Source organism: Lentzea californiensis (genome assembly GCF_024648825.1).
GTDB classification, from domain to species: Bacteria; Actinomycetota; Actinomycetes; order Mycobacteriales; family Pseudonocardiaceae; genus Lentzea; species Lentzea californiensis.
In genome coordinates this window covers 394,502-452,172 of the sequence record NZ_JANBBE010000003.1, presented here as the reverse complement: position 1 = coordinate 452,172, position 57,671 = coordinate 394,502, and the positions used below count along the sequence as shown (strand labels likewise).

Genomic DNA, 57,671 nt, shown 5'->3' with positions numbered 1-57,671 from the left:
GCGGCGCAGGGGTGCCCACGAGGAGACGGTCACCCGCTGATCTTCACATCCGCGTGGGTGCCTTGCCGAACGCCGGAACCAGTTTTTTTGGTCGACACTGAAGTTATCGAGGAAACTACGTGTCGCGCACCCCAAGTGATTTGGGTCACAGCACTCCGGCAGATCCGGCCGGCGCGGGCGTGTGAACGGGCGCCGCGCGTCTGCCCTGTTCACGTGCTGAAAGCGCTCTCGGAACCTGGGGAAACAAGCGTTCACGCCGTCGGCGCCCGCCCGGAACCTGCCCGATTCCCCGGACCACGACAGATTGTGAACATTCGTCTCAACCGGGTGCGTAATCGCTCAATGGTGAACGGATGCCCCAATTCTGCTCGATACTGCGCGCAAAGCAGGCAGAGCAGAAAGGTTCCGAGCACTCGTGATCACGCCCGAGTACTTGCTGTCGACCCGCGAGTTCGAGGTGCTGTGGCAGACGCTGCGGCTCGGCAGAATGCCGTACCCGCTCGACGTGCCCAGCGAAGGAGCGACCGAGCAGGACGTGAAGGCCCTGCAGGACAGGACCATCGCCGGCCTGCGCCGGCGCGGCATCGCCGACGACGTGCGGCTGGAGGACCTGCTGCGGGTGCTCGGCGACCACGAGGTGTCCGTGGACGCCGTCGCCGGGCTCGACCGGACGGTGCGGGCGCTGGCCGCGTCCAGCGGCGACCAGGCCGTTCTCGCCGTCATCGACGGCGAGAACGTCGGCCTCTCGGAGATCAGGGCCACCTCGCTCGCCCGCGAGATCGTCCGCGTGCTGCCCGAGGGTGTGGCGGGCCCCGGCAGCGCGCTGTCCGTGCGGCTGGAGACGTTGCAGCAGGCAGTCGCACTGCAGGAGGCCGAGCAGGAGGAGGACTCCGAGGACCCGTGGGGCGCGGCCGACGAGGAGCTCGACGACCGCGAGGCGTTGCTGAAGGCCGGGCTGTCCGCGCAGGACGCGCGCCAGATGGACGAGCTGGCGCAGAACCGGGTCGCGGGCGGCCAGTTCGGCGTCACGCACGGGCGACACCGCGCCGACGTGGTGATCAACTGGTTCGACACCCACCAGGGCCGGTACCTGATGGTCCGCTCCGACGGCTGGCTCAGCCTGTCGCCCACCGACAACGACCGGATCGCGACGCGGATCGACGCGGTGCTGGCCTGAAGGCGAACGCGGTGCGTCGCAGCGCACAACAATGATCCGAAACGGGCAAGACGGGCGTACTCTCCGGAGTGCGCCCGTGCTCTTGTGCGGGTCCGACGATTCAGCCGATCCGGTGAACGCCGAACCAGCTGGTGACGGACCTCAAGAGAGCCCTAAATCCCGGTTAATGGCCCATGTGATTTGGGTCACAACAGCCCCGCGTCAAGGGCCGTTCCAGGGATGTGAACAGAGATCGAGAGCCCGAACGGGCAGCGCACCGAGAGCGCTCCCACAACCAGCGCAAACGATCACGGCCGTTACACCATGTTCACCTGTTAGTGGCCCGTTTCGGTCCGCGGCAACGCATTGTGAAGCCCGGTCTCAATTGGTAACTCGCACGCCGCAAAGTGAGCATTGAGCCAAAAGACACCCGATACTGCCCGCATGTACATCGTCGGTGACAAAGACGCTGTCCCGCTCGGGGACACCGTCAGCTCGGGTCAGGTGCAGATCGACCCGGACGCGGGCGAGGAACTACGCAAGCAGTTCCAGGCCCAGATCGACCAGGTCGACTCCTGGATCGAACGTGCCAACTCGAGCATCGCGCGTCCGGCGCCGCTCGGAGCGAACCCCGTCGGCGACAAGATGCGCGACAAGTTCACCCATCGTGCCGAGGGTGAGCAGTACTCGTTCGTCAGTGTCATGACCGCGTACCGCACGGTTCTGGAGCAGACGAAGAACTCGATCGTCGAGGCGGTCGGCAACTTCACCCGGCTCGACGAGGACCAGCAGGCCGAACTGAAGAAGCACATGGGTAACAGCTGATCTCGAGGCCAGCTGATCCAACGGAGTGAGAGGCGAGCCGGTCATGCCCCCCGAGACCGACCCGAGCGAAGTCGAGAACGTCCCGGTCCTCACGGACCCGCAGAACTGGGCGTCCCGATCGCACCAAGAGCTGTACGCAGCGGTGCACAACAACAACGACCCCGGTCAGGCCGGCCAGATCAGCTCCGAGTGGGGCAAGTACGGCAACGAGCTGACCGAGGCGTCCCGAGTCATCAACTCGGTCATCACCTCGTCCGAGTCGAAGTGGACCGGTGACGCCGCCGAGGCAGCCCGCGCCGCGATGAAGAAGCTCGGAACCTGGGTCGACGAGACCGCGCGCACGGCCGTCGAGGTCGGCAACAAGGTCGCCGACCAGGGCCGTGTCATGGAGACCGCCAGGGCGCAGATGCCCCAGCCCGTCCAGTTCGACTGGAACAAGGCCGCGGCCGCGCTCTCCCAGCCCGGCACGCCCGCCTTCGTGCTGGCCTCCGCCGACATCGCGGTCGCCAACGCCGCCTCGCGCGCCGCGCACGACCAGGCGGTCGGCGTGATGACCAACATGGAGAACAACTCCCGGCAGATCGACTCGTCGACGCCCGCCTTCAAGCCGCCGTTCAACCCGAACACCGGCAAGGTCGAGGAACCGGTCATGGCGGTGCCGCGCTCCGGCGCGGTCGCACTGAACAACGGTGTGGACGGCCTCATGTCCACCCAGACGGCGAGTGCCGGCACGGCGACGGCTGCTCCGCTCGCCCAGCAGCAGGGTTCCAGCACCAGCGGCGTGCCCAACAGCGGCGCGGGCAGCGGCTACGGCGGCGCAGGCGGTGGCAGCGGCGTGAACCAGCCCGCCGCGGCGGCCTACACGCCTTCCGCTCCCGGCTACGCGGGACCCGGTGGCGGCGGCGCGGGTGGCGGCAGCAGCTACACGCCTCAGATGGGCAACACGAACACGAACACCGCGGCGGCCTACACGCCGACCGCCCCGGGCTACAACCCCGGCAGCACGTACACCAGCGGCAGCAGTGGTGGCAGCGGCGGTCCCGCGCCCTACACCCCGACCGCGCCGGGCTACACGCCGCAGATGGGTCCCGGCGGCAAGACGAACACCGGTGGCGGCAACGTCCCGAAGGCCCCGGTCGTCGGCCGCGACCTCGCGAACCCGAACTACACCCCGCAGAACATCAAGGGTGGTCCCGCTCCCTACACGCCGACGGCGCCCGGTTACAACGGTCCCGGTGGCGCGGGCGGCGGCGCCGGTGGTGGCGGCGGTGGCGGTGCCGGTGGTGGCGCCGGCGGCGGCGCGGGCATGAAGGGCCCCATGCCGTACACCCCGCAGATGGGTCCCGGCGGTGGTGGCGGCGGTGGCGGTGGCGGCGCGTTCGGCGGCGGCGCGGGTGGTACCGCGGGTGCCGGTGGTGGCGCGATGCAGTCCGGTGGCGCGGCCGGTGTCCAGGGCCAGGCAGGCCGTGGCGGCATGCCGATGGGCATGGGTCCCGGTGGCGTCGCGGCGGCCGGTGCCGGCATGGGCGCGGGCGCGCCGATGGGCGGTGCTCCCGGAGCCGGTGGTCGTGGCGAGGAGGACAAGGAACACCGTTCCGCCAGCTACATCATGGGCGGCGACCTGTTCGAGGTCCCCGGTGAGAACCTGCCCCCGTCGGTGATCGGTGCCGCGAAGGTCAAGAAGCAGAAGGGGACCGAGTCGTCTTGATCACGCCCGAGTTCCTGCTCTCGCCCCGCGAGTTCGACGTCCTGTGGCACGACCTGCGGCTCGGCAGGGTGCCCTACCCGCTCGACGTGCCGAACGAGGGTGCGACCGAGCAGGAACGCCGCGTGCTCGTCACGAAGACGATGGACGACCTGAGGTCACGGGGTCTCGTGGACAACCACCGCCTCGAGGACTTCCTGCGGCTGCTCGCCGACCACAAAGTGTCCGTGGACGCCGTCGCCGGTCTCGACCGCACGGTGCGGGCGCTCGCCGTCTCCAACGGTGAGCGCGCCGCGCTGGCGATCATCGACGACGACCGGGTCGGGCTGCTGGAGATCCGGGAGACCGGTATCGCCCGCGAGATCGTCAAGGTGCTGCCCGACGCCGTGCCCGGTCCGGGCACGGCGGTGAACGTGCGGGTGCAGTCACTCCAGGACGCCGTCGCGCTGAAGGAGGCCGAGGAGGCCACCGCGGACGACGACCTGTTCGGTGACGGCAAGGTGGACGACGAGGACGCGCTGCAGCAGGCCGGTCTGTCCGCGCAGGACGCGAAGCAGTTCGGTGAGCTCGCCTCGAACCGCGTCGCGGGCGGCCAGTTCGGCGTCACCCAGGACCGGCAGCGGTCGGGTGTCGTGATCAACTGGTTCGACACCCACCAGGGCCGTTACCTGATGGTCAACTCGGACGGCTGGCTCAGCCTCTCGCCGACCGACAACGACCGCATCGCCACCCGAATCGGCGCCGTGCTCGCGTGATCTGACGCGTCACAGCCGAACCGCAGTTGAACCGCCGCCGCCGGAGGACCGTGTGAACCCCGCGAACCCTTATCAGTGGGTCGAAGAGTACGAGGCCAAGCTGGCCGACCTGAAGGAGAAATCGGAGAACCTCACGGAGAACGTCGCGGCGGCCTCCGCCACCGTGACGTCGAAGGACGGCGCGGTGACCGTGACGGTCGGGCCCAACGGCGGCCTGCAGAACCTGCAGCTGGGGCACCGCGCGATCGAGCTCGGCGGGCCCAGGCTCACCGCGCTGATCCTGGAGACCGCACGGGCCGCGCAGAAGCAGGCGGCCACCCAGGTCCTCGAGCTCTTCAAGCCGCTCGGTGAGGGCACCGAGGCCTACCAGATGGTCTCGGACTCGATCCCGGACGACGAGGTCGAAGAGGACGCCGACCCGTACGACGAGGTCGACGACGAGCCGGAACCTGCTCCGGCTCCCCCGGTCAGCAAGCCGGCGGCGGCTCCGCAGCCCGCACCGGCCCGCGGCCGTCGCGGTGCGGCCGACGACGATGACGACGACAACCAGCCCTGGTAAGGAACAGCGATGACCGCGCCTGAAACTCCACTCCCGTCTCCTCCCGGGATGCACATCACCGAGGAGAACAAGCTCAAGGGCTCGCTGTTCATCGAGGCCTACGGCAGCTTGATCGACGGCATCAGCAAGGACGCCGAGAGCGAGACCGAGAAGGCGCTGGACATCACGTTCAACGCCATCGGCGCGGCTTCGGCCACGGTGATGTTCGCGATCGACCCGCTCGGCAGCATCATCGGTGCCGGTGTCGGCTGGCTGATCGAGCACGTGTCGTTCCTGCGTGACGCCCTGAACCAGCTGATGGGCAACCCGGAGGAGATCCAGGCCAACGTCGAGGCCAACAAGGCGCGCGCGGCCGAACTGCGGGTGCTGGCCGAGGACCACAGGAGCGGTCTCGCGACGTTCGACGGCTGGACGGGCGCGGCGTCCGAGAACTACAAGGCGTCGATGGACGGAATGGGCCAGGAGCTCGACGACCTCGCGAACGCCGTCGAGTCCAAGGCCAAGATCGTCGCGATCATGGGCATGCTCGTCACCGTGCTGCGGGACATCGTCCGCGACCTGATCGCCCAGCTGATCGGTTCGCTGATCGGTGGCGCGATCATCGCCGCCGCCATGATGATCCCGACCTTCGGCACCTCGATCGCGGTCTTCGGCGGCTTCGCGGTCGGCAAGGCGGTCGCGCTGGGCGTGAACATCGCGTCCCGCGTGGCTCGTGTCGTCGCCGCCCTGGGCCGGCAGATGAAGCGCATCGGCGACCTCGACGACATCATGAAGAAGGTCAGCAAGGGCTGGGAGCGCTTCGAGAACTCCGCTGACGTCGCCGAGATCGCCTACGAGGGCTACAAGGCGCAGGACGGCGTCAACAAGAAGATCGACGAGGCGATGGAGAACCGGGGCGCCGGCGGTGGCGGCAACACGCCTCCGGGTGCCACCGACGGCAAGACCGCCGCGGACGCCACCGGCACCGCGAGCGCGGCGATGGTGAACGCCCGTGTCGGCACGGTCCAGCAGGAGGGGACCGTCCAGGCGACGCTCGCCAGCGCTCCTCTCCGGGCGACGGAACAGGGCGAGCCGATGCAGGCCCTCAGGCGGACGGAAGCAGTGGCCGCCGAGCCCATGCAGGCTCTCAGGCGGACGGCCGCGACCGAGCCGATGCAGGCACTCAGGGCGACGCAGGCCGCCGAGCCGATGCAGGCCCTCAGGGCGACGCGGGCGGCCGAGCCGATGCAGGCGGTCGCACGGATGGACGCGGAGCCCCTCCAGCCGACTCAGGCTTACCGGGCGATGTCCGTGTCCGAGCCGGCACAGCCGATGCAGGCTTACCGGGCGATGGACGCGGGCGAGCCGCTGCAGGCCCGCACCGCGGCGGTGCACGCGACCGAGCCGGTGCAGGCGTTCCAGCGGGCCGAGGCGGTTCAGGCTCCCATGGCGTTCCAGCGGGCTGAGGCGGTTCAGGCCCCCATGGCGTTCCAGCGGGCTGAAGCCGTCGAGGCTCCCATGGCGTTCCAGCGGGCCGAGGCCGTCCAGGCGCCCATGGCGTTCTCCCGCGTGGAGGCTTCGGACTCCACGATGGTCTCGGGCGTGAGCATGACGTCGGGGACGCCGGCCTACGAGGCCGTGCAGCCGATGCAGGCGCGTGAGATGTACATCAGCCCGGAGACGCCGTCGGAGCCGTTGCAGGCCTCGTCGAGTTACGAGCCGCTCGCGCGCACGCAGATGTCGCACGCGTACGACGCTCTCGAGCCGTCGCAGCAGCGTGAGGTGTACTCGCGCGTCGACGCCGAGCCCGTCTACGAGAGCGTCAACCCGCTCATGGCGAGCGAGCCGCTGCAGGCGTCCACTGCCTACGAGGTCGCCGGCGGTGCCGCGGCGGAGCCTCTGCGGCCGACCATCGCGCACGAGCGTTCCGTCCGGCCGACAGAGTAAGTCCCAGCCAACAGCCGGGATCCCCGTGATCCCGCCTTGTTCTGACGCAGTTCTGGAGAATCGCCGCTCATGGCCAAGGGGAACGTCAACCCGAACCCGTCGTCGAACCCGGGAGCGAACCCTCCCCCCTCGGCGCCGCCCACGAGCGGAACGGGCGGAGGCGGCCCCACCGGCAACACCGGTTTCTCCATGAACGACTCCTCGATGCAGGGGTTGCAGAACAAGGCGGGCGACCTGGGGTCCCGGCTGTCGAGCATCTCGTCCGGCCTGCGGGGCCTGAACTTCAGCGGCAACGCACTCGGCCCCATCGGCCTGTTCGCGGTGCCGGCGCTCAACAACTCGAACGACAACGCCGTCTCGCAGGCGGACCGCGGTGCCAAGGCGTTCGGCGACGTCCAGGCCAACCTCAAGGCCACGCACCAGACGGCCACGCAGGTCGACACGACCAACCAGAACAACATGAAGTCGATCGACCCGGCGACCGGCGTGAAGAACACGCAGGGCGGTGGCGTCAACTCGACCGGCAAGGCGCAGCCCGGCGGCGGCCAGGCCAGCAACGTCAACAACACTCAGGGCGGCGGGGTCAACTCGACCGGCAAGGCGGGACCCGGCGGCGGTCAAGCCAGCAACGTCAACAACACTCAGGGCGGCGGGGTCAACTCGACCGGCAAGGCCGGACCCGGCGGCGGCCAGGCCAGCAACGTCACCAACACCAAGGGCGGCGGCGTCAACTCGACCGGCGGCGGGAAGGGTCCCGGCGGCGGCGCCGTCGGACCCGTGCCCACCACCCAGGGCGGCGCCAACCCGCCCGGTGGCGGCACCAAGGGGCCCGCGCCCTTCACCCCCACCGCACCCGGCTACACCGCCCCCGGCAACGCCGGTGGCAAGGGCGGCGGCACCAGTCCCGGCGTCAAGGGCCCCGGTGGTGGCGCTGTCGGCGCGGCCCCGAACATCAAGGGTGGCGGCAGCAACGCGACCTCGGGCGTGAACACGTCCGGCGGATCCGCGGTCGGAGCGCCTCCCACCACCAGGGGCGGTGGCGGTGCCACTCCCGGCGGTCCCAAGGGTCCCGCGCCCTTCACCCCCACCGCACCCGGCTACACCGCCCCCGGCAACGCCGGCGGCAAGGGCGGCGGCGCCACTCCGGGCGTCAAGAGCCCGGCCGCCTTCACCCCGACCGCGCCCGGCTACACCGGTCCCGGCAACGCCGGCGGCAAGGGCGGCGCCACTCCGGGCGTCAAGGGCCCGGCCGCCTTCACGCCCACCGCACCGGGATACACCGGTCCCGGCAACGCCGGTGGCAAGGGCGGCGCGACCCCTCCTGGTGGCGTGACGCCCGGCGGCACGACGCCTCCCGGTGGCAAGGGCACGACCCCCGGCGGTGGCACGACTCCCGGCGGCGGCACGAACTCCGGTGGTGCCAAGGGCCCTGCGCCCTTCACGCCCTCGGCGCCCGGTTACAAGGATCCCGGCACCTCCGGTGGCGCGGCGGGGACCAAGCCCTCCACGTCCGCCCCCGGCCCGCAGAACGCCGTGACGTCTCCTTCGCGCGGCGGCGCGACGCCTCCGGGCATGGCTCCCGGCATGGCCCCGCCGATGGCGCCCGGCGCCACCCCCGGCGCGACCGGCGGCGACCGCGGCGGCAGCAAGTTCAGTCCTCCTGGCGGCGGTGCGAAGGGCGTGTTCGACGCGCCCAAGCCCCCGACCCCGGACAGCACCATCACCAAGGCCCCACCGGCCACGACGCCCTCGACGCCCCCGCCCGCGCCGAAGCCCACGCCCGTCATGCCGCCGGCCGGTGGCACGACGCCCTCCACCCCCGGCGGCTCCACCCCCGGTGGCACGGCTCCTGGCGGCGCCACTCCCGGTGGCACGCCTCCTGGCGGCGCCACCCCTGGCGGTGCACCGAAGCCGGGTGGGGTTCCCAGTGTCCCCGGTGTTCCCGGCACCCCGGCTCCGACGACGCCCGGCTCGCAGAGCGCCGTCACCTCGACCCCGCCGCAGAGCGCGGGCCCGCGCGGCGGCGCCGTGGCTCCCGGCGTGACGCCGCCCGCCTCGGCCGCACCCGGCATGGCCCCGCCGATGGCACCGGGGGCGACCCCCGGCGCGACCGGCGGCGAACGCGGCGGCAACAAGTTCACGCCTGCAGGCGGCGGTGCGAAGGGCGTGTTCGACGCGCCCAAGCCCCCGACCCCGGACAGCACCATCACCAAGGCCCCACCGGCCACGACGCCCTCGACGCCGCCTCCGGCGCCGAAGCCGACGCCGCTGTCCCCGCCTCCGGCCACCACCGCTCCCCCGGCGGCCACCCCGAACACCGCGCCGCCGGCCCACTCCCGCCCGAGCACGCCGCCGGTGTCGACGCCGCCTCCCGCGGCGAACGTGCCGCCGCCCGCCCAACCGCCACGCGCCGACGCACCCCCAGCGCAGACGCGCCCGGCACCGCCGGTGAGCACCCCGTCGCCCACGCCGAACGTCAACACGCCCTCGGCCAACCCGACGACCAACGCACCGTCGCCGCGCACAGACACCACGCCGTCGGCGCAGCCGCCGCGCGCCGACGCGCCCCCGGCGCAGACGCGCCCGGCACCGCCGGTGAGCACCCCGTCGCCCACGCCGAACATCAACACGCCTTCGGCCAACCCGACGACAAACACGCCGCCGGCCAACCCACCCGCGCCGAACCCGGTGACCAACGTCCCGCCGGCGAACACGGCGTCGCCCCGTCCCGAGACGACGCCGTCCGCACAACCGCCGCGCGCCGACGCACCGCCCGCGCAAACGCGCCCGGCGCCGCCGGTCAGCGCGCCGCCGGTCAGCGCACCGCCCGTCAGCGCACCGCCCGTCAACACGCCGTCGCCCACGCCGAACACCAACACGCCTTCGGCCAACCCGACGACGAACACGCCGCCCGCCGCCGTGCCGTCGCCGCGGCCGGAGACGAACGTCCCGCCGGCCAGCACGCCGAACCCGAACACCCCCACGCCGTCTCCGAGGCACGAAGCCAACGTTCCCCCGGCGAACACCTCGCCGAGCCCGAACCCCGCCCCCAGGCCCGAGACGAACGTGCCGTCGGCGAACACGCCGTCGCCCACCCCGGCGACGAACGTCCCGCCGGCGAACACGCCGGCGCCGAAGCCGGACACCGCCGTTCCCGCGGCGAACACGCCGAAGCCCGAGACCAGTGCTCCCCCGGTCCAGCCGAAGCCCACCCCGGACACGGCCACGCCGCCGCCCGCCCAGACGCGGCCGGCTCCCGCGCCTCCCACCGGGGCGGCGCCGAACCCGAACACCACGGCGAACCCCAACGCCACTCCCGACCTCGTCGTGGCGCCGGTCGTCACGACCGCGCCGAACAGCCAGGGCCCGCGGTCCGGCAACAACCCGGGCAGCGACACGGACAGCGACACCGACTCGGTGTACGAGGACGCCGTCGAGTTCCAGACGGTCGAGCAGCGGGTGGACAGCTACCGGGCGCAGGACCCGAAGAACGACTCGGGTTACTGGCCGGACGCGAACGGCGACCTCAAGCACGGGCCGAACCCGGCGTCGGAGTTCGTCGGCATCAGGGTCGACGAGAACACCACTGTCGGCCTGACGCCGTACATGGCCAAGCAGTGGCTGGCGGACAACGGGGTCACCGTGCCGCCTCGCACCAGTGTCGAGGCGGCGATCCACCCGTTGCTCTACGACGCCGGCCTGGGCGGCGGCAACCGCAAGCCCGAGGTCTACGGCGTCGACAACGCCGCGGACTTCCGCGCCGAGATGCAGGGCGTCGCGGCCGAGCAGAACATCCAGGCACAGCAGAACGTTCTGAACGCGGTGAACGACCTCGCCACCGACATCACGAACAAGTACCCGCCGGAGCAGTTCAACTACGTCGGCTTGGGCCGCAGTCCGGCCGCCGTGGTCGCCGCGCTGCAGAACCAGGGTCACGACGCGGTGTCCATCCCGCTGTCGAACTTCCGGCCGCTGCCCTCCGACCCGAACTCGATCCTCGCCCCGGCGTACAACGGACCCGACGGCAAGCCCAAGACCGAGCCGCTGACCGATCAGCAGCAGGACATGCTCGACCAGCACTTCGACGAGTTCCTGGGAGACCTGCCTCCCGGCAAGGACGTGCTGCTGATCGACTACACGCAGGGCGGTCTGTCGCTGGTGTCGGCGCAGAGCGAGCTGCAGCAGCACATGAGCAACAACGGGTCGGACGCCCACGTGCAGGCGTTCGCGATCCACGAGGCGACCAACCGCAACGACATCAACAAGACGATCAACGCCGCCGCGCAGCCGGGGTCGAGGATCCAGGGCCTCTACGAGCAGTACGTCGACGGCACCGGCCGCGCGGACGCCCGCCAGGACTTCCGGAACAGCATCGAGACCCACGAGATCCCCTTCAGGCACCCGCTGGGCGACGCGTTCCGCAACGAGGCCTTCGACGACTTCGCCGAGCACGGGTCGTACAAGATCCTCGACCAGAACCCGGACACGTTCCCGCAGGACCGCCCGCGCAGGGACCACGACGTCGAACCCGGCGTCACGCCGGCCTGGGACGTGCTGAAGGACGCCGTCGCGGAGAACAACCCCCAGCCGAAGCCGGACACCGCCGGCAACGGCAGCGGCAACGACAAGGGCAACGACGACGGTCCCCCCGACTCGGGCAACGGCAAGGACGACTCGAAGGACAGCGGCTCCCAGGGCAATGACCCCAAGGACGGCGGCAGCAGGGACGGCGGCGCCAAGGACGACACTCGGCCCGCACCCACGTCGCCCGGCGACACCGACGCCGACACCGACGGCAAGCCCGGCACCGACGGCAACGACAAGGGCGGTTCGGGCAAAGACGGTTCAGGCAGGGACACCGGCGACCAGGGCGGCGGACGCGGGCGCGGTGAGGACGCACCACCGCCGCCTCCGCCCGCGGACAACGACGCCGGCAACGACTCGAAGGACAACGGCGACAAGGACAGCGGCAACGGGGACAAGGACTCCGACGCGGCGACGAACGCCGACGCCGACACCGGAATCGACCCGGAGGTCGTCGCCGAGATCAAGTCGCAGCTCGACGACCTGACCACGGACGCGATGGAGAACGCGAGCCCGAAGGCCATGGACGTCGAGGCCGCGCTCGAGAACAACCCCGGCAAGTTCGTCTACAACGAGGCAGGCCTCGACCTGCTGCGCTCGTCGGTCGTGCTCGACACGAAGACCGCGGAGATCTCCGCGATGATCGAGCAGCACGGCGCGGCGAACGTCGCGGAGGCGTTCCGCCAGCAGTTCAACCGCCCGATCATCGAGGGCACCCAGATCGAAGCGTTCAACGACCCGGCGAACGGCAAGCAGAACTTCGAGAGCTGGGCGCACAACCTCTGGGGCACGATCGACAACACGCCCAAGTACGACAACGACCCCAACGCCCTCGCGTCGGAGATCTTCGACCACGAGAAGGGCTACAACCGGGCGACCAACTTCGCGCAGGACGCCGCCCTCCAAGCGATGCTCAACCCGGACGGCCCGCAGCTGTCCACCGAGGTCGAGTCGAAGCCCGCGCCGGCCGCCGACCCGATGTCCCAGGGCACCTGGATGCTCGACGTCCTCGGCAACGCCGGGCTCGTCCCGAAGGACAAGGCCGTCGGCACGGACACGTTCGTCGACGTCGTCTCGAACCCGGAGACCAAGCACACGCTGGAGACCGTCCTCGGCCCGATCAGCGACGCCAAGATCCAGGAGATCAAGGACGAGCTCGCCGAGTGGGGCATGCTCACCGAGCCCGCCGTCGACGACTCCACCGACGTCCAGGCCGACACGAACACCAGCACCAACGCTCCAGGTACCAACGCTCCGGGCACCAACGCTCCGGGCACCAACCAGGACCCCCAGGGCAGCCGCGGCGCCCCGCCCTCGAACACCCCGCCGCCCGCTCCCCCGGCACCTCCCGCGCCGGCGCCGAAGACCGACGCACCACCGAAGATCAAGAGCGGTGGCGCGCCGCCCAAGCTGGACGCGCCGAACCACCAGGGCAAGGACGTCCTCACCGACGAGTCGTGGCGGCACGACCCGGCGAAGACCGCGGACTGGTTCGCACCGAAGGACCCGGCCGACCCGAGCACGTGGGCCGACCGCAGGGCCGACGCGCACGTCGGCAAGGTCGACACCGAGGTCGCCGACGTCAAGACGAACAGCACCCCGTCGAACGTCGACTCCTACAAGGGCATCGTCAAGTACGACCTGCGCCGCATCGAGACCTCCCCTGGCAACTTCGTGCAGGAGTACACGGTCAAGATGCACCTCGATCCGGGTGCGAACACGGACCCGAAGGTCGTCGAGGACCTCAAGACCAAGGTCGCCGAGGGCGTCGACTCGCTGCTGAACCAGGGCCACCGCATGCCCAGCGGCGACCAGTTCCACGTCAACGTCGAGTTCACCGACAACAAGGCCGACGCGCACGCCCAGGTCACGGTGGGCGACACCAAGACGAACACCGACCAGGACAACTTCAACCCGAACGCGTCCCCCGAGGTCCTCGCCCACGAGACGCTGCACTACCTCGGCATCCCGGACGAGTACAAGGACACGTCGCGCGTCTTCCAGCAGCACGACACCAACTCCGGTGTGCACCAGAACGACGGCGGCATGATGGGCGCCGACGTCCTCGACAAGAGCAAGGACCCCGGTCTGCGGCCGCGGCACCTGTGGCTGATCGAGAACACCTCCCACAACCAGACCGTGGTGCACGACACCAAGCTGGACACGCCCAGCCCCGCCACGACGCCGCCGCCCGCCCCGAACACGAACACCGGCACGGACGCGGACACGAAGTCCGATCCGAAGTCCGACACCGACTCGCGGCCCGCACCGACGAAGCGCCCCCGTGAGGACGAGGGCGGCGTGAACGTCCCCGCGACCGACGAACGGACGACCAAGAAGCCGCACACCGAGGGCCAGGCGGAAGCCGCTCCGTCCACTGTGGACGGCGACACGGCGATGGAGGTCGACAACACCACCGACTCCCAGGTCGACGCGCTCGCCGAGCAAATGGGCAACATGCGGCTCGACCAGATCGACCCGAACACCAAGTACAACGACGCGTTCAAGAACCTGGGCGAAGGCAAGATCGACGTCCCCACCAGGGACACCTACCTCGGCAAGCTCAAGGACAGCGTCGAGAACAACAAGCCGCCGTCGTTCGTGGTCAACATGATCGTCGGCCACGGCTCGCTGAACAACCCAGACCCGAACAACCCCGACGCCGACATCAACAGCGTCATCGACGCGATCACCCAGGACGCGGGCAAGCACAAGGACAACATGGTCTTCGTCATCGGCGTCAACGGCAAAGCCGCTGACATCGATGCGATGAACGCGGCCATCAACGAGGCCAACTCGAAGATCGCCGGCCGGCCGGAGCCGATCGCGCTGGTGCCGCTGGAGGTGCCCGCCACGGGCAAGTTCCCGTTCGGCGACATGCGCAACCAGACCATGAGCAGTGACGCCAACAAGTTCGCGGTCGGCGCCATGTCGGGCAAGGACACCCACCCGTACCTGTCCATCCAGGACTTCGACACCGGCTCGCGGCGCGTCGCCGACGGCAAGACCGACATCTTCAACCACGTCGCCGGCTCGATGAACACCGACGCGGGCCCGGTGCGTCCGCTGATGTACACCGGCGGCTACCGCGTGGGCGACCCGGAGGCGCTGGTCAAGGACGTCGAGTCGCGCATCAAGAAGCAGCGCGAGAACGACCTGCCCGAGCTCAAGGGCAAGAAGAAGACCAAGCTCGAGAAGGACCTCGCCAAGGCCGAGTTCCAGATCAAGCAGCCGGACTTCGCGCAGCGCTTCGAGCAGGCCATGAAGAACGACATGGACGCCCGCGTGCGGCAGGGCAACGCCAACCCGATGCTGCCCTACGGCCCTGAGCCGAACCTGTTCATCGACGCGGCCGTCCCGCTGGTCGACCCGAACGTGAAGTTCAGCAAGGGCGAGGCCGAGTACAACGGCCTCGGCAAGTCGATGAACGACTTCGCGGGCAAGGAACTCAGCGACATCCACAACAACGGGCTGGCCAAGCCGGAGTTCAACCAGGACCTCAAGGACGCCCGGTCCAGGCTCGTCGCCGACGTCAAGGCCGAGAACCGCCGGCCGACGCAGCACGAGATGGCGCAGTTCAAGCAGCTCACCGACGAGATCAACGCGAACGAGAACGCGGCGGCGGCGGACCCGGGAGTCAAGGACGCGGCCGCGCAGGACGTGATCGACAGCGCCATCAACGTCGACAGCCAGACGAACCGCAACCCGTACCGCGGCGAGACGTTCAAGAACGACTTCGTCGACGGCGCGGTCGCGACCGACCTGTCCCGCCTCGCGCTCGGGTTCGCGAAGACCGACGGCAAGTCCTGGCCGCAGTCGCACGTGGACATGAAGGGCGTCCCGAACCGGCTCTTCGGCGGCGACACCCCGAAGGCGTCGAAGGCGGCCAAGGCGGACGCGAGCCTCGCGTCGATCCGCAAGGAGTTCAGCGGCAAGCCCAACGCACAGCGCGAGGCCGCCCAGATCCACGGCACGCAGTTCGATCCCGAGACCGGCGGGACCAAGACGATCGGCACCGAGTGGAGCCCGACCGTCGAGGACGCGACGAAGCTCGGCTGGCAGGAGAAGAACACCCTCAACAAGGCGGTCTCCGCGCCTCTGCCCGGTGGCATCGGCTACCACGGCATCGACCCCCAGAGCACCTCTCCCGTTCCGGGCAGCGCCGGCACCGACGTCGAGATGCAGGACGCCGACAACGACGCGGACATCGACGAGGACGCCGACATCGACGACGCGAGCGACGTCGACGAGACCACGGACGACACGACGCCGACCGAGGACGTCGACCCGGACACCAAGCACCACAAGATGGCCACGGCGCTCGACGCCGCCATGTCGGAGAACAACGCGAACGTGCAGCGCACGTTCGGCGCGTTGCAGCACCAGGTCCTGCCGATCGCGGGCGACCCGCGCCCGGACGGCATGTTCCAGGCCGTCCACGACGCGATGAGCCCGAAGCCGCCGACCGGCAAGAGCAAGGCGACCGGCAAGGCCGCACCGCTGCCGCAGGACCTCCGCGGCAAGACGGCGGAGAAGGCCGCCACGGCGTCACCGGACATCACCGCCCAGATCGCGGAGTTCCGGCAGAAGCACGGCATCCAGGGCGGCCACCTGGTCAACGCGTTCGCCGAGCCCGGCCCGACGCCGGCCGTCGACATCGACCCGAAGTACCAGCCGAACAGCGGCGAGGTGAAGGTCGACAACAGGGGCACGGAGGGCACGAAGCCCACCGCGGAGGAGCAGGCGCAGGAGAAGGCCGCGACCGAGGCGGCCAAGGTGGCCGACAACCAGGTCGCCGCCAAGGCCGAGGAGCTCGCCGCACGCGTGCTCGCGACGGAGCTCAAGCGTCCCGTCGTGTTCCACCACCCCGACGGCACGTCCACGCAGCACGACCCGTTCGTCGAACGGCCGAAGCCCGCGACCCTGGCCAAGCCCGAACCCAAGGCGCCCAAGACCGCGAAGCCGGGCCAGCCGATCCACCTCGAGGCGGAGCCCCAGCCGAACGGCAGGACGAAGTACAGCCCGCACGTGCCGCCGGCCCAGCCCGGCTCGTCGAAGAGCAGGCCCGCGCCGGTCGCCGACCGTTCGGTGGACACCGACACGCGCCAGACCCGTCCGGCACCGCAGCCGGCCCCGCCTGCGAACACCAACGCCGGCACCACCACCGGCACGAACCAGGACACCGGCACGGACACGCGTCCGGCCCCCGAGGTCGAGACCCGTCCGGCGCCGCCGAAGCCGACGCCGAACCCGGCGATCCCGATGACCACCACGGCGCCGCAGCCGGTCGGCCAGGTCCCGGGCACGAACCTGCCGAGCTTCTTCCAGGACAACAAGGCGCTGGGCTCGATCACGCCGACCGAGGTGCGCGGCGCCGACGCGGTCGTGAACGAGGTCCAGGGCCTCAAGCCGGACGACCAGGCGCGCATCAAGAACGCGCTGCAGAACGACTTCGAGACGTTCCTCGACGGCGGCCGCAACTTCCAGGTGAAGATCGGCGGCACCTGGTTCGAGGCGAACGTCCGCGCCGAGATGCACGCGGACGCCACCACGACCGTGACCGACGCGGCCGACACCAAGGTGGACAAGAACTTCCAGGCCGCCGCGTCCACGGGCACGACGAACAGCATCTCCACGTCCAACGACGTCGGCGCCTCGGCGACGGCCGGTGTCCCGATGGGCCCGTACGGCTCGCTGGGCGGCAAGGCGGCGCTCGCTACGCCCGCGGTCTCGCAGTCGACCAGCGACTCGATCACCGAGCAGCGCGCGATCAAGGGCTCGGACGACGGCTCCAAGAAGGTCGCCGTCCCGGTCTCCTACGAGATCACGCTGACCGACGCGCACGGCAACCCCAGGCCGTCCACCACGGTCGACGGCGGGGTCACGCTCCAGGTTCCGACGGACCTGACCAAGATCGTCGACTCCGGCAAGTCCTCGAACTCCGTCACCCCGGCCGACGCCGAGTGGGGCGCCAAGGTCGAGAACGCGGTGCCGGAAGCGGTGGTGGTCAAGGACTCCGGCAAGGCGTTCACCGACGTCGCGGCGAAGCTGCACCCGTCGATCACGAAGATCGGCTCGCCCGGCCGCGAGGCGCTGCAGAACTTCCTGAGCCCCACCTCGATCCGCAACAACCTGCCGACGATGCTCGGCGGGTTCGTCACGTCGCCCGATCTGATCAGCCCGCACGCCAGCAAGGGCGGCGCGGTGCAGATGACCGCGACGCTCAAGGACGCGAAGCTGGTCGGCACGGCGGCCGAGGCGGCGCTGGACCTGAAGGACACCTCTGCCTGGGGCAGCAGTGTGTCCGCGACCACGAAGACCGGGTTCGACGTCACCGCCGGGTTCGGCGGCAACATCGGTGTGCCCGGCCAGGTCGGCGGCACGGTCGGTGCCACCGCGACCTACTCCACGCGCACCGCGGAGGGCGTGAGCGCCGGGTCCAGCAGCAGCCACAAGTCCGGTGTCGGCGTGAAGTCCGAGACCGGCATGTACGAGGTCACGGCCGAGGTCGAGGTCCGCACGCCGGCCGGTGACAGCGTGAAGATGGAGGTCACCACCCACATGCGCATGGGCCTCAACGAGGCCGGTGCCGTGGGTCTGCCCACGCCCGAGGGCACCAGGAACACCACGACCGACCCGGCCACCGCGGACAAGAAGTTCCTGCCGCCGTTCGTCGCCGACACGCTCGCCGCCGGCAACGCCAAGGTCGGCGAGTTCGCGCCCGCGACCAAGGTGCAGGGCCAGGTCGAGGGCAAGCTGCGGGAGCTGCCCGGCTTCGAGAAGTTCCTGCCGAACTGGAACAACCCGGACGCGAACCCGCGCAGCAGCAAGGGTCAGGGCTTCGCGGACGTCGCCGAGCAGCTCGCGAACCAGCGCAAGATCTCCGCGACGCTCTCCCCCGCCGCGCTCAAGGCGAACATGGACAGCCTGCTCGGTCCGGGCGTCTCGGTGCAGCTGAAGAACTCCGGCAAGACGACGAACACCTACGTGAACGTCACGGTCAAGGCCAAGATCAGCAACCCGAAGCACCTCGGCCAGGCGGACGCGCGCCCGGTCAGCGACTCGACGACGACAGGCCCGAAGCTCGACGCCAACACCAGCACCACCAAGGGCTGGACCGGCGGGCTGCAGGGCAGGGCCAACATCCCGGTCAAGACCGGCGTCGCCTCGCTCACCCCGACGCCGCAGGCCGGCGTGTCCTACAGCCACTCGTGGACGGACAAGACCTCGGCCGGCCCGGCGGTGTCCAGCACGTCGTCCAACGCGGGCAGCCCGGACTCCCAGGTCTTCTCGAACGACGTGGAGTTCGAGGTCGAGATCACGAGCTTCACCCGGCCCCGCACGTGGGTGCGTACCCTCGTGCCCGGCGCGCCCGGTTTCCACTCGCCGGAGGTGACGACGGTCGCCAAGACCGGCGCGGGCCTCGACAAGATCGACGGCAAGGTCAACCTGTGGGTGTCGGACGGCGCCACCCTGGACAACAACCCGGGCGACGGCTTCAAGCCCGGTGACCCCAAGCCCACGCAGCTCGAGAACTCCCCGACCGTCAAGGACCTGCTGAACCCGAAGGACGCCCGGCCGAAGTCGCCGGAGTTCCTCAACGTGGAGGCGGTCGCGAACACGACCGCGTTGCGGGACCAGGCGATCGATGCGCTCAACCGCGCCGCGAACGGTGACTCGGCGCTCACCGTGCCGGGCACCGCGTCGCGCGCCCAGATCGACAAGATGTTCTCCCCGGAGAACATCAAGGCTAACCTGCAGCGGCTCATCGAGACCGGTGTGCAGGAGCAGGGCCTCAAGTACGACCGGCGCGTCACCGACCGGTCCGGCGCCATCGGCATGTCGGTGAAGCTGGGCGAGGCGAAGCTGGTGTCCATTTCGGACACCACCGGCTCGGACAACTCGGTCAGCGGCGGCTACAAGGCCGGTGAGTCGTCCACGACCAGCCGGTCGGTCGACCTCACCGCCGGCATCAACGTGCCGGTGCGCCCGAACGTCACCCCGCCGCCCGCCGGCACCCCCTCGCAGCCCAGCGGGTCCGGCGGTGCCGCGGTGACCGGCAAGATCACGCCGTGGTCGGACAGCAAGACCACGTCGAACGAGATCGGCGGCACCGTCGACCGCGGCCGCACCACGCCCGGCGAGGCGCGGACCGTGCTGGTCCAGATCGACGCCGAGTTCACCATCGTCGGTGAGAGCCGCGCCGGGAACTTCCTGCACGGCGGCACGCCGAACGCCGAGGGCGTCACGGTGGACATGCCGAAGTCGGTGTTCGTGCGGGTGTCCGAGGACGTCGCACGCGACCTGGGCGCGTTGCCCAAGGTCGAGTCGAGCGTGCAGAAGCCGGAGTTCCCGAAGATGGCGCCGCCGTCGACGGTGGCGCCCGACGAGCCCGGCGCTCTGGGTCTGTCCAACGTGGAGTCCGTGCCGGACCTCTCCGGTGTGGTCAACGACCTCACCACCGAGCTGTCCGCGAAGACCAAGAAGTTCGGCAGCGACCCGCTGATCCCGGACTCGGTCCTCAAGGACTCGATGAGCAACCTGCAGCGCATCGTCGACCTCAACTCGCCGTCGAGCGCGAAGGCGATGATCGACAGCGCGCTGGACGGCGGTGTGCCGCTGCTGGTGCACCAGCCCGGCACGTTCGGCAAGGACTCCTACCAGGTCACGTTGCGGGCCAAGGCGGGCACGCCGCAGTTCGACCAGGTCGTCAACGACGGCGTGGACATGTCGCACAACGCCGGCGGCTCCCGCAAGGACAGCGACGGAGTGGGTCGCGGCACCGGCTGGGGCGTCGGCGTGCGCGCACCGGGCCTGGCCTCGCCGGGCAGCGCGAACCCGAAGGTCTCGGGCACCGCGGGTGTCAGCGTGGGCGCGAACGTCGGTGCGTCGACGAGCAGTTCGGTCACGAACTCGACGAGCGAGTCGTTCAGCCACACCCGCACGGCGAGCGGACCGGCGGCGCAGTACACCGTGCCGGTCGAGTTCGAGCTCGTCGTCGAAAAGGGCACCAAGCAGATCGCGAAGGCCGAGAGCGGCCCGCAGGAGATGAAGGTCCGCACGCACGCGGACAACCAGAAGGTCTCCCAGCCGACCACGGGTCATGGGAATCCGCAGCCCTACATGTCCGCGGCCAGCAAGCGCAGCAGCGATCACGGCACCCCGGCCGCGACGACCGCGTTCCAGGCCGACACCCGCGCCTCGCAGCTGCCGTCCACCGCGTCGGTGGAGAACCTGCGCGGTGCCAAGGACCTGCGCGACGCCGCGGTGAAGGCGATGACCGAGGCGGGCGCGGGCAAGGGCCTGACCGGCAAGGGCACGGGCTCGCTCAACAGCCTGTTCTCCACGCTGAGCCCGGAGAACCTGCAGCCGCACCTGCCGTCGATGCTGTCCGGCCCGCTCGACGTGCCGGGTCTCAAGGAAGCCGCGCTGACGTTCGGGCAGGACGCCGACGTCAAGGTCTACGCGAAGCTGGTCAACCCGCAGCTCGGGTCCCTCAGCGACGACGTCAAGATCGAGAACCCGCTCGTCACGAAGACCACCGAGACCTCCAGCGAGGCCAAGGTCGCCGACAGCGCCGACGTGTCCGTCGGTCTCGCGCAGGGCAGCGCCGCGATCAAGCAGGGCGCCCCGACCGACACCGTCAACTTCGGCACCGGCGGCGTGGAGCTGCGGCACGCGAACGAGGACTCCTCCGCGGTGTCCGGCGGCCCGTCGCAGGCCCAGGGCGCCAACGTCAAGCTCAAGGACGCGTCCCGCACCGGTCTCGTGCAGTTCGACGTCGAGTACCGCGTGGTGGCGACGATCGGTGGCAAGACCGGTGTCGTCGACCTGACGGTGCCGGGTTCGGCCGGCGTGCGCATGCCCGCCGCCGAGGTCGAGACGATGCTGAACCAGCAGTTCAGCGACTCGCTCAAGGACGCCCAGGCCGACGTCAAGAAGGCGGCCGACGACTGGCGGACCGCCGAGAAGGACGTCGAGAAGGCCCGTCACGACGCCCAGGACAGGATCAACGAGGCCGCGGCCGTGCTGGCGCGGACCGACCAGCCGCTGGCCGCGGCGTCGGTGGACCTGAACACGGCGATCGACACGCACCTCGACGCCGAGGCCAAGGTCATCCCGCTGCAGACGGCGTTCGACAACGCGATCAGGGACGCGGCGAGCACCCGCGCCACGATCAAGGACGTCAACGCCCAGGTCACGTCGTTGAGCCAGGACGCCCAGGTGTCCACCAACGCGCTCGAGGACGCGAAGGCCAACGGTGCGCCCCAGGCGGAGATCGACCGGCTCACGCAGGAGGCCGACGCGGCGCACACCGCGTTGACCGACGCCCAGCAGCAAGTCGACGACGCGCGCGCACAGCTCGACCTCGACCGGCAGGCCGCGGCCGACGCCCGCGCCGAACTGCAGGCGCAGAAGCAGGTCGCCGCCGAGGCGGACGCCGCCCGCACCGCCGCGGAGGACGCCCGCCAGAAGATCGTGGCCGAGCAGACCGCGGCCGAGAAGGCCATCAAGGACGCGGAGACCAAGCTCGACGAGGCCCGGCGCGACGCCGACGCCAAGCAGCAGAAGTGGTGGGACGCCAAGGCCAAGGTGGACAACGAGGTCGACTCGTTCAACGCCACCCCGCAGACCCCACCCGCGCCTCCCGCGGACACCACGAACACCACCGCCGACACCAACTCGCCGTCGCTGCCGCCGCAGGACTCGTCCGTCGCGGAGACCAGCCGCAGCGGGGCCGAGACGAGCTCGTCGCGTCCCGCTCCCGCGGACACCAAGGCCACCGACACCAGGAGCGACGCGCCGCCGAGGAAGGTCCGCGCCGGCGGTGCGCCGCCCGCGATGGTCCCGCCGACCCCGGAGTCCCACCGGGGCAAGGACGTCATCACCGACGAGTCGTGGCGGCACGACCCCGCCAAGACCGCCGACTGGTTCGCTCCGGCCAACCCGGTGGACCCGGCGACGTGGGTCGACCGCCGTGACGGCGCGAACGTCCGCACCGTCGACGTCGTCGTGCACGACATCCGCACCGACAGCACGCCGTCGAACCTGAAGTCCTACAAGGGGCTCATCAACTACGACCTGCGGCGCATCGAGACGAGCCCCGGCAACTTCGTGCAGGAGTACACCGTCAAGGTGCACATCGACCCTGCCGCGAAGGTCCACCCGGAGGTCGTCGCGCAGGTCAAGGAGAACGCCGCCAAGGGCGTGAACGACCTGCTGAACCAGGGCCACCGGCTGCCCAGCGGTGACCAGTTCCACCTGAACCTCGAGTTCACCGACAACAAGGCCGACGCCCACACCAGCATCAAGGTCGACCCGAAGAACCCCAACGTCGACCAGACGCACTGGAACCCGAACACCAGCCCCGAGGTCCTCGCCCACGAGACGCTGCACTACCTCGGCATCCCGGACGAGTACAGCGACAAGTCGCGGGTGTTCCAGCAGCACGACACGAACTCGGGCGTGCACAAGGACGACGGCGGCATGATGGGCGCCGACGTCCACGGCAAGGAGCCGGGCCTGCGCCCGCGCCACCTGTGGCTGGTCGAGCGCACCGCCAACAGCCAGGTCATGGTGCCCGACACCAGGCTGGACACGCCCGGACCGGCCACCGCACAGCCGAGCGGCACCCCGGGCACCACGCCCGACGGTGACACCCGGCCCCAGCCGAAGCGCGTCGAGCGGCCGGTGGACAGCGACAGCGAGCTCAGCGACCTCGACAGCGACACCGAGCAGGACGCCGAGCCGCAGGGCAAGAGGACGAAGTACGACGGTCCCGAGTTCGACCCGGACAACGTCGCGGGTCCGTCCTCGGCGGACGTCGAGAACCTGACCGCGCGGCTCGACGAGCTGTCGCTCGGCGAGGTCGACTTCCAGTACAACCAGGCGTTCGCGAAGCTCGCGGAGCACGCCGTGCCGCTGCCCACCAGGCAGGAGCACATCGGCAAGCTCAAGCAGAGCATCGACGCGGAGAAGCCGCCGTCGTTCGTCGTGAACATGATCGTCGGCCACGGCCAGCTGAACGACCCGGTCAACGGCATCGACAAGGTCATCGAGTCGATCACCAAGGACGCCGGTGACCTGAAGCAGAACATGGTGTTCGTGGTCGGCGTGAACGGCAAGCCCGCCGACAACGCCGCCGTCGAACAGGCCATCGCGAACGCCAACGCCAAGATCGCCGGTCGCACGGAGCCGATCGCGCTGGTGCAGCTGCCGCCCGCGCCGTCGGCACCGAAGGCCAAGTTCCCGTACGGGGACATGCGCAACAACACGATGAACAGCACCGCCAACAAGTTCGCCGTGGGCGCGATGCTCGGCAAGGACACGCACCCGTACATCTCGATCCAGGACTTCGACACCGGCTCACGTCTCGTGACCGGCAACGAGAAGGACGTCTTCAACCACTTCACCGAGTCGATGACCTCTCCGGAGATCGGCCCGATCCGCCCCCTGATGTACGCGGGCGGCTACCGGGTCGGTGACGTCGCGAACCTCAAGCCCGAGGTGGAGCAGCGGATCGTCAAGGAGGGCAAGGCGCTCGACGCCGAGCAGAAGAAGCTGAACGGCGACCGGGCCAAGGTCGACAGCGGCAAGCACAAGCTCACCGGCGAGAAGCTCCAGAAGGCCCAGGAGTCGCTCGACAAGCGGCAGTCCGACATCGACAAGAAGCGCACCGAGCTCGAGACGGCCAGGACAGAGCTCGCCAAGCCCGACTTCGTCGAGAAGTTCGAGCAGGCGATCCGCGACGACATGGACGCGCGGGTCCGGCAGGCCGGCGTGAACCCGTTGCTGCCGTACTCCCCCGAGCCGAACCTGTTCGTCGACGCCGTCGTCCCGCTGATCGACCCCAGCGTCAAGTTCAGCAAGGAGGACGCGGAGTTCAACGGCCTCGGCAAGTCGATGAACCAGTTCGCGGCCAACGAGATCTTCGAGATCCACGCGGCCCAGTCCGTCGCGCAGCCCGACAAGGCCACCCGCATCGCCGACATCCAGTCCGGTGCCGCGGTCGACGGCGCGAACAACCGCAACCCGTTCCGCGGTGAGAACTTCTCGAACGACTTCGTGGGCGGGGCGGTGGGCACCGACCTGTCCCGCATCGCGCTCGGCTTCGCCAAAGACAAGGGCACCTCCTGGCCCCAGTCGCACGTCGACCTCGGCACCGTCCCGAACCGGTTCTTCGGCGGCGAGACCAGCGTCGAGGCGAAGGCGGCCAAGGAGGGCACCTCCCCGACGACGATCCGCAGGGAGTTCCAGGACAAGTCGCACGCGCTGCGCGAGCCCGAGCAGGTCACGCGGCACACGTATGTCCCGAACCCGGACACGGGCCGTCAGACGCACCAGTCCTCCCAGGGCGGCTGGACGCCGAGCGACGGGGACGCGCGCAAGCTCGGCTGGCAGGACAAGAACACGCTCAACCAGGCGATCTCGGCCGACATCAAGCTGGGCGCCGGTCAGTCCGGCATCGACGCGGGACTGCCTCCCCAGACCCCGGCGGCCACCGCCGGTCCGTCCAAGGCCACGGGCGGCAGGAAGGGCAAGGCGCCCGCACTCTCGCCCGAGGAGAAGAAGGCCAAGGCGGCGCTGAAGAAGGCGGAGAAGGCGGCCAAGGAAGCCGCGCTGCCGCCGATCGACGCCAGGACCAAGCAGCAGAAGATGGCCGCGATGGTCGGTCTGGCGTTGTCGGACAACAACAGCAACGTCACGCGCACGTTCGGCATGCTGGAGCACGGCGTCCTGCCGTACGCGGGGGCACCGCGCCCGGACGGCCTGTTCGACGCGGCGCAGCGGGCACTGGCCTCGGAGGGCGACGTCCAGACGGCGAGCGACCTGCGCCGGCAGACGATCGACCAGGGCGCGGCCGCGTCCACCGACATCACCACGAAGATCGCGCGGTACCGGCAGCAGCACGGCCTGGAGAACGGCCACCTGGTCAACGCGTTCGTCGAACCCGGCCCCACGCCCCAGACCCGCATCCCGGACAGCTTCAAGCCGAAGGACGGCAACACCCACGTCCCGGTCGACAACACGGGCACGCCCGGCGCCGAACTGGACGCGCAGGAGCGCGCCGCGCAGGACCAGGCCGACGCGGACGCGAAGGCCGCCGACAACGTCAAGGCCCGTGCGGCGGAGGACCTGGCCGGTCACCTGCTGGCCACCCAGCTCGACCGGCCGGTGGTCATCCACCGTCCCGGCGAGGCGCCGGCGACCCTGCAGCCGTTCACCGGCGACTCGACCGCTCCCGAGCTGCACCTGACGGCCGAGCCGAACCCGAACGGCAAGTCGACCTTCGCGCCGCACGACCCGGACGCGATGGACGTCGACGACTCACCGACCCGGCAGGCGCCGCCGTCCACCCAGGGCGCCCCGGCGTGGACCGAGCCCGAGCCCGACGTGCAGACGCGGCCGGCACCGCCGTCCTCCACGCCGAACCCGGTCATCCCGATGACCGTGATCGCGCCGCAGGGCGTCGGCCAGGTCATGCCGGGCACGCAGGCACTGCCGGACTTCTTCCAGACCAACAAGGCGCTGGGCACGATCGCGCCGACGGACGTCCGCGGCGCCGAGAACGTCACGGGTGCCATCGACAACCTGAAGCCCGCCGACGCCGCCCGCATCCAGCAGGCGATCAAGGGCGACTTCGAGTCGTTCCTGGACAAGGGCCGCAACTTCCAGGTGAAGATCGGCAACACCTGGTACGAGGCGAACATCCGCGCCACCATGCAGGCGCAGACGGACGTCGCCCCGGTCGACGCGCCGGGCGTCAAGGTCGACGCGACCGCCCAGTCGGGCAACTCGTCCTCGGCCACGCACACCGTCGCGACGGCCAACGACATCGGCGCCGCGGCCACGGCCAGCAACGGGTTCGGCGCGTACGGCTCGCTCGGCGGCAAGGCGCAGTTCGCCACGCCGGCGCAGTCGCAGGGCGTGTCGTCGTCGCTCACCGACCAGCGGATCATCCGCGCGGGCGAGGGGTCGACGCAGGCCACCGTGAACGTCACCTACGACATCACGCTGGCCGACCCCAGCGGCGGGATCAGGCCCGTCGCCTCGGTCAGCACCGGCACCGAGGTGACGCTGCAGATCCCGAACGACCTCGCCACGATCACCAACTCGGGCAACACCTCCGCCGAGGTCACGCCTCCGGGCGCCAAGTGGGGCACCAAGCTCGAGCACCCCGCACCCGAGGCGGTGTCGGTCGACAACCCCGCGAAGGCGTTCACCGAGGTGGCGCGCGAGCTCCACCCGTCGATCGTCAAGATCGGCGCACCCGGCCGCGAGGCGCTGCAGAACTTCCTGAGCCCCACCGAGATCCGCAACAACCTCGGTGCGATGCTCGGCGGCGCCTACGTGACGTCGCCGGACCTGATCAGCCCGCACGCCGGCAAGGGCGCCGCGGTGCAGATGAAGGCCACGCTGCAGACCGCGCAGCTCGTCGGCACGCTCGGCACCGGCCAGCTCCGCCTGCACGAGACCTCCGCGCACAGCAGTGGTGTGTCCTCGACGACCAAGTCCGGTGGCGACATCACCGCCGGCGTCGGCTTCAACGCCGGTCTGCCGAACGTGGTGGGCGGCCAGGCCGGCGTCACGGCCGGCTACTCCGCGCGCATCGCGGAGAACGTCAACGCGGGCATCAACACCGCGCACAAGAGCGGCATCCAGCTCAAGGGCGACACGGGCCTGTACAAGGTGACCGCCGAGGTCGAGGTCCGCACGCCGAGCGGCAAGACCGTCAAGGTCCCCGTCACGACGTACCTGCGCGTCGGCCTGCCCGAGGCGGGTCAGATGGGGCTGCCGACGCCGGACGGCACGCGCACCAAGATCGTCGACGAGTCGAACAAGGGCACGAAGTTCCCGCCGCCCTACATGGGCGACGCGATCGCCGCGGGCAACGCCAAGGTCGGCGAGTTCGAGGTCGCCTCGGAGGTCCAGACGCAGGTCGAGGACGCCCTGCGGGACGTTCCCGGTCTCGCGAAGTTCCTGCCGAACTGGAACGACACCACGGCGAACCCGCGCAGCGGCAAGGGCAAGAACTTCGCCGACGTCGCCGAGCAGCTCGCGAACCAGCGCAGGCTCACCTCGCAGCTGTCCCCCGCGGCGTTGCGGACCAACATGGACAGCCTCATGGGTCCCGGCGTCCAGGTGCAGCTGAAGAACAGCAGCAAGTCCACCAACACCTACGTCAACATCACGGTCAAGGCCAAGGTCTCCGACCCGAAGCACCTCGGTCAGGCCGACGCGCGCAACGTCCGCGACGCGTCGTCGACCGGCCCGAAGCTCGACAGCTCCTCCAGCACCACCAAGGGCTGGAGCGGCGGCATCGAGGGCAAGGTCGCGATCCCCGGCCAGACCAGCGTCGCCAAGCTGACGCCGACCCCGCAGGCGGGCGTCAAGTACAACCACTCGTGGACCGACAAGACCACCGCCGGTCCCACGGTCAACAGCACCTCGCTCAGCGTCGGCAGCCCGAACGCCCAGGTGTTCCGCGGTGACGTCGAGTTCGAGGTCGAGATCACCACCTTCACCCGGCCGCGGGCCTGGGTGCGGCGGATCGTGCCCGGCGCTCCCGGTTACCACGCGCCGGAGCAGACCACGGTCGCGAAGACCGGCGACGGCAAGCTCGCCCCCATCAAGGGCGAGGTCAACCTCTGGGTGTCCGACAGCTCCACGCTGGACGCCAACCCCGGCAAGGGTTTCGAGCCCGGCAAGCCGGAGCTGAGGACGCTGAAGGACGCGCCGTCGGTCAAGAAGCTCCTCAGCACCAGGACCGGGGAGAAGGCACCGGACTTCCTGCACGTGGAGGCCGTGGCGAACACGACCGCGTTGCGGGACCAGGCCATCAACGCGCTCAACCGCGCGGCGGGCGGCGACTCGGCGCTCACCGTGCCGGGCACCGCGTCCCGGGCGCAGATCGACAAGATGTTCTCCCCGGAGAACATCAAGGCGAACCTGCGCACGCTGACCGAGACCGGCGTCCAGGAGCAGGGCCTCAAGTACGACCGGCGCGTCACCGACCGGACCGGCGCGATCGGCGTGAAGTTCGGGCTGAGCAACCCGAAGATCGTGTCCATCTCGGACAACACCGCCACCGAGAACGCCAGCACCGGTGGGTACAAGGCGGCCCAGTCGTCGTCCACCGGCAGGGCGGTCGACATCACCGGCGGCATCAACGTGCCGATCAAGCCGAACGACCCCGCCCCGCCCGCCGGTGAGCCCACGCCCGCCAGCGGTGCCGGTGGCGTAGCGGTGGCCGGCAAGATCACGCCGTGGTCCGACTCGAAGTCGTCGGGCAAGGAGGTCGGCGGCAGCCACGACCGCAACCACGTGACGCCCGCGGGCGGCCGCACCGTGCTGGTGCAGCTCGACGCCGACGTCACCGTGGTCGGCGAGAGCCGGGCGGCGAACTTCCTGCGCGGCAGCACGCCCAGGTCCGAGGGCGCCACCGTGACCCTGCCGAACTCCGTGTTCGTGCGGGTGACCGAGGACGTCGCGCGGGACATGGGCCTGTTGCCCGACGTGCAGCCGGACGTGGACAAGCCGGACTTCCCGGAGATGGCGCCGCCGGCGACGGTGGCGAAGGACGAGCCGGGCGCGCTCGGTCTGTCCACTGTGGAGAGCGTGCCGGACCTGACGGACGTGGTCGCCAAGCTGTCGGAGCAGGTCAACTCGAAGACGACGAAGCGCTTCGGCGGTTCACTGCTGCCGGACTCGGTGCTCGACGACTCGATGAGCAACCTGCAGCGCCTGGTCGACTTCAGCTCGCCGGCCAGCGTCAAGGCGATGATCGACAGCGCGCTGGACGGCGGTGTGCCGCTGCTGGTGCACCAGCCCGGCACGTTCGGCAAGGACTCCTACCAGGTCACGTTGCGGGCCAAGGCGGGCACGCCGCAGTTCCAGAACGTCGTCAACGACGGCGTCGAGATGGAATCGACGATCTCCGGCTCGCACAAGGTCACCGACGGCCAGGGCCGCGGCACCGGCTGGGCTCTCGGGCTGAAGGCACCGGGACTCGCCGCGCCGGGCAGCGCGAACCCGAACGTCTCCGGTACCGCCGGCGTGGCGGCCGCGGCGAACATCGGCCAGTCGAAGAGCAGCTCGGTCAGCACCTCGACGACCGACCAGTTCGCGAGTTTCCGCGCGGGCAGCGGACCGGCGGCGCGCTACAGCGTGCCGATCGAGTTCGAGCTCGTCGTCGAAAAGGGCGACAAGGAGATCGCGAAGGCCAAGAGCGGCCCGCAGGAGATGACCGTCCGCCTGCACGCGGACAACCAGAAGGTCGGCGGCGCGACCGCACCGCAGCCCTACACCAAGGAGCAGCACTCGCGTGGCGCCGGCCAGGGCACCGCGCAGGCCGTCACGGACTGGCGCCAGGGCAGCACTCCCGCGCTCCCGGCGGGCGCGTCGGTGGAGAACCTGCGCGGCACCCAGGACCTGCGCGCGGCGGCGATCGACGCGCTCAAGGAGGCGGGCGCCGGGAAGGGCCTGACCGGCAAGGGCACCGGCTCGCTCAACAGCCTGCTGTCCACGCTGAGCCCGGAGAACCTGCAGCCGCACCTGCCGTCGATGCTGTCCGGCCCGCTGAGCGTGCCGGGCCTGCACGAGGCCGCGCTGACGTTCGGGCAGGACGCGGACGTCAAGGTCTACGCCAAGCTGGTCGACCCGTCGCTGAACGCGCTCAGCGACGGTGTGGCGCTGGAGAACCCGAAGTCGCAGGTCACCTCGACCAGCACGGACTCGAAGGTCACCGAGAGCGGTGACGTGTCCGTCGGTCTCGCGACCGGTGGCGCGGGCATCAAGCAGAACACCGACCCGCGCGACAACGTCGCGGTCGCGACGAGCGGCGTCGAGCTGCGGCACGCCGCCGAGGACTCCACGGCGAACTCCGGCGGCCAGACCGACAACAAGGTCAACAACCTCAAGCCGAAGGCCACGACCGGCCTGGTGCAGTTCGGCGTCGAGTACCGCGTGGTCGCCACGATCGGCGGCAGGACCGCCGTCGTCGACCTGTCCGTGCCGAACTCGGCCGCGGTCCGCATGCCCGTCGCGGACGCGCAGTCCGTGCTGGGCAAGGACCTCAGCCCCGAGCTGACGGCCGCCCAGGCCGAGGTCAAGTCCGCCGCGGACGCCTGGCGCACCGCGGAGGTCGACGTCGACACCCGGCGGCACGAGGCGCAGCAGGTGATCAACACCTCGGCCGCGGTGTCGGCCAGGAACGACTTCGCCTTCACCCCGGCCCAGATCGACTACAACAACGCGATCGAGGCGCACCTCGCCGAGCAGGCGACCCTCGCGGACCTGGAGGCCAAGGCGGAGACCGCCCGTCTGGAGGCCGCGCGCACGCTCGACGCCATCAACGAGCTGTCTCCCAAGGTCGGTGCCCTCGGGGCGCTCGCGATGACCGCGCAGTTCGAGCTGGACGACGCGAAGTCGGACGTCGAGGCCAAGGCGAAGACGCTGAAGGGGCTCGAGGACCGGCTCGCCGCGGCGCCGGACAACGCCGCACTGCAGGGCCAGGTCGACACCGCGCGCAAGGCGCGCGCGGACGCCCAGTCCGCGCTGAGGACGGCGGAGAGCACGTTCAGCGACACGCAGACCGCGATGCGGGAGGCCCAGCGCGAGCTGGACGCCGCCAACGCCGCGATCGGCGGCCTGCGGGCGGAAGCGACCGCCCGGCGTGCGGACGTCCTCGTGCAGGAGCAGGTGGTGGCGCAGGCTCAGGCCGACCGCCTCGCCGCCAAGGCCGCGCACGACCAGGCCGCCGACCGGATCGCCACCGGCCGCGCGGAGCAGGAAGCCCTCGTCAGGGACGCCGAGACGAAGCTCAACGACGCCCGCAGGGAGGCCGACCGGCGGCAGCAGGAGTGGTGGGACAGGAAGGCGGCGGTCGACCAGAAGATCGCCGAGTTCAACACCCCGGCGTCGACGACCACGGCGTCGTCCGCTCCGCCGCCCCCGCCCGCCCCTCCGGCTCCCCCGGTGTCCAGGTCCGCGCCGCCCGCCGAGGCGTCCTCGTCCAGCGAGGCCTCGTCGAGCGGTGAGGTGCAGACCCGTCCGGCACCGCAGCCTCCCGCTCCGTCCACTGTGGACGAGTCGGGCAGCGCTCCGGCGCGGACCGAGGTCGACGACCGGATCGAGGCGCTGACCGCCGACGCGATGGCGAACGCCCCGGACTTCGCGAAGTCCGTCGAGGCCAGGCTGAAGGACGACCCAGGCAGGTTCGTGCAGTCCGAGGCCGGCCTGCACCTGCTGCACGCCTCGGTCGTGCTCGACACCAGGACCGACCAGATCGCCGAGCTGATCACGACGCACGGCGTGAACGAGGTCGCGGCGTCGTTCAACAAGGCGTTCGAGCGGCCCTACGTCGAGGACGCGCAGCTCGCGCAGTTCGCCGACCTGGGCGACCCGGGCAACCGCGCCAAGTTCGACGAGTGGGCGCACCAGCTGTGGAACACCGTCCGGGAGTCCGACGCCCTGAAGGCCGACGCGGACAAGGTCGCGGACCTCTTCAACCACGACAAGGGCTACAACCGCGGGTTCAACATGGCCCAGGACGCCGCCCTCGCCGAGATCATCCCGCCGCCGGCGCTGACCGAGGCCATCGCCGACACGGCGGTCTGGGGCACGGACCTCGACGACCAGGCGATGTGGGTGCAGACGGTCCTCGGCAACGCGCAGGTCATCCCGCCGCGCCAGGTCGTCAGCTCCGAGGTGTTCACCCAGGCGGTCACGGACAACCGCGGGGTGCTCGGGGACGCGCTGAAGGTCACGCTGACCGACGCGAAGATCGCCGAGCTGACCGCGGAACTGCAGGAGCAGGGCATGGTCTCCGCGACCAGCACCCGTTCGGCACCGCAGCCGCCGAACGCGCCCTCCACCACCGGCACCGCCGACACCGGCATCGGCACGCAGGCGCCGGCGAGCGTGCCGGACGTCGTGGTGGCGAGCCACCTCAAGGCGCTGACGGCGGACGCGATGACGAACGCCTCGCCGCTCGCCAGGCAGGTGGAGACGGCGCTGAGTTCCGACTCCGGCAGGTACGTGCAGTCCCAGGCGGGTCTCGACCTGCTGCGGGCCTCGGTCGTGCTCGACACCAGGACCGCCGACGTCGCCACGCTGATCCAGCGGCACGGCGTCGAGAAGGTCGCGCGGGCGTTCAACAAGGAGTTCGGCCGCCCGATCATCGAGACGGCGCAGCTGGCCCAGTTCGGTGACCTCAGCACCCCGGAGAGCCGGACCGCGTTCGACGGCTGGGCCCACCGGATGTGGGACACCATCGGCAACACGCCGTCCTACGCCGCAGACCCGGACAAGGTCGCCGCCGAGGTCTTCAACCACGACAAGGGCTACAACCGCGGCACGAACTTCGCGCAGGAGACGGCGTTCGCGGACCTGGTCGGCGCGCCGCCGCTCGCGGACTCCATCGCGACCACCCCGCTCTACGGCACCGACTCCTACAGCCAGGCGCTCTGGGTGCAGAAGGTGCTGGGCGACGCGAAGGTCATCCCGTCCGACGCGATCGTGAGCCCCGAGGCGTTCACCCAGGCCGTCACCGACAACAGCCCGGAACTCGGCGCGGCACTGGGCGTCGAGGTGACGCCGGAGCTGATCACCGAGCTGAAGGAACACCTGCAGGGCGACGGCATGGTGGACGACGATCCGGCACCGGCCGCCGAGCCCGTGCCGCCGTCGGCTCCCGCACCGCGTCCCGAGGCCGAGAAGCAGCTCGTGGCGCTGACCGACGACGCCATGGAGAACGCCGGCCCGCTGATGAAGCAGGTGGAGGCGGAGTTCAAGGGGAACCCGCAGAAGTACCTGGACCACAAGGCGGGCCTGGACCTGCTGCGTGCCTCGGTGGTCCTGCACTCCCGTTCCGGCGAGGTCGCGGCGTTGATCGACCAGCACGGCCTGGAGGCCGTCACCAGGGCGTTCAACGAGGAGTTCAAGCGGCCGGTCATCGAGAGCGAGCAGATCGAGGCGTTCGCCGGCGAGCACGGCCCCGGGAAGTTCGACGACTGGTCGCACCAGCTGTGGAACACCCTCGAGGGCAGCCCGACGTTCGCGGCGGACCCCGCCAAGATCGCCTCCGAGATCTTCAACCACGAGAAGGGCTACAACCGGGCGTTCAACTTCGCCCAGGAGACCGCGCTCGTCGACGTGATGGGCGCGCCGCCGCTGTCCGACTCGATCGGTGAGATCGCGGTCTACGGCCCCGACTCCTACAGCCAGGCGCTCTGGGTGCACCAGGTGCTGGCCAAGTCGATGCTCGTCCCGGACGGGCTCGTCAGCCCCGAGGCCTTCACCCGGGCCGTCACGGACAACAGCGCGGAACTCGGCGCGGCGCTGGGCGTCGAGGTGACGCCGGAGCTGGTCACCGAGCTCAAGCAGCACCTGCAGGGCGACGGCATGGTCGACGACGACCCGGCGCCGTCCGCTCCCCCGGTGGACGCGCCCGTGTCCCACACGCCGCCGGCCGACCCGAGCCCACTGCACAGCACGGAGACCAGTGCGGCGTGGTTCGATCCGCAGAACCCCGTGTCCTCACAGGCGATCGCGGACGTCCGCGCCACGACCCCGGCCACCAGCTGGGTGCGCGGCGAGGACGGCGGTGTCCTCGACTCCACCAAGGTCGGCCCGCACGGCATCTCCATGAAGGCCTGGCGCGGCCCGATCGCCTACGACAACCGCGTGCTGGACGTCGACGGCGTACCGGTGCGCGACTTCACCGTCCGGCTGCACCTGAACAACGGCACCGCCGACGTCCAGGACCGCACCCGCGCGGGTGTCGAGGAGCTTTTCAACCAGGGCTACAAGCTGCCCGACGGCGAGCAGTTCCACGTCACGGTCGAGTTCACCGACAACCCCGCCGACGCGCACGCCACGGTCAACGTCACGAACGAGCCCGGCGCGCGGGCCAACCAGCTCACCTGGCCGGCGGACACCGACTCGCGGCGCCTGGCGCACGAGGTCGGGCACTTCCTCGGCCTGCGCGACGAGTACCTGGAGACCGGCGACGTCAAGCCGATCTTCCAGCACCAGGACGGCAGGGGACGCGTCGTCAACGACAACTCCCCCATGACGCAGGGCATCGACGCGGCGGACGCGAGGCTCAAGCCGCGCCACCTGCAGCTGGTCTCCGACCGGATGGCCGCGCTGCAGACGCACAACCCGCCGCAGCCCACCGCGGACGAACGCTCCGAGCTGCCTCCGCCGAACATGCCGAAGCGCGGCAACGAGCACCTGCCTGCCGACCCGGCCGGGGACGCCGTCAAGCGCACCCGCGAGGACCTCGCCGAGCTGTCCATCGAGGACACCGAGGTCGAGATGACCGAGCCGGAGGCCACGCCGTTCAACGAGAACGGCGTGCACAACTCGGCCTACGAGAACCTGGCACAGGGACACCCGCTCACGCAGATCACCGCGGAGAACTACCTGCGGCGGACGCAGGAGAGCATCGACGCGAACGAGAAGCCGTCGTTCGTGGTCAGCATGATCGTGCGGGCGAGCGAGCTCGACCAGCTCGACAATGTGATCGACGGCGTCATGGCCGGCACGCAGGACATGGACGGCCGTGTGGCGTTCGTGCTCGGCGTGAACGGCGCGACGCAGGCGGAGATCGACGCCGGGATCGCCGCCGCGACCCCGGCGGTGAACGGCCGCGCGGAACCGGTCGCGCTGGTGAGCGTTCCGCACGGCCCCAAGGGCTTCAAGTTCGGCGAGACCCGCAACGCCACGCTGGACAGCGACGCGCACGTGTTCGCGGTGACCGCCCTGGCGGCCACCGGCACGCACCCGTACGTCGCGGTCATGGACTTCGACGCGGGCGACCGCACGACGCGGCAGGGCGGGCACGTCTTCGACCACGTCACGCAGCTCGTCGACGGCACGGTCGGCGACGACGCCGGCGACCCGTCGCGGCCGCTGATGATCGGCGGCGGATACCGGGTCGCCGTCACTCCGGAGCAGCTGCACGCCGACGTCCTCGCGCGCATCGACGGCGACTCGAAGACCACGGACGCGCAGAAGGAGGCCCTGCGGGCGAAACTCGCCGAGCCGGACTTCCACGAACGGTTCGTGCAGGTGATCGACGCGGACATGCAGGCGCGCCGCAACCAGCAGGGCATCCACCCGTTGCTGCCCTACACGCCGGAGCCGAACCTGTTCGTCGACGGCCTCGTGCCGCTGGCGGAGCCGAAGGTGCGCTTCGGCGAGGGCCAGGCGGAGTTCGGGCAGCTGGGCCAGTCGCTCAACCGGTTCTACGCCGCGGAGCTCGCCAAGCTGCACACCCCGGCCGACGCCGCGGACATGGACGCCGCCACCGAACGCGCCAAGGTGGACGTCCAGAACAACCGGCACCCGGTGCGCGGCCAGGCGTTCACGACCGACTTCGTGGCGGGCGACACCGGCACCGACCTGTCCAGGATCGCCTACGGGCTGATCAAGGACGGCAAGCTGCCGCAGTCGCACACCGCGCTGCCGAACGTGTCGGAGCGGTTCCTCGACGGCAAGTCCTCCAAGGCGGGCACCAAGTTCGCCGACGAGCGCGAACGCCTCGCCACCGGGCCGCACTCGACCGTGGAGCCGTTCCTGCCCCCGGCCAACGGGCAGACCACGACCACGTGGAACCCGCCGGCCAAGGTCAAGACCCAGCTCGGCGCGCCGCAGAAGAACCGGATGAACCCGGCGGTGTCCGCACCGATGCCCGCGCCGTTCGAGCAGCTGCAGGCGGGCATCCAGAAGGACCAGAAGGTCGTCGCGGCCCACGGGCTGGTGGCGTCCGACCACGTGAGCACCGCGCGCCGTCAGCTGCGGTTCCTCAACGAGGACCTGCTGGTCCGCCAGCCCACGCCGCCGGTCACCGCCAACGGCCTGTACGCGGTCGTCGGCCAGGCCCGCGGGGTCGATCCGGTGACGCTGCGCCGGCAGGTCGTCGGGCTGGCCGCCGGTCACCAGGCCGTGACCAAGGCCGTGGCGGACTACTCCGTCGGCAGGCCGATGCACCAGGGCCACCTGTACGGGGCGCTGGTGGAGAACCAGAACTGGCACATGCACGCCGACGCCGCCGAGAACAGCGGCTGGACCAACGCCCGTGACCTGCTCGGACACCTGATCGCGACGCAGCAGAACGTCAACGTCCGGATCCACCAGGAGGGCCACGAGCCGGTGCTGCTGCGGCCGATGGGCCCGCCGTTCCCCGACACCGTCGAGGTCGAGGTGGTGATGGACGGCAGGCAGGTCACCTACCGGCCGTACCAGCCGGCTGGAGGGCTGCAGCCGGACGTGCAGATGCATTAGCGTGACCAGCGTGGACGAGTTCGCGCAGGCGCTCCGGACGGCGATCACGAATCGCGGTCTCGGTCTGGAGCGCCTGCGTGAGCACCTCTCCCAGAACGGCGTGTCCGTCTCGATGGCGACGCTGAGCTACTGGCAGACGGGTCGCAGCCGCCCCGAGCGGCAGAAGTCGCTGCAGGCCGTCGTCCACCTGGAACACATCCTGCAACTGCCGCCGGGCCACCTGTCGGAACTGCTGGGGCCGCCGCGTCCGCGTGGCCGCTGGCTGCGCAACGCCCCGGCGCCGATGTCCGCGTTCTGGTCCCCGCAGACGCCCGTCGAGCACGCGCTGAACGGCCTCGACACGCAGTGGGACGACCAGCTCCTGCGCGTGAGCCAGCAGGACTTCGTGACGATCGGGGCCGACCGCACCGAGCGGGTCTTCCGGTCGCGGCAGGTGCTGTCGGCGTCGATGACCGGGCCGGACCGGTGGGTCGTGATCATGCACATCGACGACCACGACCGGCCGTTGCCACTGGTCAGCGCCCTCAAGAACTGCACGGTCGGCCAGGTGGTCCGCGAGCCGGCCGAGGGGCTGCTGGTCGCGGAGCTGCTGTTCGAGCGGCCGTTGCGCAAGGGCGAGAGCGTCGTGATCGAGCACGAGCTGGTGAACCAGGACCCGTGTCCACCCGCGACGAACTACGAGCGCAAGTTCCGGCTGCCGACACGGGAGTACGTGCTGGAGGTGACGTTCGAGGGCACCGCTCCCCGTTCCGTGGTCCAGCTCGCGGACGGGTCCGCGGTGGCGCCCGGCCACACGTTGCTGGACGTGGCGCTGGACGTGCAGCCAGGCGTGCGCGGCTTCAGCTGGACCTGGTGAAGCCCCTGGAGCTGGGGACCAGTGCGGCGGCCGCGGGGGCGGCGAAGCAGATGAGCGCGCAGCCGCCCAGCACGACGCCGGCCCCGAAGTGGTCGATGGCCGGTGCGATGAAGGCCAGGGCGACCGGCGAGAGGCCGAAGGAGAGCAGGAAGTCGAGCGAGGAGACGCGGGCGAGCTTGCCCGGCTCGACCTCCCGCTGGATCGCGGTGAACCACGGGATGTTGAACAGCTCGATCCCGATACCGCCGACGACGTACACGGCGATCAGCACGACCCAGTGCACCGGCAGCAGCAAGGCCAGCGGGACCAGGCCGTAGCAGGCCATTCCGGCCAGTGCGGCCCATCCCGGCGTCTTCGGGCGCCAGCGGCCCATCAGCGCGGCTCCCGCGAGCGCACCGAGGGTGTACGCGGTCGTGGCGGCCACCAGCACCGCCTCCGTGTCGTAGCGGTCGCGGCTCACCACCGGCAGCAGGACGGCCGTGGCGGAGTAGCCGAAGGCGACCATCGCGGTCAGCGCGCCGAGTCCGGAGAGCAGCCACGGATGCCGGCGCGCCTCGTTCAGGCCTTCGAGGAAGTCGGCCGCGAAGCTGACCTGGGCGGTGGCGCGATCCGGTGCCCTGGTGCCCTTGGGGACAACGAACGCGGCGACCAGCCAGAGCACGGCGGTGATGATCAGCAGCGCCTGGGCGTCGAGCAGGAGGGCGGCGAGAGCGGTGAGGCTCGGGGCGGCCAGGGTGGTCACCCTGATGGCGACGGTCGTCGCCGCGTTGGCCTGCTGCCGCCCCGACTCGGGCACCACCTCGGCCACCATCGCCTGGAACGCGGGCCGGCAGCCGCCCTGACCGGCACCGACGATCGCGGCCGCGGCGGCCATGAGCACCAGCGACCTGCCCATGCCGAGCGCGATCACGGGTGTCATGACCGCGCCGGTGAGGCACGACCAGAAGACCACGGTGCGCCGTGCGTGACGATCGGCGAGCACACCGGCCACGGGTACCGCCACCAGGAAACCGACGGTTCTGGTGGCGAGGACGACGCCGAGCTCGACGGCGGTGATCGACCGTTCGAGAACGGCCAGGCCGAGCACGAACGGCAGGGCCCACATCGCGAGTCCCGACACGGTCGTGCCGGTCCACAACCGCAGGAAGGCCACGTTCCGCAGGACAGATGGCGCCGTTGCTTTCTCCGTCACGACGCCCAAGGTTTCACCACTGGCGGACGCCTGACCAGACTATTCCCGGTGACCGCGCAACAGCCGGGTGTTCCCCCGCGCCTTGAAGGGAACACCCGGCCGTCGTGACGCGCTGTCCGATGTGGACAGATCAGCCGATCTTCTCGATCCGCGCGTTGCGGATCAGGAACTTGCCCGGCTCGCGGACCTGTTCGAAGGCCGCGTTGTTCAGCAGCGCACAGCTGCCGGAGGCCGACGCCACCTTGACGGTCGTCGACTTGTTGTTGTCGAGGTTCGTCACCTTGAGCGTGGTGCCGATCGGGAACGTGCCGCTGGACGCGGCGGGGGCTCCACCCTCACCGGACAGCGTGACGGTCGAGCCGTTGCAGACCTGCTGGCCGGCAGCGCCGTTGCCGTTGCCCTGGTTCGCGTCGGGCTGCTGGGTCGGCTGGGCGGTGGGCTGGGCGGTGGGCTGGTTGCCGGCGTTGCCCTGGTTCGCGTTGCCCTGGCCGGCCTCGGCCGCGCCACCGTCACCCTTGCAGCCCGCCGCCTTGCGTCGCTGCTGGATGAGGTCGACCACGGCCCGCCGGTTCGCGATGCGCGCCTCGGACTGCGAGTCCGGGCTGGACTTCTGGCCCGCGATGAAGCTCAGGTTGTTCTGCAACGCCTTGTCCAGCCCGCCGCAGTCCTCACCGGACGTGGCGGCCTGCCCGGCTTCGGGCTTGGCCTGGACGTTGTTGCCGCATCCGGCCGCCGCACGCCGTTGGTTGATGAGGCTCACGACCTGCTGGCGGTTCTGGATGCGAGCGTCCGACTGCGCGTCGGGGTTCGCCTGCTGACCGGCGATGAAGTTCAGGTTGTTCTGCAGGGCGGTGTCCAGCCCGCCGCAGTCCTCAGCCGCGTTCGAGTTGGTGCCGCTGAAGGCGAAGATGCCACCGGCGACAGCAGCGATCGCCAGCACGGCGCCCGCGCCGATCATGGCGGGCTTGCGGTGTCGAGCGCCCATTCTGTGTCTCCTCGGGGGGTCGAACGGTGTTGTACCGATGACTACGGGGAGGTCACGGACGGGGTTCAAAACGGCCTGGACCTTGTTGTTTTTAAATGCCTTTAAGGTTTTCGCGGCCGTGGTGATCTTGCTGGTCAGACTCGGTTTCGGGAGTGGGCGAGCGATTTCGCGGGTGATACCAGTGGGAGCGGTGGTCCGCACCGCCGGCGAAAGCCCACTGCGCCTACATCCGGTCGAGCAGCCGGGTCCACGCCATCAGATGGCAGCGGATCTTCGAAAAGGACTGCAGCACCGCGTCATTGCCCACAATCCGCAGAATCAGTTCGTGCAGGCGTTGGCCGTGCGCGGTGACGTTCTTGCAGTCGCCGTAAGCGTTGTCCGCGTGAGCCGCCGGACAGGTGGCCAGTTCCTCCTCGACGAGTGGTTCTGTCTGGTTGTCAGACGGACTCGACAGCGCGCTTCAGCCGCTGCAGCGTCGCCTCGATGTTGCGCTGGTTCGTCACGGCGCGGTTGCCCACACCGGTCGCCAGCCGCGTGATCGGCACGTACCAGCCTGGCCTGCGGTCCCACGTCGACTCGGTGATGCGGCAGCCCTCGCCGGTCTCCTCGATGTCGTACTGCCAGCGCGACACGGCCATCCCCAGCGACTTCACCTCGAACGCGAACCTCGTCGCGGAGCAGTCGGTCACCGTGGAGGTCGTCGGCCAGATCCGCCAGCCGCGCTTGTTGACGCCGCGGAACCGCGCACCGACCCGCGGGCCGGCGGCGTTCAGCCACTTGCCGCCGGAGTACTCCTCGGCGCATCGGCTGAGCCCACGGAGGTCGCTGACCAGCTCGAACACCCGCTGCGGTGAGGCGGCAACGTCGATGTGAGCGGAAGCGTCCGGCGTCATGAGGCCGAACTTACTACGGGTAGGTTCGCTGCACCAGCCACTCGCGAACTGTGCGTGCGGACGGCACGATCGCCCTCGTGGCGTCGAGGTCGTACGCGACGGGATGCGTGCGCAGCCATCGCCACATCCTCGTCAGGTCGTCGCCGACGAACCTGTGGAACATCCAGACCGGCATCGGGAAACCCCGCGGCGCACGACCACGAGTCTCCCGCCAGAGCGCACGGCACTCGTCGACGCTTCGCACGTCCGCGCACAGCGGCAGATCCGCACCCACGAACCGGTCCGGCTCCGCGAACACCCTGGCCGCCACGGCGCCGACGTCGTCGGCCGAGAACCAGAGCAACGGCCGGTCCGCGCCGATCAGCTTCGGCATCAGGTGCCACATGGACACGGCCGGGTAGAAGTCCTTGTCGGACATCAGTTCCATGAACGCCATCGGCCGCAGGACGGTCAGCGGCAGGCCCAGCGACTTCAGGTGGGCCTGGACCTCCAGTTTGTTCTCCCACTGCCGCACACCGGTTCCCGGCACACCCGGCCCCGCCGAGGCGTACACGACGTGCCGCACGCCCTTCGAAGCCGCGGCGTCACCGACCGCGCGGCCCTGCTGGACCTCCTCGTCGAGGCCGCTGGTCATCGGGTTCTGGACGCTGAACACCCCGTACGCGCCCGCGAAGGCGGGGCGCAGCGAGTCGGCGGACGCCACGTCCCCGCGCACCACCTCGGCACCCGCCGAGGCGAGCCGCCCCGCCGCGGGTGACGAGGGGTCGCGGGTCAGCGCTCGCACCCGCCAGCCGGCCGCGAGCAGGTGACGTGCGACCGAGCCGCCCTGGCGCCCTGTCGCCCCGGTGACCACGACCAGCCTGGTGTCGTCCATGGTGGACCTCCTGCTGGTCCATCGCCTGAACGTCCGCAGCCGCTACACGGTCGAGGTCAGCACCCGGACGGGCGCACCGTTGAGGAACGCGTGGACGTCCTCGACCGCCTCGCGGAAGTACGTGCGGTAGTTCGAGGCGGTGACGTACCCCAGGTGCGGGGTCGCGAGCACGTTCGGCAACGTCCGCAGCTCGTGCGGGACGGGCAGCGGCTCGGTCTCGAAGACGTCGAGGCCCGCACCCGCGATCTTGTTGCCGCGCAACGCCTCGAGGAGCGCGGCCTGGTCCACGATGGCGGCGCGCGAGGTGTTGATCAGGAACGCGCTCGGTTTCATGCGCGCGAGCGCGGCCGCGTCGACCAGGCCGCGGCTGCGGTCGCCGAGTACGAGGTGGACGGACGCGAAGTCGCTCTGCGCCAGCAGGTCGTGCAGTCCCGTGGCCAGCCGGACGCCCTCGGCGCCGGTGCGCTCAGCGGTCAGGTTGGGACTCCAGGCGACGACGTCCATCCCGAACGCCTTGCCGACGCGCGCGACGGCCTTGCCGAGGTGACCGAACCCGAGCAGGCCGAGGGTGCTCCCGGCCAGGTCGACGCCGACGGTGCTCTGCCAGGGCCCGCCGGCGTGGAAGGCCGCGTTCTCCACTGCCAGGTGGCGGGCGAGGCCGAGGATCAACGCCCAGGTCAGCTCGGCCGGCGGGGTCTTGGCGCTGCCGGTGCCGCAGACCGTCACGCCGTGCTCGCGAGCGGCGTCCAGGTCGATCGCCGCGTTGCGCATGCCGCTGGTGATCAGCAGCCGCAACCTGGGCAGCCGCGCGAACAACGACGCCGTGAACGGGGTCCGCTCGCGCATGATCACGACGCACTCCGCCTCGGCCAGTTCCGCGGCCGGATCGTCCAGGTGCTCGCGCAGCACCGTCACGTCCAGGCCGGACCAGTCGGCGTTCGCGAGGGCCACGCCCTGGTAGTCGTCGAGCACCACACACCGCATGGGCCGATCATGTCAGAGTAGGCGGATGGGAGCCTTCCACCTGGCACAGGCCAACAACTCGACCGGGCGGTGGGCCTTCGACCACTGGAGGATGCGCGGGTTCACGAGCAGGATCGACGCGATCAACGACCTCGCGGAGCAGGCTCCCGGTTTCGTCTGGCGGCCGAGTTCCGGGCGGATGGCGGACGACCTGAGCCGGCTGGGCCGCGACCCGATGCGGGAGGCCTACAACCTCAGCGTCTGGGAGTCCGTCGAGGCGTTGTGGGCCTTCGCGTTCAGCGGCGTGCACCTCGAAGCGGTCAAGCGCACCAAGCAGTGGTTCGACCCCGAGAGCGTGCTGGACGTGATGTGGTGGGTGCCCGCCGGACACCGTCCCACGACCGAGGAGGGCCTCGCGAAACTCGACCTGGTCAAGGAACGGGGGCCGACGCCGGAGGGCTTCACGTTCCGGAAGCGGTTCCCGCCAGAGCACCTCGGACGATGATCTCGACCAGTGGCCGGGGATCGATCGCCTCGCCTCGCCCGAGCTGCTGGAGGAACAGGCCCTGCACACAGGCCCCGAGCGTGTCCGAGGCCGCCAGCGGGTCGCGCGCGCCGAGACCGGCGAGAGCCGGGACCAGCATCGACGCCATCGTGGCCCGGCCTCGCAACAACGCCTGCCGCACCTGGGGGTTGGTCGCGGCCTCCACCCACAGCACCATGCGGGCCGTGACCGTGACGGCGTTCGGGCCCGTCATGAACTCGTAGAGCCGGCACAGCTCGTCGACCAGGTCCTCCGGTGACGCCGGCTTGAGCGTCGTCTCGACCTGCGGGACCTCCTTGCGCACCATCCAGTCGACGACGCCGTCGAGCAGCGCGGCACGGCTGCGGAAGTAGTTCGACGTGGAGCCCTTCGGCAGGTCGGCGCGATCGTCCACGCGGGCGTGGGTGAGGCCTCGCAGACCTTCGGTGCCCAGGAGCTCGACGGCGGCGGCGAGAGCGCGGTCCCGGTTCGACATCACGGGTCTACTATAAACGTAGTGACCGAACACTACGAACGTAGTACCGTCGATCCATGACCGCTGCCATCGCCCTGATCGCCTGGATCGTCAACACCGCGATCGGTTTCGCACTGCTCCTGCGCCTCCTCCGGGCGCGAAGACGGGTACCGGCCCTCGCCTATTACCACCTCGTCACCTCAGTGGCCGGCCTCGGCGTCTGGATCGCCTTCGTGGCCACGGGTTCGGCGCTGCTGGCGTGGACCGGGTTCGCCGTGCTGACGCTGCACCTCACCCTCGGGGACACCCTGATGGTGAAGGGCTGGCGCAGGAGCAACCCCGGCGCGCGGGGCATCGTCTACTTCCGGGCGATGACGTCCCTGGTGAAGAGGCCGCTCCCGCTGGTGCACGCCGCGCTCTCGCCACTGGCCTGGTTCCCGGCCCTCGCCGCCGCGGTGATCAGCAGTTAGGACGCGTGGACTTCCCGGCGAAGCGGTCACCGAGCCACAGCAACGCGTTCGAACCCCACGCGCTGACGGCGGTGACGTGCCCGAGCAGCGGCAACGGGGTCCACTGCACGTCGGCGCCCAGCGAGCACCACTGCGAACGCAGCTTCTGCCCGACGCCGAACGGGATCAGCTCGTCCAGCCCGCCGTGGTAGAGGTAGACGGGCGCGGCGGGCTTGACCGAGCCGAGCGTGTTCTCCTTCAACCTCTGCTGCCACAACGGGTTCTGGATGACGTCCGGCGTGGTCGTCAGCGCGTTGAGGCGCGTGAACGGTGCCACCAAAGCGATCTCGGCGACGCACGCCTCGCGGATCTGGTCGATGACCTGCTTGCCGCGGGCGTTGAGCAGCGACGCCAGGGGCAGTTCGGGGTAGGCGGCGGCGTAGCCGGCGGCCGCCGCGAACACGAGACCCGATCCGGCGTTGCCGTCGTTGAACTTCGCGACCGCGTTCAGGTCAGCCGGCACACCGCCGGCAGCGACACCGACGACGTTGAGCGAAGGCGCGTAGGACTTCCACTGCTCAGCGGCGGCCGATGCGGCCTGACCGCCCTGCGAGTAACCGAAGACGCCGATGGGCGCGCCCGCGGACAAACCCGGGATGCCACTCGCCGCCCGTGCCACGTCCAGCAGGGCACGGCCCTCCGACCGCGCCACCGCGTACGTGTGATCCCCAGGCGTGCCAAGGCCTTCGTAGTCGGTCACCGCGACCGCCCAGCCGTTGAACATCGCCTGCGCGAGGAACGCGATCTCGACCTCGGTGCCGTTCTGCAGTTGCCGCGACGGCGCGCACTGGTCACCCAGGCCCTGCGTGCCCATCGCGTACGCCACGATCGGCCGCGGACCGTTGTTCCAGGGCAATGGCGACACGAGCACCATGCCGGACACGACGGTGGACGCACCCGTCGCGGTCGTCGAGTTGTAGCGGATGTCGTAGGCCTTCACCGGGGCGGGTAGCAGCCTGAGCGGTTCCGGGTGCCACGCCACCTCCCGGCTGCTGACCAGCTCCCCAGGTACGGCCGCCGTGGCGGGCGTGACCAGGGTGAACAACAGGAAGACGGCGGCGAGCACGGCACGGAGCTGCATCATTGGACCCCTTTGTGGTAACCGGCGTTACCGCAATGTAGGGCCGAACGCCGCAACAGGACAATAGGCCGTTCGGCTTCATGAACTCAGGCGAGCCCCTGCGCGAAGGTGAAGACCCGATCGGGGTCGTACTTGCGGGCCACCTCACGAAGCCTGGGCAGTGACGAGCCGTAGTAGGCGTTCGCCCAGTCCGGCATCTGCGGGTCGATGTAGTTGACGTACCCGGTGGCACCGAACATCTTGCCGAGCTCGTCCCGCGCGACGCCCATCGCCCGCCGCGCGTTCGCCTCCCCGGCGGCCAGGGTCAGCTCGACCTGGATGCTCGCGAGGGCGGTCCGGTGCGGGAACGCGGTGGCCGGGCCGCGGCCGACCGCGCCGCCCAGGGCGTCGATCATGTTGTAGGAGTCGGGGGTGTTCTCGAAGACGTCCGCGAGCTTCTGCGGGTCGGTGATCGGCTTGGTCAGCATCCGCGAAGTCGCGACGTAGCTGCCGCGCGACTGGCTGCCGCCGCCTCCGTTCCAGCTCGGCCGGCACGAGCCGTCGCTGACCCTGCACCACGCGAACCGTTCCATCGCGGCCAGGAAGCCCTGCTCGGTCTCGCGGCGCGAGGTGGGTTGTGAGCCGACGCGGCGGACGAGGTCGTCCAGCAGCGGACGGAGGTTCGCCGGCGTTCCCACGAAACAGCCGCCGACCTCGACGTACGGGTTCGAGCCGCTGCCGACGCCTGCGGTCGAGGTGAGGGCGTCCGGCGCCTTGCCCTGCCAGTCCGGCCACGCGCTGAGCAACGAGGCCAGCGCCGCGGACGGGAACTGGAGCGTGAACGTCGTGAGGTCGCGCGCGGGTTCGGTGCGGAAGACGAACGACGTGACGATGCCGAAGTTGCCGCCGCCACCGCCGCGCAACGCCCAGAACAGGTCGGCGTGTTCGGTGGCCGACACCGTGCGGTGCACACCGTCGGGTGTCACGATCCGCGCGCTGACCAGCCGGTCGCTGGTGAGGCCGAACTGCCTCGCGGTCACGCCGATGCCGCCGCCCAGCGTCAGCCCGGAGATGCCGACCGTCGCGCACGTGCCCGCCGGCATCATCCGCCCGGCGTTCGCCAGCGCGGTGTAGAGGTCCATCAGCAGCACGCCCGCGCCGACCTCGGCCGTGCCGTCGGACCGGACGTCGATGCGGTTGAGACCGCGCACGTCGACGACCAGGGCACCGTCCGCGGTGGAGTAGCCCGGATAGCTGTGGCCGCCGCAGCGAGCGGTGATCCTCGTCCGCTCCTGGCGTGCGATCTCGATGCACCGCTGGACGTCCGCCGGTGACGTGACCCGCGCGATCGCGCTGGGGCGCTGGGCGTCGTACTGCGTGAAGTAGCCGAGTTTGGCGTCTCCGTAGGCGGCGTCGCCCGGCCTGATCAGCTGGACGTCCATTGTGGACTTGCCGGCGAGTGCCGACACGGTCCCCAGAACGGCCGACCGCAGAAGTGCCCTGCGACGCAACATGGCACGAACGTAGGAGCCGGACGAACTGGGGCACAACGGATCTGAAGACCGGGAACGATCCCGGCTACGGGTTCACAGCCAGGAACAGGAACGCGGCCAGCAGCACCAGGTGCACGCCACCCTGCAGGCGGGTCGCCCGGCCCGGCACGACGGTCAGGACACTGACCAGCACGGTCAGCAGCAGCAGGATCATCTGCGTCGACCCGAGGCCGAGCATCAGCGGCCCGTCCAGCCAGATTGTCGCGAGCGCGATGGTCGGGATCGTGAGGCCGATGCTCGCGATGGCAGAGCCGTAACCGAGGTTGATGCTGGTCTGGATCCTGTCGCGCAACGCGGCGCGGGAGGCGGCGATCGTCTCGGGCAGCAGCACCAGCAGGGCGATGACGACACCGACGAACGACTGCGGGAACCCGGCCGCGCGCACGCCCGCCTCGATCGCGGGCGACTCGATCTTCGCGAGGCCGACCACCGCGACCAGGGCGAGGAGCAGGAAGCCGAGCGAGGTCAGCGCGGCCTTGCCGGACGGCGCCTCGGCGTGGTCGTCGGCCTCGATCACGCCGTCCTCGTCGACCGGCAGGAAGAAGTCGCGGTGCCGGACGGTTTGGGTGAAGACGAACAGCGCGTACAGGCCGAGGGAGGCGAAGGCCGCGAACGCGAGCTGCGGGCCGGAGAACTCGGGGCCGGGCGTCGTCGTGGTGAACGTCGGCAGCACCAGCGTGAGGGTGGCGAGCGTCATCACCGTGGCGAGCGCGCCGCCGCTGCCCTCCGCGTTGAACAGGATCGTGTGGTGCTTGATCGCACCGAGCAGCAGCGCGATGCCGATGATGCCGTTCGTCGTGATCATGACCGCGGCGAACACCGTGTCGCGCGCCAGGGACGAGGCCTCGGGCCCGCCGGACACCATGAGCGTGACGATCAGCGCCACCTCGATGACCGTCACCGCGACTGCGAGGACCAAAGATCCGAACGGCTCCCCCACCCGCAACGCGACGACCTCGGCGTGGTGCACGGCGGCGAGGACGGTCGCGGCGAGGACCAGGGCGACGAGCGCGACGAGCACGCCCCCGAGGTCGCGCCCCCAGGTCAGGGCGAGCAGGACCATGCCGAGCACGGGCGTGATGGTCGTCCAGTGGAGCATCGGGAAGCGGGGAGCGGCGGCCATGATCCAACCCTCGCACGCCCGGCGGGCCGCCCGCCATTCGGCGCAGCACCCATTCGCGATGCGACAAATGTGGAGCGAAGCGCCCCTGCCGCGCCCCGCTCCACATTTGCCTGAGGTGCCGTGATCGATTCCTAGAAATCGAAGAGGGCACCGGTGTGCGCCAACATGACGCACGAGTTCGGGTAGGTGTGCACTTCGCTGACGGGCTCGCCGCGCCAGAAACCGAACATCGCGACTTCGACGGGCGCGTAGTGGAACGTGCACGCCCTGCCGTCGGCCTGCATCGTCTGCAGGTCGGCACCGGCGGAGGCGAGCGTCGCGCAGGCGAGGGCCCTGCGCGGGTGCTGGTCACCTCGCTCGCAGGTCAGGACGGTCGCCTTGAAGGCGCCGCCGTCGAACTCCGAGTACTGGGCGGTGAGCACGAGCGCGGTGCCACCCCGGGAAGCAGACGGGGGTGCAGCCTGAGCGGTGCCGGTGAAGGCGAAAAGCGACACGAACAGAGCAACGAACGCAAGAATGCGGCCGGACATGAAAGCGGTCCTCCTGAGACCTCACAAAAACGGGCCGGTTCTCGGCCGATGCAGATGTTGCCATCTTGAATCACCACGCCGAAAGGGGCCAGGAACTGTTCACCGATCACATTTGCCGAACCACGGAAAGCACGGTTGGTCCGAATGGATGTGGTGCTCGCCACGTTCACCGGGACACAGCTGCCGACGAACTGTTACGGGTTGCTGACAGACGAGGTTGCGCGCCGACGTATTATTCGAATCATGTCCAAGACCTCCAGACGCGTCGTGTCCGGCGTGCTCCTGATCGTCACATTCGTGGTTTCCACCGGCGGCGCGCTGGGTTACCTGGGCAGATTGACGCTCGTGTTCGACCGCCATCCGGGAAAGCCGCTCGCGATAATCGAGGAGGTGCCAGGACCACCGGACGGGCCGAACTGCTCGATCGACGCGCGCTACTTCGACGAGGAGCCGCGAGGCCTGCGCCCCGAGGTGCTGCAGGCGTGGCTCCAGCTGCGCCAGAAGGCTTCTGACCAGGGCGTCAAGCTCTGCCTCAACGACGGCAAGCGCAGCCGTCAGCAACAGCGGGCGGAGTTCGACGAGGCGGTCGAGAAGTTCGGGACCGAAGAACTCGCGTCGAAGTACGTGCTGAATCCGCCGGACCGTTCGATGCACGTGATCGGATTCGCGGTCGACGTTCAGCCGATCGAATCAGCCAAATGGGTCGAGAAAAACGGCAACACCCTCGGCTGGTGCCGCCGTTACGAAAACGAGCAGTGGCATTTCGAGTACAACTCCGGCTACCTCACCGGAGGTTGCCCCGCTCTGATCCCCAGCGCGACGGGCAGTTGACCCCCGCGCAAAGGTCTAGACGCCTGGCATGCGCGTGAGGTTGCGCCGACGTAATCTGACAAGCCCAGTTACCAGATTGGAGCGCCCCAGGTGGCTCGTGCGTACGGCGGCATTTCACCCGAGCAGCGCAAGGCGGAGCGCCGGGCGAAGCTGCTGCAGGCCGGCCTGGCGCTGTTCACGAGCACGGGCTTCGCGGGCACCAAGATCTCCGGGCTGTGCACCGAGGCCGGTGTCTCCACGCGCAACTTCTACGAGGAGTTCGCCTCGAAGGAGGACCTGCTGCGCGACCTGCACGATCTGATCAACGCCACGGCGTTCACGCGCGTCCGCACGGCGCTGGCCGAGTTGGAGACCGACGACGTGCGGGTCCGGATCACGGCGCTGCTGGACGTGTTCGTGCGCAGCGTGACGGCCGATCCCCGTGCGCCGCGCCTCAACTACGTCGAGGCCGTGGGCGTGAACGCGGAGATCGAGCAGCAGCACGTGCGCTGGGTGAACACGTGGGCGGAGTTCATCGAGTCGGAGGCGCTGCGGGCAGCGTCCGCGGGCGTGGCGCCGCAGCGGTCGTACCGGCTCACCGCGATAGCGCTCGTGGGTGCGATCACCGGCCTGCTGCGCGAGTGGCAGGCGCACCGGCCGCCGCTCGCGGTCGACGAGATCGCCGGGGAGATCCGCGAGCTCATGCTGGCGGCCATCCTGCGGGCACAAGTCCCGCAGGAGCGCTGAACCGATGGGGCACCGCCGTCCGTAATCCCCGATGTGAGCCGATTCGCCGTTCTCGCGCTGCTCGTGTGCCTGGGTGCCTGTTCCGCACCGCCGGAGCAGGAGACCGCCTCGCCGGCCGAACTGGAGGCCGCTGCCGGTCCGGTCGCGGGGCCCACTCAGATCCTGCCGGGAGACATCGCGAAACTGCAGGTCGAGGAGTCGCCCGCGGTCGGTGCCGTAGTCGCCGACCGCGAGAGCAACACCCTCTACTTCAACGCCCAGGACGGCCCGTCGAAGCCGGCCTGCCTCGAACCGGAGTGCACGCTCGTGTGGCCGCCGTTGCTGGCCGCGGGCGGCAGGATCGAGGCACCGGGTCTCGACCAGGCGCTGCTGGGCACGACGAAGCGCCCGGACGGGCTGGAGCAGGTCACCATCGCCGGCAAGCCGGTTCACCGGTACGTCGACGACGAGGGGGCCGGCGACACGACCGGGCACGGCGTGGACGACAAGTGGTTCGCCATCTCACCGGCAGGCACCAAGGCCACCCGCTAGCCTCGCTCACAGTTCGGCACGCGGGGCCCCCGCGTATCCTCCTGGAGTACGAAAGGTCCCCGCGTGCACCTGAAAACTTGAGTTGGGCTCGCTCAAGTTGAGGCGTGTGACGGTGGCGCTGCACGCCGGGAACGGCGACCCCGCAGGGTTGCCGGTTTGTCGCGTTCGGGTTACTCAACCGATTCGTTTGTACCGGAAATCAAGAAACCGGTTTCGCCCGGAACCGGTTTCAGGTATCAACTGTGAGAGCGCTCCCATAGACGCTGCCGCCGCACGAGCCCTCTCGGAGACCACATGGATCGCGACGACGTGCCCTACCTCGACGCCACGCTGCCCACCGCAGAGCGGGTAGCCGACCTGCTGGGCCGCATGACGCTGGCCGAGAAGGTCGGCCAGATGATGCAGCTGGACTCGAGGGAGGACCTGGACGACCACGTGCTGCGCAAGCACGTCGGGTCGATCCTGCACACCTCGCCGGAGCGAGTGCTGCGCGCGCAGGACCTCACCACGCGGACGCGGTTGCGCGTCCCGCTGCTGATCGCCGAGGACTGCATCCACGGCCACTCGTTCTACGAGGGCGCCACGATCTTCCCGACGCAGCTGGGCATGGCCGCGAGCTGGGACCCGGAGCTGGTCGAGCAGGTCGCCAGGGTCACCGCCGTCGAGGCGGCCGCGACCGGCGTGCACTGGACGTTCTCACCGGTCCTGTGCATCTCGCGGGACCTGCGCTGGGGCCGCGTCGACGAGACGTTCGGCGAGGACCCGGTGCTGATCGGTGAGCTCGCGGCGGCGATGGTCCGCGGCTACCAGGGCGACGGCCTGTCCGACGAGACGGCGATCCTCGCGACCGCGAAGCACTTCGCCGGGTACTCCGAGACCCAGGGCGGCCGCGACGCCAGTGAGGCCGACCTGTCGCGCCGCAAGCTGCGGTCGTGGTTCCTGCCGCCGTTCGAGCGAGTCGCCCGCGAGGGCTGCGCCACGTTCATGCTCGGCTACCAGTCCACGGACGGCGTGCCGATCACGGTCAACTCGTGGCTGCTCGACGAGGTCCTGCGCGGCGAGTGGGGCTACCAGGGCACGCTCATCACGGACTGGGACAACGTCGGCCGCATGGTCTGGGAGCAGAAGCTGCAGCCCGACTACGCGCACGCCGCCGCGGCCGCCGTGAAGGCCGGCAACGACATGATCATGACGACCCCGCAGTTCTTCGACGGCGCGCTGCAGGCCGTCGAGGACGGGCTGCTGGCCGAGTCGGACCTCGACCGCGCGGTCACCCGCATCCTGACGCTGAAGTTCGACCTCGGGCTGTTCGAGAACCCGCGCAGGCCCGACGCCGAACGCCAGCGCGTGATGATCAACCACGACGACCACGTGGCGCTGAACCTGCAGGTCGCGCGCCGTTCGCTGGTGCTGCTGCGCAACGAGGGCGTGCTGCCGTTCAGCAAGCCGAAGGGCAGGATCGCGGTCGTCGGGCCGCTCGCCGACGACGCCCAGACCCAGCTCGGCGACTGGGCCGGCTCATCCGGCCAGGCCGACTGGCTGCCCAACGGCCACCCGCGCGGGATGATCACGACGGTCCTCGACGGGCTGCGCGAACTCTCGTCGCAGGAGGTCACGTACGCGCGCGGCGCCGACGTCCTCACGCTGGAGCCGGACCCCGAGGGCGACACGTTCCCCGACGGCCAGCCGCGCCCGCCGGTCGTGAAGGCCTGCGCGCCGGACGCGAACCTGATCGCCGAGGCCGTCGCGGCGGCCGAGGGCGCCGATTACGTGGTCGCCGTCGTCGGTGACGTGATCGAACTGGTCGGCGAGGGCCGGTCCACCGCCACCCTCGACCTGATCGGCGGCCAGATCGCCCTGCTCGACGCGCTGGCCGAGACCGGCACGCCACTGGTCGTGGTGCTGCTGGCGTCGAAGCCGCTGGTCCTGCCCGCGTCCGCGCGCAACGCCGCCGCGCTGCTGTGGGTGGCGAACCCCGGCATGCAGGGCGGGCGTGCCATCGCCGAGGTGCTGCACGGGCTGGTCGAGCCCAGCGGCCGGCTGCCGATCTCGTTCGCGGCGCACGCCGGGCAGCAGCCGACGTACTACAACCAGATCCGCGGCCAGCACGGCACGCGCTACGCCGACCTGACGCAGGAGCCGGCGTTCGTGTTCGGCGAGGGCCTGTCGTACACGACGGTCGAGTACGGCGACCTGCACGTCGAGACGGCGGTGCTGCGTCCGGACGAGACCGTCAAGGCGTGCATCTCGCTCACGAACACCGGGTCACGGCCTTCTCGCGAGACCGTGCAGGTCTACGTCAGCGACGCCGTCACGTCGGTGAGCTGGGCCGACAAGGAGCTCAAGACGTTCAAGCAGGTCGACGTGGAGCCCGGCGAGACCGTGCAGGTCGGCCTCGAGCTCCCGGTCTCCGCCTGCACGATCGTCGACGCCGCCGGCAACCGGGTGGTGGAGCCGGGCGAGTTCGTCCTCCTGGTGGGTCCGAGCTCGAAGGAGCTGCGCCGGGCGGAGTTCACCGTAAAGCCGCTGCCTTGAAGGGGCAGGGGACGATCGTGAGGTAGCGGGGAGGGATCTCCACCGCCTTCGTGATCGCCTTCTTGACCGCAGGGACCAGGTCCGCGTCGACCAGTGCGACAGCGGGCCTGCCCGGCGGGTCGATCAGCAGGCTGGCGCCGCGTGCGCCGGCGGCCAGTGCGGCCTCGACCACCGCGTCCTGCTCCGGATCCGGGTCCTGAGCGCGGTGGTACGCCGTCAACGCCACACCGAGATCGTCCGCTTCGCGCACGTACGGCCGTTCCACCTGCGGTCGCGGGCGCCGGATCCGGGTGTCGACGACGAGCAGCCGTTGGCCGGGTAGATCGAGCACCTCGGCCCGCGCCTCCTCGAACCGCTCGCCCAAGAGGTCCTGGAGCGCCAGTTCCACGGCCGCGCTGAGCGCCTCGCTCGCGGACAGGCCACTCCCCCGCGGCAGGTCGACGCTGCACATCAACGCGGCCCCGCCCCTCGCCCGCACGCCCGCCGCCCAGGCCGGAACGTCGTCGGACGGCAGCAGGGCGCGTTCGGTCGGCCGGTTCACCGACACGAGTTCGAGCAGGCCGTCGTCGCGCCGGTCCCCCGCCACGATGGCACCCCACTTGGCGGGCACCTTGACCCCGCCACCGAGCAGGTTCAGGACGCCGGGGGCGTACCAGACGCCTTCCGCGGGCCGTCCGAACGTGCGCCGGAACGCGTGGGGCACCAGCCTGAGCTCCGGCGCGAGCTCAGGCCGGTCCGCGATGTCGACCGTCATGACTTCGGGACCAGCGCCTTCTGGGCCAGCAGCCGGTAGGCGTTGCCGTTGCCGGTGCGCGCGGCGAGGAACCGGTTGACCGTCTGGTCCAGTCCCAGCGCGACGAAGAACGCCGGGATGCCGAGTGACCACACCAGGAAGCTGCGGGTCCTGCGCAGCCTGACCTTCCCCGGCCGCCACGGCGCGGGTGTGCGGGGCGCCTTGTCGCCCAGCCACAACAGCAACGCGAGCGTGAAGTCGTTGCACAGGTGGGCTTTCGCGCGTTCGGTGGCCACCGTGGTCAGGCCGCGGTCGGCGAGGGCGTCCTGCAGGTTGCCGATCGGCATCATGTGCTGGTGCTGCGGCTGGAACCACGGCATCCAGTACTGGCCGAACAGCCTGCCCAGCCGCCACTCCGGGTCCGGCAGCTCGATCAGCAGGTAGCCGCCGCCGGGCAGCACGTCCGCGGCGATGTCGAGCTCCTCCCACGGATCGCGCACGTGCTCCAGGTAGTGGTGCATGCTGATCACGTCGTAACGGCCCTTGAGCTCGCCCGCGAAGTCCTTGAAGCTGCCGCGGTAGGAGTTCTCGATCCGGCCGAGCCTCGCCGCGTCCTCGATGGCCGCGCCCTGGTCGAGCCCGTCGAACCTCGTCTGCGGCAGGACCTCCTTGGCCCCCAGGCAGAAGTGCGCGTGCCCGGAACCGACGTCCAGCCAGCGTTCGGGTTTCGTGAACGGCTCGACCATGCGCGCCCGGCCGTAGTAGGGCTCGGTCTTGCCGGAGAACACCGCTTCCGCCGACGTCTCGCCGAGGCCGTCGTAGAAGTCGCGGTAGTAGAAGCCCAGGCCCTCCTCGGTCAGGCGCGGGTTCTGCCAGACGTGTCCACATCGGACACAGCGGTCCATCGTGAACGTGCCGGGCTTGCGCTGCACCAGGTCCGTCGCGGTGACCCAGCGGCGCAGGTCCGTGCTCCCGCAGGACGGGCAGTTGCCGCGCGGTGCCTCGTGGAAGTTCCGGTCGCGGTTCTTCTCGTACCAGGGCGCTGCCTGCTCGAGGTGCTGGGCCTGCCGCTTCTCGGCCGTCGACTTCTTGCCGCCGGAGGTCTTGAACCACAGGTAGGGCGTGCGCAGGACGCGCGGCACCCACAGGTCACGCGGCTTCAGCGGCGTGCCGGCGAACACCAGGACCGGGTGCGCCGAGTAGGCGGCCAGCGCGGCGAGACCCCACTGCCAGTTCGTGATCAGGGCGGCGACCACGGCTGCGTACCCGATGACCGAGCCCGCGATCCACAGCGACGGCCGCTTCCCGAACCGCCGCAACGTCGCCGCGCGGTACCCGAGGTCGTACGGCCCGGCCTTCAGCCCCGGCGCGACCGCGATGTCGACCCGCGCGTGCACGTGGTCCTTGACCCGCCGCACGTACGCCACGAACTCGGTGGGGTCGTCGGGGTCGACCTCCTCGACGTACGGCTCCCGCACCAGGACGGCCTGCGACGCGCTGATCCCGCGCGCCCACTGGTCGTCGCGGTACTTGCCGGGATCGACCGCGCCGAGCAGGTCCAGCGCCGCGACCGTGGGCAGGTCGCGCGGGACGAGGTCGACGAGGTCGGCGTCGGACTCCCACGAGCCCTCCGGATGGACCCCGGTGGCGGTGAGGAGCGAGTGCCCGCCCACGCCCTGGGCGAGCACCCGCAGCTTGGACGCGCGGGAACGCAGGCGCAGCACGTCCAGCAGGACGACCACCACGACCAGCACGCTGAGGATCACCCGGCCACCACCTTTTCCAGTAGGTCGGCCGCGGCCGCTGCGCCGCCTGCCGCCGAGAACGATTCGCGCACCAGCCCGGCGGAGGCCGCGTACTCCGGCTCGTCCAGCACGGACGCCAGTGCGCTTCGGATGTCTGCCGCCCGCGCCCGCGAGAAGGTCAGTCGCACGCCGGCGCCGGCCTGCACGACCTGGGCGGCGACGGTCGGCTGGTCGTCGCGGATCGGTGCCACGACCAGCGGCAGCCCGTGCGCAAGCGCTTCGCAGACCGTGTTGTGCCCGCCGTGTGTGACGACGGCGTCCAGGTGCGGCATCAGCGCGAGTTGCGGCACCGACGGCAGCATCAGGACGTTCGCCGGGGCGGGCCTCGGCGGAGCGACCATCACGGCCTGCACGTCGAGCTCCGCGACCGCTTCCATTGCCTGACCGAGGAAGCGCTCGCCCGCGGGACCGTTCAGGGTGCCCAGGGAGATCAGCACCCGGCGCCCGCCGGTCAGCCTCTCCCAGGGGAAGCCCACCCGTTCCACGCGGTGGCTCAGCGCGGGCCCGACGAACGCCACTTCCCCGCCGAACTCCCCCGCCACCAGCGCCTTCGAGCTGTAGACCAGCACCAGCCGGTCGGAGAACCTGACGTCCCCACCGGCGAAGTCGTGCAGCAGGTCGCGCACCCAGGCGTCGACCTTCGGCATCGTCCTCAGTGGATTCACCAGCTCGGCGGACGTGCTGGCCGACGTCACCCACGGCAGTCCGGCACCACGCGCCACCACCGGTCCCGCCAGCGCCTGCTGGTCGGCGACGACCACGTCCGGTGCGAACAGCGTGACGGCGTCCGAGACCCCCGGCACCATCGCGTGCCCCAGCGGGATCAGGAACTCCTCCCAGAAGAACTTGAGCACCGCCATCCCGCGCAACGCGAGCCAGCGCTCCCGCTGCGCGCGGATGACGGCTTCCAGGTGGTCGTCGATCGCGGCGAACACGAGCGCGTCGTCCGGCAGGAGTGGTTCCAGCGTGCCGGGATGCCCGGCCCACGCGACCTCGTGCCCGCGCGCCAGCAACTCGCCGCCCACGGAGGCGGTCGGGTTGACGTGGCCGGTCAGGGGCGGCACGACGAACAGGAACCGGCTCATGACGGCAACCAGTCGAACAGCACGTCGAGCAGTTCGGTCGTGGCCTCGCGGAGAACCGTGTGCCCCAGCCCGGACACGACGTGCAGGCGGCACGACGGGATGCGCTCGCGCAGTTCGGCGGCAGCGCCGATCAGTTCGGACTCGGCACCGTAGACGCCGAGCACCGGGCACTGGACCTGGGTGAGGTCGAGCTTCGCGCCGGAGCCGAGGTCGTCGATCAGCGTCGTGCCGTTGAGCAACGCGTCGGCGTTCACCGCGAGCTTCGCGATCTTGCGCTGGCCCAGTGCCATCAGCTGGTCCTGCGTGCGGTCGAACTCCAGGCCCAGCGCGGCGACGGTCAGCGTGTTCGTGATGTCCTCGAACCACGCGTCGCCGACCACTCCCCCGACCGCCGACTCGACCAGCACGACACCGCCGACCCGGTCGGGGGCCTGGACGGCCGCGTGCATCGCGACGACACCGCCGTAGCTGTTGCCCAGCAGGTAGACCGGCTCGGTCACGCCGATCCCGTCCAGCACGGCGACGAGGTCCAGCGCGCTCTCCTCCGGCGTGTAGCCGTCGGGCGGCCGCTCGGACAGGCCGTGCCCGCGCAGGTCGAACAGCACGGTGCCGAACCCGGCCTTGGCCAGCGGCGCGGCGAGCGTGTAGTAGAAGCTGGACAGGTTGTCCATCACCAGGCCGTGCACGAACACCACGGTCGGCCGGGTCTGCGTGCCTTCCGGAGGCCCGAGCCGCTGCACGTGGAAGCGCAGCCCTCGGGCGTGAACCTCAGACACGGGCCGTGATGTGGTCGACGAGCCGGCCGACGGACATCGCCATGATCTCGTCGATGTCCATGTCCGCCAGGAAGGCCACGAGGTCGACGCCGTAGTGGGCGTTGAGCTTGTCCGCCAGGGCCACGAACTCGATCGACTCCAGGCCCAGGTCGTCGCTGAACGTGGTGTCGCGGGTGATCTCCACGCCCAGCAGGAAGTCGGGCCCGACCACCTCGGTGATCAGCTTCGCGACCTGCTGCAGCACCTCGTCCATCAGATCTCCGTTCGCACGCGGGCCGCGGCTCGCCCTTGTTCTGACATGACTTCGATC

Annotated in this window: 31 protein-coding genes (2 of these 31 running past the window's edge); 14 read left to right on the top strand and 17 right to left on the bottom strand. The window is 70.3% G+C overall.

Going from position 1 to position 57,671, the window contains the following annotated elements; genetic code table 11:
* A protein-coding gene (locus tag LX88_RS16370) for an MFS transporter (protein WP_258948635.1) crosses the window boundary here: on the bottom strand, positions 1-33 show its beginning. Its footprint begins 1,548 nt before the window's first position; the window shows 33 of its 1,581 coding nt (coding positions 1-33); the start codon lies at positions 31-33; the stop codon falls past the left edge of the window.
* A gap of 382 nt (positions 34-415) precedes the next feature.
* Here LX88_RS16370 and LX88_RS16365 point away from each other — a divergent pair, with 382 nt between their 5' ends.
* The 8 genes from LX88_RS16365 to LX88_RS16330 all read left to right on the top strand — a co-directional run bounded on the left by LX88_RS16365 (position 416) and on the right by LX88_RS16330 (position 37,659).
* Positions 416-1,177 carry an ESX secretion-associated protein EspG gene (locus LX88_RS16365; protein ID WP_258948634.1) on the top strand — a complete coding sequence of 254 codons (762 nt, stop codon included), beginning with the start codon at positions 416-418 and terminating at the stop codon, positions 1,175-1,177.
* Between the two features lie 423 nt (positions 1,178-1,600).
* Positions 1,601-1,981, top strand: a complete 381-nt coding sequence (locus LX88_RS16360) for a hypothetical protein (protein ID WP_090064065.1) — start codon at positions 1,601-1,603, stop codon at positions 1,979-1,981.
* Positions 1,982-2,024: 43 nt separating this feature from the next.
* On the top strand, positions 2,025-3,689 hold the full coding sequence (locus LX88_RS16355; protein WP_258948633.1) for a PPE domain-containing protein: 1,665 nt from the start codon (positions 2,025-2,027) through the stop codon (positions 3,687-3,689).
* Positions 3,686-4,441, top strand: a complete 756-nt coding sequence (locus LX88_RS16350) for an ESX secretion-associated protein EspG (RefSeq protein WP_258948632.1) — start codon at positions 3,686-3,688, stop codon at positions 4,439-4,441. The genes LX88_RS16355 and LX88_RS16350 overlap by 4 nt, the downstream gene beginning before the upstream one ends.
* A 52-nt stretch (positions 4,442-4,493) precedes the next feature.
* Entirely contained in the window at positions 4,494-5,000 is a 507-nt protein-coding gene (locus tag LX88_RS16345) for a YbaB/EbfC family nucleoid-associated protein (RefSeq protein ID WP_258948631.1), read from the top strand.
* A 9-nt stretch (positions 5,001-5,009) separates the two neighbouring features.
* Complete coding sequence (locus LX88_RS16340) at positions 5,010-6,926, top strand: glutamate-rich protein 5 (RefSeq protein ID WP_258948630.1); 1,917 nt, start codon at positions 5,010-5,012, stop codon at positions 6,924-6,926.
* 69 nt (positions 6,927-6,995) lie between these two features.
* Positions 6,996-36,803, top strand: coding sequence for a hypothetical protein (locus tag LX88_RS16335; RefSeq protein ID WP_258948629.1), 29,808 nt, complete (start codon positions 6,996-6,998; stop codon positions 36,801-36,803).
* A 10-nt stretch (positions 36,804-36,813) separates the two neighbouring features.
* On the top strand, positions 36,814-37,659 hold the full coding sequence (locus tag LX88_RS16330) for an XRE family transcriptional regulator (RefSeq protein WP_245982484.1): 846 nt from the start codon (positions 36,814-36,816) through the stop codon (positions 37,657-37,659).
* On the opposite strand, the gene LX88_RS16325 is transcribed toward LX88_RS16330, so the two are convergent.
* From LX88_RS16325 to LX88_RS16305, 5 genes are all read right to left on the bottom strand, one after another.
* Positions 37,643-38,851, bottom strand: a complete 1,209-nt coding sequence (locus LX88_RS16325) for an MFS transporter (protein WP_258948628.1) — start codon at positions 38,849-38,851, stop codon at positions 37,643-37,645. The two genes, LX88_RS16330 and LX88_RS16325, sit on opposite strands and share 17 nt — an antisense overlap.
* Positions 38,852-38,981: 130 nt before the next feature.
* On the bottom strand, positions 38,982-39,836 hold the full coding sequence (locus LX88_RS16320; RefSeq protein ID WP_258948627.1) for an SCO2207 family protein: 855 nt from the start codon (positions 39,834-39,836) through the stop codon (positions 38,982-38,984).
* A 437-nt stretch (positions 39,837-40,273) separates the two neighbouring features.
* A complete protein-coding gene (locus LX88_RS16315; RefSeq protein ID WP_258948626.1) occupies positions 40,274-40,729 on the bottom strand; it encodes an SRPBCC family protein in 456 nt (151 codons plus the stop codon).
* Between the two features lie 13 nt (positions 40,730-40,742).
* Positions 40,743-41,603, bottom strand: a complete 861-nt coding sequence (locus LX88_RS16310; protein WP_258948625.1) for an NmrA/HSCARG family protein — start codon at positions 41,601-41,603, stop codon at positions 40,743-40,745.
* Positions 41,604-41,645: 42 nt separating this feature from the next.
* The gene (locus LX88_RS16305; RefSeq protein ID WP_258948624.1) at positions 41,646-42,587 is read right to left on the bottom strand and encodes a D-2-hydroxyacid dehydrogenase family protein; all 942 of its coding nucleotides are present in this window, start codon (positions 42,585-42,587) and stop codon (positions 41,646-41,648) included.
* Between the two features lie 25 nt (positions 42,588-42,612).
* Here LX88_RS16305 and LX88_RS16300 point away from each other — a divergent pair, with 25 nt between their 5' ends.
* Positions 42,613-43,071, top strand: a complete 459-nt coding sequence (locus tag LX88_RS16300; protein WP_258948623.1) for a DUF3291 domain-containing protein — start codon at positions 42,613-42,615, stop codon at positions 43,069-43,071.
* Here the strand turns inward: LX88_RS16300 and LX88_RS16295 are convergent.
* On the bottom strand, positions 43,028-43,585 hold the full coding sequence (locus LX88_RS16295) for a TetR/AcrR family transcriptional regulator (RefSeq protein WP_258948729.1): 558 nt from the start codon (positions 43,583-43,585) through the stop codon (positions 43,028-43,030). The two genes, LX88_RS16300 and LX88_RS16295, sit on opposite strands and share 44 nt — an antisense overlap.
* Before the next feature lie 56 nt (positions 43,586-43,641).
* Here LX88_RS16295 and LX88_RS16290 point away from each other — a divergent pair, with 56 nt between their 5' ends.
* Positions 43,642-44,034, top strand: a complete 393-nt coding sequence (locus tag LX88_RS16290) for a hypothetical protein (RefSeq protein ID WP_258948622.1) — start codon at positions 43,642-43,644, stop codon at positions 44,032-44,034.
* On the opposite strand, the gene LX88_RS16285 is transcribed toward LX88_RS16290, so the two are convergent.
* From LX88_RS16285 to LX88_RS16270, 4 genes are all read right to left on the bottom strand, one after another.
* Positions 44,024-45,154, bottom strand: coding sequence for a lipase family protein (locus LX88_RS16285; protein ID WP_258948621.1), 1,131 nt, complete (start codon positions 45,152-45,154; stop codon positions 44,024-44,026). The two genes, LX88_RS16290 and LX88_RS16285, sit on opposite strands and share 11 nt — an antisense overlap.
* Before the next feature lie 86 nt (positions 45,155-45,240).
* Positions 45,241-46,647, bottom strand: a complete 1,407-nt coding sequence (locus LX88_RS16280; RefSeq protein ID WP_258948620.1) for an FAD-binding oxidoreductase — start codon at positions 46,645-46,647, stop codon at positions 45,241-45,243.
* A gap of 64 nt (positions 46,648-46,711) precedes the next feature.
* A complete protein-coding gene (locus LX88_RS16275; protein ID WP_258948619.1) occupies positions 46,712-47,809 on the bottom strand; it encodes a calcium:cation antiporter in 1,098 nt (365 codons plus the stop codon).
* Between the two features lie 131 nt (positions 47,810-47,940).
* Positions 47,941-48,339 carry an SSI family serine proteinase inhibitor gene (locus LX88_RS16270; protein ID WP_258948618.1) on the bottom strand — a complete coding sequence of 133 codons (399 nt, stop codon included), beginning with the start codon at positions 48,337-48,339 and terminating at the stop codon, positions 47,941-47,943.
* A 243-nt stretch (positions 48,340-48,582) separates the two neighbouring features.
* Between LX88_RS16270 and LX88_RS16265 the strand changes: the two genes are divergently transcribed.
* The 4 genes from LX88_RS16265 (at position 48,583) to LX88_RS16250 (ending at position 52,962) form a co-directional block, all read left to right on the top strand.
* Entirely contained in the window at positions 48,583-49,170 is a 588-nt protein-coding gene (locus LX88_RS16265; protein WP_258948617.1) for a D-alanyl-D-alanine carboxypeptidase family protein, read from the top strand.
* Positions 49,171-49,260: 90 nt separating this feature from the next.
* Complete coding sequence (locus LX88_RS16260) at positions 49,261-49,896, top strand: TetR/AcrR family transcriptional regulator (RefSeq protein WP_258948616.1); 636 nt, start codon at positions 49,261-49,263, stop codon at positions 49,894-49,896.
* Between the two features lie 33 nt (positions 49,897-49,929).
* Positions 49,930-50,427, top strand: a complete 498-nt coding sequence (locus LX88_RS44290; protein WP_258948615.1) for a COG4315 family predicted lipoprotein — start codon at positions 49,930-49,932, stop codon at positions 50,425-50,427.
* A gap of 294 nt (positions 50,428-50,721) precedes the next feature.
* Positions 50,722-52,962, top strand: a complete 2,241-nt coding sequence (locus LX88_RS16250) for an exo-beta-d-1,3/1,6-glucosidase (RefSeq protein ID WP_258948614.1) — start codon at positions 50,722-50,724, stop codon at positions 52,960-52,962.
* Here the strand turns inward: LX88_RS16250 and LX88_RS16245 are convergent.
* The 6 genes in view from LX88_RS16245 to LX88_RS16220 are tightly spaced (each overlapping or abutting the next) and all read right to left on the bottom strand, a layout consistent with a single transcriptional unit that may run on beyond the window.
* Positions 52,940-53,716, bottom strand: a complete 777-nt coding sequence (locus LX88_RS16245; RefSeq protein WP_258948613.1) for a hypothetical protein — start codon at positions 53,714-53,716, stop codon at positions 52,940-52,942. The genes LX88_RS16250 and LX88_RS16245 overlap by 23 nt on opposite strands.
* Positions 53,713-55,461, bottom strand: a complete 1,749-nt coding sequence (locus LX88_RS44285; protein ID WP_258948612.1) for a class I SAM-dependent methyltransferase — start codon at positions 55,459-55,461, stop codon at positions 53,713-53,715. The genes LX88_RS16245 and LX88_RS44285 overlap by 4 nt, the downstream gene beginning before the upstream one ends.
* Positions 55,458-56,585 carry a glycosyltransferase gene (locus tag LX88_RS16235; protein WP_258948611.1) on the bottom strand — a complete coding sequence of 376 codons (1,128 nt, stop codon included), beginning with the start codon at positions 56,583-56,585 and terminating at the stop codon, positions 55,458-55,460. The genes LX88_RS44285 and LX88_RS16235 overlap by 4 nt, the downstream gene beginning before the upstream one ends.
* Positions 56,582-57,361, bottom strand: a complete 780-nt coding sequence (locus tag LX88_RS16230; protein WP_258948610.1) for an alpha/beta fold hydrolase — start codon at positions 57,359-57,361, stop codon at positions 56,582-56,584. Before LX88_RS16230 ends, LX88_RS16235 begins: the two co-directional genes overlap by 4 nt.
* Positions 57,354-57,614: an acyl carrier protein gene (locus tag LX88_RS16225; protein WP_036014077.1), complete on the bottom strand. Its 261-nt coding sequence runs from the start codon at positions 57,612-57,614 to the stop codon at positions 57,354-57,356. Before LX88_RS16225 ends, LX88_RS16230 begins: the two co-directional genes overlap by 8 nt.
* Positions 57,614-57,671: the end of a beta-ketoacyl synthase N-terminal-like domain-containing protein gene (locus tag LX88_RS16220; RefSeq protein ID WP_258948609.1), read on the bottom strand. 3,608 nt of this gene lie beyond the right edge of the window; 58 of the gene's 3,666 nt are visible here — the last part of the coding sequence; its start codon lies beyond the right edge, outside the window; the stop codon is at positions 57,614-57,616. The genes LX88_RS16225 and LX88_RS16220 overlap by 1 nt, the downstream gene beginning before the upstream one ends.

What these genes read in the sequence shown, in the direction of transcription:
- LX88_RS16360 (WP_090064065.1), top strand. Translation starts at nt 1,601, where the DNA reads ATGTACATCGTCGGTGACAAAGACGCTGTCCCGCTCGGGGACACCGTC.
- LX88_RS16355 (WP_258948633.1), top strand. Translation starts at nt 2,025, where the DNA reads ATGCCCCCCGAGACCGACCCGAGCGAAGTCGAGAACGTCCCGGTCCTC.
- LX88_RS16340 (WP_258948630.1), top strand. Translation starts at nt 5,010, where the DNA reads ATGACCGCGCCTGAAACTCCACTCCCGTCTCCTCCCGGGATGCACATC.
- LX88_RS16335 (WP_258948629.1), top strand. Translation starts at nt 6,996, where the DNA reads ATGGCCAAGGGGAACGTCAACCCGAACCCGTCGTCGAACCCGGGAGCG.
- LX88_RS16320 (WP_258948627.1), bottom strand. Translation starts at nt 39,836, where the DNA reads ATGGGCGCTCGACACCGCAAGCCCGCCATGATCGGCGCGGGCGCCGTG.
- LX88_RS16315 (WP_258948626.1), bottom strand. Translation starts at nt 40,729, where the DNA reads ATGACGCCGGACGCTTCCGCTCACATCGACGTTGCCGCCTCACCGCAG.
- LX88_RS16310 (WP_258948625.1), bottom strand. Translation starts at nt 41,603, where the DNA reads ATGGACGACACCAGGCTGGTCGTGGTCACCGGGGCGACAGGGCGCCAG.
- LX88_RS16305 (WP_258948624.1), bottom strand. Translation starts at nt 42,587, where the DNA reads ATGCGGTGTGTGGTGCTCGACGACTACCAGGGCGTGGCCCTCGCGAAC.
- LX88_RS16300 (WP_258948623.1), top strand. Translation starts at nt 42,613, where the DNA reads ATGGGAGCCTTCCACCTGGCACAGGCCAACAACTCGACCGGGCGGTGG.
- LX88_RS16295 (WP_258948729.1), bottom strand. Translation starts at nt 43,585, where the DNA reads ATGTCGAACCGGGACCGCGCTCTCGCCGCCGCCGTCGAGCTCCTGGGC.
- LX88_RS16290 (WP_258948622.1), top strand. Translation starts at nt 43,642, where the DNA reads ATGACCGCTGCCATCGCCCTGATCGCCTGGATCGTCAACACCGCGATC.
- LX88_RS16285 (WP_258948621.1), bottom strand. Translation starts at nt 45,154, where the DNA reads ATGCAGCTCCGTGCCGTGCTCGCCGCCGTCTTCCTGTTGTTCACCCTG.
- LX88_RS16280 (WP_258948620.1), bottom strand. Translation starts at nt 46,647, where the DNA reads ATGTTGCGTCGCAGGGCACTTCTGCGGTCGGCCGTTCTGGGGACCGTG.
- LX88_RS16275 (WP_258948619.1), bottom strand. Translation starts at nt 47,809, where the DNA reads ATGGCCGCCGCTCCCCGCTTCCCGATGCTCCACTGGACGACCATCACG.
- LX88_RS16270 (WP_258948618.1), bottom strand. Translation starts at nt 48,339, where the DNA reads ATGTCCGGCCGCATTCTTGCGTTCGTTGCTCTGTTCGTGTCGCTTTTC.
- LX88_RS16265 (WP_258948617.1), top strand. Translation starts at nt 48,583, where the DNA reads ATGTCCAAGACCTCCAGACGCGTCGTGTCCGGCGTGCTCCTGATCGTC.
- LX88_RS16250 (WP_258948614.1), top strand. Translation starts at nt 50,722, where the DNA reads ATGGATCGCGACGACGTGCCCTACCTCGACGCCACGCTGCCCACCGCA.
- LX88_RS16245 (WP_258948613.1), bottom strand. Translation starts at nt 53,716, where the DNA reads ATGACGGTCGACATCGCGGACCGGCCTGAGCTCGCGCCGGAGCTCAGG.
- LX88_RS16235 (WP_258948611.1), bottom strand. Translation starts at nt 56,585, where the DNA reads ATGAGCCGGTTCCTGTTCGTCGTGCCGCCCCTGACCGGCCACGTCAAC.
- LX88_RS16225 (WP_036014077.1), bottom strand. Translation starts at nt 57,614, where the DNA reads ATGGACGAGGTGCTGCAGCAGGTCGCGAAGCTGATCACCGAGGTGGTC.